The 57,671-nt window shown below is 39.9% G+C and carries 49 protein-coding genes (2 of these 49 running past the window's edge); 20 read left to right on the forward strand and 29 right to left on the reverse strand.

What is annotated here, in order from left to right; genetic code table 11:
• The 13 genes from ED557_12980 to ED557_13040 all read right to left on the reverse strand — a co-directional run.
• Positions 1–347 carry the start of an AraC family transcriptional regulator gene (locus ED557_12980; GenBank protein RNC80138.1) on the reverse strand. 565 nt of this gene lie to the left of the window's left edge, so 347 of the gene's 912 nt are visible here — the first part of the coding sequence; it begins with the start codon at positions 345–347; the stop codon falls past the left edge of the window.
• Between the two features lie 8 nt (positions 348–355).
• A complete protein-coding gene (locus ED557_12985) occupies positions 356–868 on the reverse strand; it encodes a hypothetical protein (protein ID RNC80038.1) in 513 nt (170 codons plus the stop codon).
• Positions 869–892: 24 nt separating this feature from the next.
• Positions 893–1,843: an SDR family oxidoreductase gene (locus ED557_12990; GenBank protein RNC80039.1), complete on the reverse strand. Its 951-nt coding sequence runs from the start codon at positions 1,841–1,843 to the stop codon at positions 893–895.
• Positions 1,844–2,194: 351 nt separating this feature from the next.
• Complete coding sequence (locus ED557_12995; protein ID RNC80040.1) at positions 2,195–2,575, reverse strand: DUF1428 domain-containing protein; 381 nt, start codon at positions 2,573–2,575, stop codon at positions 2,195–2,197.
• Between the two features lie 193 nt (positions 2,576–2,768).
• A complete protein-coding gene (gene lon, locus ED557_13000) occupies positions 2,769–5,297 on the reverse strand; it encodes an endopeptidase La (GenBank protein RNC80041.1) in 2,529 nt (842 codons plus the stop codon).
• A gap of 115 nt (positions 5,298–5,412) precedes the next feature.
• A complete protein-coding gene (locus ED557_13005; GenBank protein ID RNC80042.1) occupies positions 5,413–6,891 on the reverse strand; it encodes a hypothetical protein in 1,479 nt (492 codons plus the stop codon).
• 43 nt (positions 6,892–6,934) lie between these two features.
• Positions 6,935–9,232: a hypothetical protein gene (locus tag ED557_13010; protein RNC80043.1), complete on the reverse strand. Its 2,298-nt coding sequence runs from the start codon at positions 9,230–9,232 to the stop codon at positions 6,935–6,937.
• 147 nt (positions 9,233–9,379) lie between these two features.
• Positions 9,380–12,052, reverse strand: coding sequence for a valine--tRNA ligase (locus tag ED557_13015; GenBank protein RNC80044.1), 2,673 nt, complete (start codon positions 12,050–12,052; stop codon positions 9,380–9,382).
• A gap of 83 nt (positions 12,053–12,135) precedes the next feature.
• Positions 12,136–13,458: a 16S rRNA (cytosine(967)-C(5))-methyltransferase RsmB gene (gene rsmB, locus ED557_13020; protein ID RNC80139.1), complete on the reverse strand. Its 1,323-nt coding sequence runs from the start codon at positions 13,456–13,458 to the stop codon at positions 12,136–12,138.
• Between the two features lie 156 nt (positions 13,459–13,614).
• Positions 13,615–14,985 carry a cell envelope integrity protein CreD gene (gene creD / locus ED557_13025; protein RNC80045.1) on the reverse strand — a complete coding sequence of 457 codons (1,371 nt, stop codon included), beginning with the start codon at positions 14,983–14,985 and terminating at the stop codon, positions 13,615–13,617.
• Between the two features lie 80 nt (positions 14,986–15,065).
• Complete coding sequence (locus ED557_13030; GenBank protein ID RNC80046.1) at positions 15,066–16,967, reverse strand: mucoidy inhibitor MuiA family protein; 1,902 nt, start codon at positions 16,965–16,967, stop codon at positions 15,066–15,068.
• An 86-nt stretch (positions 16,968–17,053) separates the two neighbouring features.
• Positions 17,054–18,403 carry a serine protease gene (locus tag ED557_13035; protein RNC80047.1) on the reverse strand — a complete coding sequence of 450 codons (1,350 nt, stop codon included), beginning with the start codon at positions 18,401–18,403 and terminating at the stop codon, positions 17,054–17,056.
• A 52-nt stretch (positions 18,404–18,455) separates the two neighbouring features.
• Complete coding sequence (locus ED557_13040) at positions 18,456–19,157, reverse strand: hypothetical protein (protein ID RNC80048.1); 702 nt, start codon at positions 19,155–19,157, stop codon at positions 18,456–18,458.
• Positions 19,158–19,385: 228 nt separating this feature from the next.
• Between ED557_13040 and atpD the strand changes: the two genes are divergently transcribed.
• On the forward strand, positions 19,386–20,882 hold the full coding sequence (gene atpD / locus ED557_13045) for a F0F1 ATP synthase subunit beta (GenBank protein ID RNC80049.1): 1,497 nt from the start codon (positions 19,386–19,388) through the stop codon (positions 20,880–20,882).
• Between the two features lie 19 nt (positions 20,883–20,901).
• Positions 20,902–21,159 (forward strand): ATP synthase F1 subunit epsilon, encoded by a 258-nt coding sequence (gene atpC, locus ED557_13050; protein ID RNC80050.1) that lies wholly within the window; start codon positions 20,902–20,904, stop codon positions 21,157–21,159.
• 71 nt (positions 21,160–21,230) lie between these two features.
• Here the strand turns inward: atpC and ED557_13055 are convergent, their stop codons facing one another.
• The 3 genes from ED557_13055 to ED557_13065 form a co-directional block, all read right to left on the reverse strand.
• Positions 21,231–21,875: a hypothetical protein gene (locus ED557_13055; GenBank protein ID RNC80051.1), complete on the reverse strand. Its 645-nt coding sequence runs from the start codon at positions 21,873–21,875 to the stop codon at positions 21,231–21,233.
• 558 nt (positions 21,876–22,433) lie between these two features.
• On the reverse strand, positions 22,434–23,585 hold the full coding sequence (locus ED557_13060; protein ID RNC80052.1) for an alpha/beta fold hydrolase: 1,152 nt from the start codon (positions 23,583–23,585) through the stop codon (positions 22,434–22,436).
• A 192-nt stretch (positions 23,586–23,777) separates the two neighbouring features.
• Positions 23,778–26,033, reverse strand: coding sequence for a glycosyl hydrolase (locus ED557_13065; protein RNC80053.1), 2,256 nt, complete (start codon positions 26,031–26,033; stop codon positions 23,778–23,780).
• Positions 26,034–26,231: 198 nt separating this feature from the next.
• On the opposite strand from ED557_13065, the gene ED557_13070 reads away from it, so the two are divergent.
• Positions 26,232–27,422: a hypothetical protein gene (locus tag ED557_13070; protein RNC80054.1), complete on the forward strand. Its 1,191-nt coding sequence runs from the start codon at positions 26,232–26,234 to the stop codon at positions 27,420–27,422.
• An 18-nt stretch (positions 27,423–27,440) separates the two neighbouring features.
• On the opposite strand, the gene ED557_13075 is transcribed toward ED557_13070, so the two are convergent.
• The 4 genes from ED557_13075 to ED557_13090 are packed head-to-tail and all read right to left on the reverse strand — an operon-like array spanning position 27,441 to position 32,172.
• The gene (locus tag ED557_13075) at positions 27,441–28,040 is read right to left on the reverse strand and encodes a class I SAM-dependent methyltransferase (GenBank protein ID RNC80055.1); all 600 of its coding nucleotides are present in this window, start codon (positions 28,038–28,040) and stop codon (positions 27,441–27,443) included.
• On the reverse strand, positions 28,034–30,373 hold the full coding sequence (locus tag ED557_13080) for a hypothetical protein (GenBank protein ID RNC80056.1): 2,340 nt from the start codon (positions 30,371–30,373) through the stop codon (positions 28,034–28,036). The genes ED557_13075 and ED557_13080 overlap by 7 nt, the downstream gene beginning before the upstream one ends.
• Positions 30,370–31,149 (reverse strand): hypothetical protein, encoded by a 780-nt coding sequence (locus ED557_13085; GenBank protein ID RNC80057.1) that lies wholly within the window; start codon positions 31,147–31,149, stop codon positions 30,370–30,372. Before ED557_13085 ends, ED557_13080 begins: the two co-directional genes overlap by 4 nt.
• Before the next feature lie 3 nt (positions 31,150–31,152).
• The gene (locus tag ED557_13090) at positions 31,153–32,172 is read right to left on the reverse strand and encodes a polyprenyl synthetase family protein (protein ID RNC80058.1); all 1,020 of its coding nucleotides are present in this window, start codon (positions 32,170–32,172) and stop codon (positions 31,153–31,155) included.
• Positions 32,173–32,290: 118 nt separating this feature from the next.
• On the opposite strand from ED557_13090, the gene pfkA reads away from it, so the two are divergent.
• The 16 genes from pfkA to ED557_13170 all read left to right on the forward strand — a co-directional run bounded on the left by pfkA (position 32,291) and on the right by ED557_13170 (position 47,142).
• A complete protein-coding gene (gene pfkA / locus ED557_13095) occupies positions 32,291–33,268 on the forward strand; it encodes a 6-phosphofructokinase (protein ID RNC80140.1) in 978 nt (325 codons plus the stop codon).
• Positions 33,269–33,281: 13 nt separating this feature from the next.
• On the forward strand, positions 33,282–34,571 hold the full coding sequence (locus tag ED557_13100) for a glucose-6-phosphate isomerase (GenBank protein ID RNC80059.1): 1,290 nt from the start codon (positions 33,282–33,284) through the stop codon (positions 34,569–34,571).
• A gap of 8 nt (positions 34,572–34,579) precedes the next feature.
• Positions 34,580–35,215, forward strand: coding sequence for a deoxynucleoside kinase (locus tag ED557_13105; GenBank protein ID RNC80060.1), 636 nt, complete (start codon positions 34,580–34,582; stop codon positions 35,213–35,215).
• A gap of 52 nt (positions 35,216–35,267) precedes the next feature.
• Positions 35,268–35,774: a DUF177 domain-containing protein gene (locus tag ED557_13110; protein ID RNC80061.1), complete on the forward strand. Its 507-nt coding sequence runs from the start codon at positions 35,268–35,270 to the stop codon at positions 35,772–35,774.
• A gap of 16 nt (positions 35,775–35,790) precedes the next feature.
• The gene (locus ED557_13115) at positions 35,791–35,970 is read left to right on the forward strand and encodes a 50S ribosomal protein L32 (GenBank protein RNC80062.1); all 180 of its coding nucleotides are present in this window, start codon (positions 35,791–35,793) and stop codon (positions 35,968–35,970) included.
• 10 nt (positions 35,971–35,980) lie between these two features.
• Complete coding sequence (gene plsX, locus ED557_13120; GenBank protein RNC80063.1) at positions 35,981–36,964, forward strand: phosphate acyltransferase PlsX; 984 nt, start codon at positions 35,981–35,983, stop codon at positions 36,962–36,964.
• A 10-nt stretch (positions 36,965–36,974) separates the two neighbouring features.
• Entirely contained in the window at positions 36,975–37,964 is a 990-nt protein-coding gene (locus ED557_13125) for a ketoacyl-ACP synthase III (GenBank protein RNC80064.1), read from the forward strand.
• Position 37,965: 1 nt separating this feature from the next.
• A complete protein-coding gene (fabD, locus tag ED557_13130) occupies positions 37,966–38,853 on the forward strand; it encodes a [acyl-carrier-protein] S-malonyltransferase (GenBank protein ID RNC80065.1) in 888 nt (295 codons plus the stop codon).
• Positions 38,854–38,861: 8 nt separating this feature from the next.
• The gene (fabG, locus tag ED557_13135) at positions 38,862–39,611 is read left to right on the forward strand and encodes a 3-oxoacyl-[acyl-carrier-protein] reductase (protein ID RNC80066.1); all 750 of its coding nucleotides are present in this window, start codon (positions 38,862–38,864) and stop codon (positions 39,609–39,611) included.
• Between the two features lie 83 nt (positions 39,612–39,694).
• Complete coding sequence (locus tag ED557_13140; GenBank protein RNC80067.1) at positions 39,695–39,934, forward strand: acyl carrier protein; 240 nt, start codon at positions 39,695–39,697, stop codon at positions 39,932–39,934.
• Between the two features lie 15 nt (positions 39,935–39,949).
• On the forward strand, positions 39,950–41,194 hold the full coding sequence (gene fabF / locus ED557_13145; GenBank protein ID RNC80068.1) for a beta-ketoacyl-[acyl-carrier-protein] synthase II: 1,245 nt from the start codon (positions 39,950–39,952) through the stop codon (positions 41,192–41,194).
• Entirely contained in the window at positions 41,195–41,944 is a 750-nt protein-coding gene (gene rnc / locus ED557_13150) for a ribonuclease III (protein RNC80069.1), read from the forward strand.
• Positions 41,945–42,031: 87 nt separating this feature from the next.
• Positions 42,032–43,414: a magnesium transporter gene (gene mgtE, locus ED557_13155; protein RNC80141.1), complete on the forward strand. Its 1,383-nt coding sequence runs from the start codon at positions 42,032–42,034 to the stop codon at positions 43,412–43,414.
• A gap of 15 nt (positions 43,415–43,429) precedes the next feature.
• Positions 43,430–44,278, forward strand: a complete 849-nt coding sequence (locus ED557_13160) for a thymidylate synthase (GenBank protein RNC80070.1) — start codon at positions 43,430–43,432, stop codon at positions 44,276–44,278.
• Positions 44,275–44,748 (forward strand): dihydrofolate reductase, encoded by a 474-nt coding sequence (locus ED557_13165; protein RNC80071.1) that lies wholly within the window; start codon positions 44,275–44,277, stop codon positions 44,746–44,748. The genes ED557_13160 and ED557_13165 overlap by 4 nt, the downstream gene beginning before the upstream one ends.
• Before the next feature lie 96 nt (positions 44,749–44,844).
• Positions 44,845–47,142 carry a PAS domain-containing sensor histidine kinase gene (locus tag ED557_13170; protein ID RNC80072.1) on the forward strand — a complete coding sequence of 766 codons (2,298 nt, stop codon included), beginning with the start codon at positions 44,845–44,847 and terminating at the stop codon, positions 47,140–47,142.
• Here the strand turns inward: ED557_13170 and ED557_13175 are convergent.
• Together ED557_13175 and ED557_13180 are read right to left on the reverse strand one after the other, a co-directional pair.
• Positions 47,139–48,386, reverse strand: a complete 1,248-nt coding sequence (locus ED557_13175) for an HD domain-containing protein (protein ID RNC80073.1) — start codon at positions 48,384–48,386, stop codon at positions 47,139–47,141. The genes ED557_13170 and ED557_13175 overlap by 4 nt on opposite strands.
• The gene (locus ED557_13180; protein ID RNC80074.1) at positions 48,379–48,825 is read right to left on the reverse strand and encodes an acyl-CoA thioesterase; all 447 of its coding nucleotides are present in this window, start codon (positions 48,823–48,825) and stop codon (positions 48,379–48,381) included. Before ED557_13180 ends, ED557_13175 begins: the two co-directional genes overlap by 8 nt.
• Positions 48,826–48,929: 104 nt before the next feature.
• On the opposite strand from ED557_13180, the gene ED557_13185 reads away from it, so the two are divergent.
• The gene (locus ED557_13185; protein RNC80075.1) at positions 48,930–50,009 is read left to right on the forward strand and encodes a M42 family peptidase; all 1,080 of its coding nucleotides are present in this window, start codon (positions 48,930–48,932) and stop codon (positions 50,007–50,009) included.
• On the opposite strand, the gene ED557_13190 is transcribed toward ED557_13185, so the two are convergent.
• From ED557_13190 to ED557_13220, 7 genes are all read right to left on the reverse strand, one after another.
• On the reverse strand, positions 49,993–50,265 hold the full coding sequence (locus tag ED557_13190; protein ID RNC80076.1) for a hypothetical protein: 273 nt from the start codon (positions 50,263–50,265) through the stop codon (positions 49,993–49,995). The two genes, ED557_13185 and ED557_13190, sit on opposite strands and share 17 nt — an antisense overlap.
• Positions 50,266–50,400: 135 nt before the next feature.
• Positions 50,401–52,113, reverse strand: coding sequence for a fasciclin domain-containing protein (locus ED557_13195; GenBank protein RNC80077.1), 1,713 nt, complete (start codon positions 52,111–52,113; stop codon positions 50,401–50,403).
• A 239-nt stretch (positions 52,114–52,352) separates the two neighbouring features.
• Positions 52,353–52,661 carry a GIY-YIG nuclease family protein gene (locus ED557_13200; GenBank protein ID RNC80078.1) on the reverse strand — a complete coding sequence of 103 codons (309 nt, stop codon included), beginning with the start codon at positions 52,659–52,661 and terminating at the stop codon, positions 52,353–52,355.
• 369 nt (positions 52,662–53,030) lie between these two features.
• Positions 53,031–55,766 (reverse strand): hypothetical protein, encoded by a 2,736-nt coding sequence (locus ED557_13205; protein RNC80079.1) that lies wholly within the window; start codon positions 55,764–55,766, stop codon positions 53,031–53,033.
• A gap of 3 nt (positions 55,767–55,769) precedes the next feature.
• Positions 55,770–56,681, reverse strand: a complete 912-nt coding sequence (locus tag ED557_13210) for a hypothetical protein (protein ID RNC80080.1) — start codon at positions 56,679–56,681, stop codon at positions 55,770–55,772.
• Positions 56,678–57,235, reverse strand: coding sequence for an RNA polymerase sigma-70 factor (locus tag ED557_13215; GenBank protein RNC80081.1), 558 nt, complete (start codon positions 57,233–57,235; stop codon positions 56,678–56,680). Before ED557_13215 ends, ED557_13210 begins: the two co-directional genes overlap by 4 nt.
• 302 nt (positions 57,236–57,537) lie before the next feature.
• Positions 57,538–57,671: the 3' end of a DUF4174 domain-containing protein gene (locus tag ED557_13220; GenBank protein ID RNC80082.1), read on the reverse strand. 310 nt of this gene lie beyond the right edge of the window; the window shows 134 of its 444 coding nt (coding positions 311–444); its start codon lies beyond the right edge, outside the window; it ends in the stop codon at positions 57,538–57,540.

The following is a 57,671-nucleotide window of genomic DNA, read 5'->3' on the forward strand; positions in this document are numbered from 1 at the left end:
ATTTGATGTACTAGCTCCGTTCCTCGAAGAAAATCTTCATGGAAGTTTATTGAAAAGCCTTTTTGCTCAAAAACTAAGCTTTTGTCCCATTGTAAAACCTGCCTTGGAGCCATGAATACCATAGCTCCATTAGTGAAATCATATTTCGTTCGCCCATAGTTTAAATTCCCTTTCACTATTTTTTTCAAGCTAATCGTATAGCAATCATTTGTGATAGGAGGTGAACTCTCTTTTGGACAGGGTAGAAAACTATCTCCTTTTGTGAACAGGACACTCAGCATAGGATGTTCAGGGCGAGGCAATTGCATATAATCGAAATATGCTGATAGTGTGTTAAAATGCTGCATCATACGGCTCAATTATCCAGATTTTTTTCTACTGATATCAATTGTTGATTGTATGCCTTCACCCTCTCATAGGCATTACTGTCAATGAATAAAATAACCACCATAAGCGCAATGGTTGTGATACTAATGGCACGCCAGCTGGGTTTATCAACAAAAATGAGTAGCAAAGCAGCACCAACAATAATAACCGGAATGATCTTAAATACGATGGTTCGGTATTCTCCTATTATTTTTTCCGTGTTGGCTATTTCGGATTTCACAAAATCAGAGGGATCACTATTGTAAGCAGTTGCAAAGTCTGTAGTTCTGGCTTTATTGGTGAAGAGTAGGCCAAGTCCTATAGCCAAAAGCAAGATACCTGCTACCAGAGTTGGGAATATGAATGCTTTCGCCAGTTCGGTTTTTCCCAATTGCCAAAATCCTATGGTTCCTAGCACAAATAGAATTCCGAAGAAAATGAAAAATTGAGATGAGAAAACTTCGGCTTTAGCCCAATCGATTGCGGTTTTTAATATGTCCATGGTTTAGGTTTTAAGGTTTTTGATTTAAATGTCCCATTTCAAACCAGTCGCTTTTTCTGATACTTCCCACAACCTTTCGGCAACGGCTTTATCCTTTGCATGAGCTTCTAATGTATGTGCTCCAACTGGACCAGTCCAGTTACTTCTACCTGTAGGTCCATAAAAACCGCTTTGATCCAGGTCTTTCTCAGTAGCGCACATCAATTGAGGATAAGCTCCTTTCTCAGCCGATTGCGTTAATGGTGAGAATTTCATCAGACCAAAAATAATTCTCATCATTAAACTGCCACTCGTTGTGATTAATGACGTTCTAGATGAACCTGGGTGACAAGCATATACTTTAACATCCGTTTTACCAGCTTTTTTCAACTTTTCCTGTAATTCATACATACACATAATCTGGGCGAGTTTGCTTTGACTATACGCATTGTTAGGAGCGTAATCTTTATCCCAGTTCATGTCGTCAAACTTGATGGTTTTAAGTCCCATGTCGTACCCCATACTGCCTACTGTTACAATACGGCCTTTAGATTTTTCAATCAGTGGGAATAACATTCCCTGAAGGGTAAAATGACCATAGTGGTTCACACCAAGCTGACTTTCAAAACCATCAATTGTAAGTTTTTGAGTAGGTACCTGGGCGATAGCAGCGTTACAAATCAACGCATCAATATGGGATACGGTTTCAAGTACCTCCGTTGCTGCTTTTTTTACTGAAGCTTGTTCTGCCAAATCCATTTTTATAGCTGATACATGTATTTCATTTCCAAGTTCTTGCTTTAATGCGCTAATTGTATCACTTGATTTTTTTGGGTTACGATTCAGCATAACCACTTGTGCACCTTTTGATATTAATATGCGGGTAGCCTCAAACCCGGTTCCGCTCGTAGTTCCTGTTATGATGTAAGTTTTACCTCTTAAATCTCCTAGTCTTTCAGGAGTCCATCCCTTTTTTCCAAATTCTGTCGTGTTCATCTTTATTCGTTTTAGTTATTGAATAGGATGACTCAAAAGTAGGAGTGGAGCTATTCTATTGTCTTATACCAGATTTCGAATCTTGTATACTTTTTGGGTTTTCATAGCAATTTCAATAATAAAATTTCAATAATAAAAAGGGAGAGAACTCGGTTATGCTTGGAATAGAAATAATTAAGTAAGTCATCCTGAACTTGTTTCAGGATCTTTTGGTAGGGCGTTGACTACTTATTCTCTCGGCAATCGCTTTATAAGCTTCACGAAGATGCCGAAACAAGTTCGGCATGATGGGTTTAACATTTCTTTTAAGTCCAATACCGACCTTGCTGTGATTATCTATCAAATCGATTGTTAGTTTGACTGAACTAGGGGTTTAAAACCTCCATACACCATGCGAGCGGCATCAAAAATTAATCGTTGAGGATTGAGCAGGGGAGTAACTAATTCCGTCATTCTTGGGTCAGCTGGAACTTGTTCATTTGCTGAATCACGAACTTCTTTCGAAGGGAAAACAACCCATCCAAAAACTATGGCTTCGTCTTCTTTTGCATCGACAGCTTCTACGAATGAACGAATACCTTCCAGGGTCAAATCCTCACCTACATATTCGAAGTAGGAGAGTGCACCGTATTCTTTCCAAATTTCAGCTACCTGCCCGGCTACGTTCTTGTATTCATCTAAGTGAACTCTTGGGACTGGAAGGACAAAGCCATCTATGTAATTTTCACTCATGTTTATCTATTTCTTAACGATTTCTGAACTGAGAAGATAAACAAGTTTGAGACTATTGCTCGAATAAAGCGATGGGAGTCAAAGATTTGAACGATCTGCTGAATGTGTCATTCCGCGGCGAAAGCCGGAATCTAGAATTGAGGTTTAAGCAAAAACTAGATTCCTGCCTTCGCAGGAATGACCTAGCATTTCGTTAAGTAGTCTCCACTTTACTTACTTCTTCTTTGCCATTTTTACCCGCAACTGCTTTACGATGGGCATCACTAACCTTGAAGAACTCCTTTACATCATTTATGGCTTCCTTTTCCAGGATGATATCAAGTAAAGAGTCCATTCTCTCTAGATAGTCCACTTCCAGGTTGCCGATTACATCTGCTTCGATTTCGGAAACATCTTTTTCGTTCTTCTTAGGCAGAAGCACTTTTTTGATACCAGCACGCTTGGCAGCTAATACTTTTTCCTTAATTCCACCTACTGGAAGAACAAGGCCTCTTAAGGTGATTTCACCGGTAAGGGCAATGGTACCTTTTACCTTTCTTTGAGTAAAGATGGAGGCAATAGCACTCATTAAGGATACACCGGCACTAGGACCGTCCTTGGGAACTGCTCCAGCTGGAACGTGGATATGTAAATCCCAGTACTTGAAGGCTTCTTCTGGAATACCAATCTCTTCAGCATGTGCCTTTAGATAAGAGATAGCCAGCATGGCGGATTCTTTCATCACATCACCGAGTTGACCAGTAATATTCAGTTTTCCGGAACCTCTTGAAACACTAGCTTCAATGAAAAGGATATCGCCGCCGAATGGAGTCCAGGCGAGACCAGTAGCCACACCAGGAACGGTAGTTCGCTCAGCTACATCACTGAAGAATTTCTGTTTGCCTAGGAAATCTTCAATATCTGGAACATCCACACTGTATTGTTCCAGTTCTCCGGAAGCGACTTTAGCTGCTACCGCGCGACAAACCGCTCCAACCTGTCGATCCAGGTTACGAACGCCAGATTCACGAGTATACTCATCAATGACTTTGTGAATAGCTTCTTCAGAGATGGTAAGCTGACCTTCTTTCAAACCGTTTTCTTTGATCTGTTTTGGGATCAGGTACTTCTTAGCGATTTCAGATTTCTCCTCAAGGGTATAACCACTAATATTGATGATCTCCATTCTGTCTCTAAGCGGGCCAGGAATGGTTTCCAAAGAGTTAGCAGTGGCAATAAAGAGAACCCTTGAAAGATCATATTCCAGCTCCAGGTAGTTATCACTGAACGTATCATTTTGCTCTGGGTCTAAAACCTCAAGCAGGGCAGAAGTAGGATCACCACGGTAATCGGCTCCTACTTTATCGATCTCATCCAGCATAATAACCGGGTTTCCTTTTCCGGCTTTTTTCATAGATCGGATAATTCGGCCGGGAAGGGCGCCGATGTAGGTTCTTCGGTGTCCACGGATTTCAGCTTCATCCCGGATTCCACCCAGGCTGAACCGCTCAAATTCTCTGTTTAAAGCTCTCGCAATGGATTTCCCTAATGATGTCTTCCCAACTCCCGGAGGGCCGTAAAAACACAAAATCGGAGCTTTCATGTCCTGCTTAAGTTTAAGGACCGCCAAATACTCAATAATTCTCTTTTTGACCTTTTCCAGCCCATAATGATCTTCATCTAATACTGTTCGAGCATATTCAAGATCGAGCTTGTCCTCGGAGTACTCTTCCCAGGGTAAATCTAAGATCCATTCTAGGTAACCGTGAATAATTCCATAATTAGGAGAAGCATTTGGAGTCATCTCCAATCGCTGAAGTTCTTTCTCTGCTACTTCCCGGGCGTAGTCAGGAAGCTGTTTCTCTTCAAGTTTTTTTCTAAGCTTATCTACTTCCTGTTGTTCTGCACCTTCTCCCAGTTCTTCCTGGATGGCTTTCATTTGCTGGCGCAGGTAAAACTCTCGCTGCTGGTCGTCAATATCCGATTTAACCTTAGTGCGGATTTTCTCGCTCATATTCAGAACCTGGAGTTCCTGCTCCAGGAATTCCATAATCTTCTCGAGATTCATTGAGAATTTAGGTGTCTCGAGTAAGTCCTGCTTTTCATCCAGGTCCACATTCAGATTGGAGGCAATAAAATTGAGAAGAAAAGTAGGGCTGTTGATATTGCTTAATGCTACTGCTGCCTCCGAAGGGATATTCGGAGACTTGTTGATGATATCGACGGCGGTCTCTTTCACATTTCGGATAGAGGCGCTTAGCTCCAGTCCCTGGATATCCATTTCTTTTGGAAAGGCCTTAACCTTTGCCTTGAAATAAGGTTGATCTTGTGTGAATTCTTCTACTTTAAAAACTGATTTACCCTGGATCACGATGCTTCGTGAGCCATCCGGCATTTTGATTAACTTCAAAATTTGAGCTACCGTACCGATGGTGTACAAGTCTTCATAGTTAGGTTCCTCAACATCCATATCCTTTTGTGTGACCACACCAATCGTTTTATCACCAGCGTATGCTTCTTTTACCAGTGCTAGCGAACGATCTCGTCCGACAGTTATGGGTACAACCACCCCAGGGAAAAGAACGGTATTCTTCAAAGGGAGGATAGGAAGGGACTCTGGTACTTTTGCTTCACTTAAGGCTTGTTCTTCTTCTTCGGAGAGCAAGGGGATGGAAGTCTCGAAGTCTTCGAAACTATCATCGTTTTGATCAAATTCGTCTAAGTAATCTAGTCTTAATTTCATTAAGTCCTTTTTTTGCATTTCGATAGTAAATGGCAAAGACGAAGCCAGAATTAGTAAGCCCAACAAAGAGTCATGAAAATTGATTCTTGTCAGAGATGCAAGGCAAACTGTCAGTCTAGAAATGGAACTGCAAAGCAGCGACAGTAAGACCTGTTATCGTTGGGTTATCACCAAAAGTTCTGGATACAAATTGTGTAGCTATTGATAAATCCCAAAGTTGTGTCTCAATAGCGGTTCCGAAGCTGAAATAATTAGGTAGTTCTGTAGCTAATTGAGTTCCTGCCCGGATAGGAAGGAATTTAAGTGGACGTATTTCAATTCCCGCTGAAGCAACAAGCTTCGTAGAATTGAACGCATTGTTTGTAAAGCCAATACTTAAATCGCCCATCAGTTTTATTCTGTTTATTTCCAATAGAGCCCCGGCATGAAGCGCTGTTGGAAGCAGCACGGAAAAATCACCACGTTCTTGTTGAGCCAGAACAAAAGGATTTTGAGCGCCATATTTGTCAATAAAATCAATAAACTGACCTGGAGCACCGACAAAAGCATCACTTGCAACTCCAGTTGGTAAAGAGGCTACATTTGTTGTATCGCTTGTAATGTTCAGGTCGATCCCATTTTCACTATAGTTTACAAACCCTATATCAGTAATAGATAAGGAGAGACGAAGAGACTTATTTGTTTGCTGATTGTTATTACTTATTGTGGATAAATCATTACCAAGAGTGATTAAGTAAGTAAATCCGATATCCAGACCTATTCCTATACCATATCGATTAAAAATCTCGTCGGATATGTTTTGGGTAAGAGCGGTTTCAGCAGCTACACCATTAAGATATTGATCGGTAGCAATACCAAAATTTCCGGATGCCTGATACTCAAACTCCTGGGTTAGCTGATTGATTCCTCCCGATGTGGAATACACATTGTCCCATTTGGCATTTTGATAGGCCCCACCTAGCACAAGTTTTGGAGCAATGCCAAAATAGAACTCGTCAAGCCTAGGGGTCATATCAGAGAAAAAATTAAAGGATTCGGAATACCCAAGGGAGATCTCATATAGAGATTGATAACGGTGAGTAAGGCTTCGATCCAGGCTTTGAACTCCACCAATATCTTGTAATACATTAGAATACCACCCACGACCTACTTCAAAACTTGAAGATATACGATTTCGAAGAGCGAGGGAAAAAGCACGATCCTCATTTCTCCATTTAAAGCCTAATAGGATTAGGTCTAATCTGGTTTGATGAAGAGAAGTATTCCGGTCACGTATGTAATTATCTTCTAAAATCTCAAGACGATCTGCATCTGAAATAGTATATCTCCCTGGTTCAAAGGCCGAAAGATAATCGGTCAGGTTGCCTGATTGTTGTTCCAGGTCACTAAAGTTTTGAACAGCATTAAAATAGGTTCCGGTAATAAAAAGCCCGACATCTATATTTCTTCTTCTATCCTGGATAAGCAGATTTGCGGGATTGTAAAAGTTAGCTGAATAGTCGGTAAGGTAAGAACTTCCACCACCACCCAGAGCTACGTTTCTGGGTGTAAGTACAGGCTGAGCAATGGCAGATACCAATCCTGCCAGAGCCATTATTATGGCACTTACTGTCCTTTTCACAATCTTAGTTTTCCGTCTATTCGATGATTTGAAGAGGGGCGGCCCTCAACATAAGTTTTTTTTGACCTCTTGATTTAAAAAATACGACAACTTTTGCATCCATTCCTAATCCACTCCTGCTGATTATTTTTCCAGGTCCAAACTTGGCATGGTGTACTTGTGCACCAACCTGGAAGGGGTCTTCTCCATCTTGATAGTCATATTGTATGGTTGTAGTAGCAGAAGAAGTAGTTTTCTTAGTAATGGGTTTGTCCCAATCATATTCTATCTCAGCAAATCCGGTTTTAGTATCCTTGGATGTATTGTCGATTGTGAAACGGTCTTTCTTTTGACTAATTGTGGCGCCTGTCTCTGTTCGTACGATACCAGGGTCTACTTCATCTAAGAACCGGGATCTCAGTTGCTGTTGTTCTTCTCCGAACTTGAACCGGGTTTGGCAATAGCTAAAATAAAGTCTCTGTTCAGCTCTGGTAATGGCTACATAAAAGAGTCGCCTTTCTTCTTCTATGTCTGCGTCAAATCCCTCTCTTGCTCCAACCGGGAAAAGATTCTCTTCCAATCCTACTACAAATACAACAGGGAACTCAAGACCTTTTGATCCATGAACGGTCATTAAAGTTACTGCAGGTTTGTTTTCGTCGAATTTATCTCCATCCGTTATTAAGCTGATTTCCTGGAGAAAAGCACTTAAGGATGGATTAGAAGTTCCTTTTTCGTAATAGGAGATGGCGTTTTGAAATTCTAGTACATTTTCTCTTCGCATCATAGAGTCATGTGAGTTTTCCTCTACCAATGCTTTCATATAGCCACTTTGTTCGAGTACAGCCCTGGTCACCTCAGTAAGGCTCCTACCTTCTTTTAAGTCTTTGCTGAGGCTGTTCATCATGTTTACAAATTCCCGGATTCGAACTTTTGCAGGCTTATATACATCTGTTTGTTCAACCTGTTCAAGCATACTCCAGATAGATACTCTATTCTCCCGGGCGGTATTTCTAAGATCGTTAATGCTCTTGTTGCCAATACCCCTTGAAGGTTCATTAATGATTCGAATAAGGTTTGTCTCATCATTTTTGTTAACCAACAAAGTTAAATAAGCCAATACGTCCTTGATCTCCTTACGCTGATAGAAGGAGAGACCACCAATCAACTGATACGTGATATCATGTCTTCGTAAAGCTTCTTCAAATACCCTGGATTGGTAGTTTGTTCGATAAAGAATAGCGAACTCGTTGTTTTTATAACCATGTCGCATTTTTAGCTCCAGGATATATTGAGCTACACGATTAGCTTCATCTCTGTCATCATAGTTTTTGAGAAGAATAATAGGTTCTCCCAATTCTTTCTCCGTCCAAAGAGTCTTCTCAAGTTGTTTTTTATTCTTCTTAATGATGGAATCAGCACATTGAAGAATAGCTCTTGTGGAGCGGTAATTTTGCTCTAGTGGAACTTGCTTGGCATTGTCATAATCTTCTTGAAAAGAGAGGATGTTCGTTATATCGGCGCCACGGAATGAGTAAATACTTTGGGCGTCATCACCAACTACGCAAATATTCTTGTATTTATCAGCCAGCATTTTAGTCACTTTATACTGGGCATGATTAGTATCCTGATACTCGTCAATCAGGATATACTTGAAACGATCTTGATATTTTTCTAGGATGTCAGGATGTTCTTCGAATAACTCGATAGGTTTAACAAGGAGATCATCGAAATCCATTGCGTTACTTTGCTTTAAGCGTGTTACATAAATAGCATACACCCTGGCTGTGATGTCATCAAGGGTAGAGCTTACAAAGCGTTCCTGATAATTCTCAGGGTTAATTAACTGGTTCTTGGCATCACTGATTTTATTCCGAATGGCTTTGGGTTTGATCTCGCGGGGATCAAAATTCAGTTCTTGCAGAATCTGCTTTATAACTGTTTCAGAATCACTGGTATCATAAATCGTGAAGTCTTTACCGTAGCCTAATTTCTCTGCTTCGAAACGAAGGATTTTAGAAAAGATGGAGTGGAAGGTACCCATCCAGAGTTTTTGGGCTTTATCACCAATGAGATTTTTGATTCTATCCTTCATCTCCCTGGCTGCTTTATTGGTAAAGGTTAGAGCCAGAATCTCATGAGGAGCTGCTTTAAACTGTTGAAGTAGATAAGCGATGCGGTAAGTAAGTACTCTCGTTTTTCCGGATCCTGCTCCCGCTACAATAAGTAGAGGCCCGTTGGAGTGGGTAACAGCCTCGTATTGCTGCTTGTTCAGCCCTTTTAGGAAATCGGGAGAATTGCGAGGTTCTTCAGACTGGAGAGAAAATGTTTTCATTACATTTTTCGATTCTTATGGTCTTATTCAATGATAGCATCTCATTACTGACACACTCCTTAATCCCCTCTTAAGAGGGGAAATCCTTTGACTATTTTGGTACCCAAAAAAAGAGTTCCCCTCCCTGGAGGGGACAGGGGTGGGTTTTCATTCGAAATCCTTCAATTGCTCTTGCAGTTTAGCAAGATTTGCTTCCCCATCTCGCTTTTTGTTTCGCTCGTTTTCAACAACGGCTTCCGGTGCATTATTAACAAAATTCTGATTGCTGAGCTTTCCATTTACACCTTTTAGCCATCCAGTAATTCTGTCAATCTCTTTTTGGATACGTTCCTTTTCCTTGTCAACATCAATCAGTCCGGCAAGAGGTACATATAATTCATTTCCATTAACAATGGCAGAAGAGCATGCTTTAGGTTTTTCGATGCTCTTTGAGATATCAAGAGATTGCATTGATTGAAGCTTTTCCAAAACCCAACGATTCTGCGAAAGAGAAGATGCTAACGAATCATCCTTAGTTTTTACAAGTACTTCAAGCGGTTCTTTAGGAGACACGCCCATTTCAGCTCTGATATTTCTAAGCGAGGAAATCATCTCCTGCATAGTCTGGAAAAGTGTGATGTCATCCTGATTGTCAAAAGCCTCGTTGTATGTAGGCCAATCAGAAATGACCAGTGCTTCTTCAGGCTTCCGGTCCTGGATGTACTGCCATATTTCTTCTGAGATAAACGGCATGAAAGGGTGGAGGAGTTTCATTAATTGCTCGAAGAACCCAAGAGCTACATTCATCTTTTGGGTATCAAAAGAATCACCGTAATTATATGGTTTGGCCAATTCTATATACCAATCACAAAAGTCATCCCAAATTAAAGAGTATACCTTTTTGAGGGCATCATTAAGCTTATAGTTTTGGAAGTCTTCATCAACTCCTTTGATAGTCTGTTGAATTCTGGCCATCATCCAGCGATCAGCAATATTATCAGAATCAATAGAAAGAGTGGGCTCATAGCTTACACCGTCTTCCATATTCATTGTCAAAAAGCGGAAGGCGTTCCAAATCTTATTGGAGAATTTTTTACCCTGATCACAAATGGATGGATCAAATGGTAAATCGTTACCAGCTGGAGTGGAGAACAGCATTCCCATACGAACTCCATCTGCTCCATATTCTGAAATCAATTCAAGTGGATCAGGAGAGTTGCCGAGGCTCTTGCTCATTTTTCGACCAAGCTTATCCCGCACAATTCCTGTATAGTAAACATTTCGGAAGGGTAGATCTCCACGGTATTCGTAGCCTGAAATAATCATACGTGCTACCCAGAAAAACATAATCTCAGGTGCAGTAACCAGATCATTGGTTGGATAATAATAGTCGACTTCTTCTTCAGTATAGAATCCATCAAATACCGAAATTGGCCATAGCCATGACGAAAACCAGGTATCCAGTACATCTTCATCTTGAGAGAGATCCGCACCAGTTAACGAGGCATTTCCTGATTTCTGCTGAGCCAGCTGAATAGCTTCTTCTAAAGTCTTAGCAACAACAAAATCGTCATCACCTTCGCCATAGTAGTAAGCCGGAATACGATGTCCCCACCATAACTGCCTGCTAATACACCAGTCTTTGACATTCTCCATCCAGTGGCGATAGGTGTTTTTAAACTTAGCCGGATGGAATTGGATATTATCATTCATCACATTTTCGAGAGCTGGCTGTGACAACTCTTTCATAGATACCCACCATTGAAGAGAAAGTCTGGGCTCAATTACCACATCGGTTCGCTCTGAGTACCCAACCTTGTTCATGTAATCTTCCACCTGTACAAGATTTCCTGCTTCTTCAAGGTCTTTGGATATCAGTTTACGAACCTCAAAGCGGTCTATTCCTGTATAAAGTTGGCCATCTTCACTGATCGTACCATCTGCATTCATCATATTGATGGTTTCTAGATGGTGTTTCTCACCTAATTCGTAATCATTTACGTCATGTGCTGGGGTAACTTTCAGACAGCCAGTACCAAATTCCGTGTCCACATAATCATCAAGGATGATCGGTACCTCACGATTTACCAATGGTACAATTGCTTTCTTACCATGCAGATGAGTGTAGCGCTCATCTTTTGGGTTGATACAAACAGCGGTATCTCCAAGAATGGTTTCAGGTCGAGTTGTGGCTATGGTTACAAAATCTTCTGTCCCTGAAATCTGGTATCGAACGTAATAAAGTTTGGATTGGACTTCCTTGTGAATTACTTCTTCATCGCTTAAAGCTGTTTGTGCAGCAGGGTCCCAGTTAATCATCCTGGCGCCACGGTAAATTTTACCTTTGTTGAAAAGATCGATAAAGGTATCTATTACGCTTTCCGAGTACTTTTCATCCATAGTGAATGCAGTACGATCCCAATCGCAGCTAGCACCAAGCTTTTTCAATTGCTCGAGAATAATTCCACCATGCTTATGAGTCCATTCCCATGCATGTTTAAGAAATTCATCTCTGGAAAGGTCACTCTTTTTGATACCTTCTTCTCGTAGCTTTCTTACCACTTTTGCTTCAGTAGCTATAGAAGCGTGATCAGTTCCCGGAACCCAAAGTGCATTAAACCCCTGCATGCGAGCTCTTCGGGTAAGTACATCCTGAATGGTATTATTGAGCATATGCCCCATATGCAAAACACCCGTTACATTAGGAGGAGGGATCACAATAGTGAATGGCTCTTTGGAATGATCTACTTCCGAACGGAAATAGTTATGATCCATCCAATAGGAGTACCATTTGTCCTCAACCTGTGTAGGATCATATTTTGATGGAATTTCTTTAATCATGGCCTGTATAGTTTTGCCACGAAAGCACTAAAGCACAAAAGAAAATTTACCTTCGTGTTTTTGAGATTTAGTGGCAGCAAAAATTACTTTACTCGCTTCAACAATACTCCAAAATGTCCGTCACATCCGTGAATATGCGGAAAGGTCTGATATGCCTTACCATCTTCAGCAAGTACTTCTTCCGGTACAAAATCATCAAGTGGTTCAAGCACGAAATTATCGTCCATCTTTTCGAGAAGCTTGTTCACCTGCTCCATATTTTCTTCTGGTTCAATAGAGCATGTACTATAAACCAATCGGCCACCTAGTTTTACCATATTTGCAGCTTCTTCAAGAAGTTGCTCCTGTAATTCCACAGCCTTTTTAAGTCCTTCTTCGTCTCTTCTCCAGCGTAAGTCAGCTCGTTTGCTTAATACACCAGTTCCGGTACAAGGGGCATCCAGTAACACGGCATCAGCGAGCGGGAGAGATAATTCAAGTACATCTCCACGCCTGATTTTGATATTCTCGGCACCAAAACTAAGTGCGCTTTCAGCTAGTTTCTCCAATCGCTCTCCTGAAATATCCACGGCGAGAATATCACTATTCGCTTCAGTTAAATCGGCGATCATAATCGATTTGGTACCAGGTGCGGCACATAGATCATAAATCTTTTCATCTGGTTGGGGATCTAACACAAAAGGGGCCAGTCCTGCAGCAATATCCTGAACCTGGCAAAGTCCTTTCAACAGCAATCCCTTCTCAATGAAAGGTTGTACAGAATCCACTTTATAGAAATTTGGGAGCCACTCACTTTCTTCAAATTCAACACCCATCTTATCCATGCGGAGCTCAAAATTCTCTGGTTTGGTACGAAGCGTGTTCACACGAACATAGTAGTTGGGACGTGTGTTATTGGCCTGCATTAGCTGGAAAGCTTCGCGCTCACCAAAACGCTTACTCCATCGGGCAACCATCCATTCAGGATGTGAGAAAGTAGCAGCAACTAGCTTGGTTCGATCAGGATATGCAGGCTTTGGGAGATTCTCTATATCACGCTGAAGGTTACGCATGATTGCATTTACAAGATCACCCGTTTTTGAGCCTAACTTAAATTTCGCGATTTCTACGGCTTCATTAATAGCCGCATAATCAGGGGTGCTATCCATGAATAACATATCATAGATCCCCAAACGTAGAATATTCTTTAGCTCCGCCTTCATTTCATCTACAGCAATGCTAGAATAATGGTCGATTAAGAAATCCAGGTAGCTTCGGCGACGAAAAATGTTTTGGACGTATTCTCGAACCTGAGCTTTTTCTCTTGTATCCAGTTCATCCGCAATGGAATAATCCAGGTTTCGATTGATATCAAATTCTATAAGTATGTCAATGCTTGCTGAGCGCTCTGAAAATTCGGTTTCCACTGGAGTACTGATTAAAAGTGTAAGGTTCTTGCTATGAAAAAAGGTGATTTTTTGAGTCACCTTTCATCGTGTATATCTATAAAAATGAGCCGATGGATTAGATCGGCTCAAGAACGACAAAGATAGAATTTTAAGAGGGGATTTGCTACTACAAAGTCACAACTTTACTTCTGAATTAAGCTTATACCAATCTATTTTTCTAGAGAAATACATTACAAATCCCAGAATCAGGAATAATCCCAAACTTCCTGTTAATAAAGCCAGGTTTTCCATTTGTATGATTATGAATATGAAGCCATAGAGTACGATTAGTGTTCCAGAGAGCAGAAGTGTAAAACGAGTGTTTTTCAATACAGCTTTTACATATCCAGCTACCAATAAAAGTGTTAGCGAGGAGGAGAGTAGGTAGGCAATATCAAAAGATGTGTATTCAGATATAGAAAGCAGTAGGGTATAGAAAAGGCATAGAGCTAGACCAACAAGGGTATACTGAATAGGATGTATTGCCTTCTTGTTGAAGATTTCAACAAAAAAGAAAACCAAAAAAGTTAGGCCGATGAATAGAATAGCATATTTGATACTTCGCTCACTACGTTGGTAGTTATCAGCTGGGATAAAAAAGTCTACACCGAATGCTGAGGCCTTTATGTCATGTTTTTGATTTGTCCACTGCTGAGGATAGCTTCGGTTTAAATCAATAATGTCCCAGCTTGTTTTAAAACCTTCTTGGCTTATGTGTTTATCATCTGTGTTGGGTAGAAATGTTCCATTAAAGCTTGGAGAAGGCCATGATGAATTCATACTTACCTGGGTAGTTTTACCTACAGGAGTGAAATAAATATGGTCGCTTCCTTTTAAATTAAGATCAAAAGAAAAATCAGCCCCTTTGATTAATTGACCCTTATTCTCGAGTTCTGTTGTGGCATGAATCCCAGTTCTTATTAAACCCTTATCCATAATTTCTGAACCAGCAGAAAACGGTTTGTCTTCGTTTCCCCAGTTTAGAATTACCTGTTTGTCTATTCCTCGTATATCTGAAATACCTACAGTAATAAATGCCTGATAAAGCAAAAGATCGTTCATTGCTATGCCAAGCGAAGAGGGATTAAAATCAGCAAAAAATCCTTTGAAGGTTGTCTGGCTATCATATACAGCTACTTCAAATATTCCACGATTTAAGCGTTGAGGTATTACATGGCTATTAACTTTTAATTCATCTGGGAGGATGTGGATTTGGTTAATCTTTTCTATGAATTCGTATTCATTGGTAGCACTTTTTTGAACCTTTATTATTCGTTTGTATGGAATGGTAAGAATAGGTCCGATTACGGTCTGCTCTTTCCCCCATTTTTCTCCGATTTCTGAAATGGCTTCTGTTTTAATTTCGGTTCGATCAGAAATTAATCCGCGGACCATCGAGGCAGGGATTAACATTAACAAGGTAAGGCAAACTATTAGGGTAATTTTTAAGAATAGTCCATTCTTTTGAGTGAAGCTTTGTTTTAGAGGATTCTCTTGTTCTGACATTTGGGTAAGGGTTAGTTTAGGTGAAATGAAATGAGTTTAACCCTCACCTAAATGTTAGGTTCCTTTATTAAGTGTGAATATTAGTAAACAATCCGTTTCCCTTTAGGGTATTCGAGTTCATAGCTGAGCCTGAGTGTTTTTACTTCTCCAGGAGCAATATCCAGTTTCCAATCAATGATCCCGGTATCCTCATTTAAGTCACCATTACTCAGTTCTTTTGTTGATACTTGGATTTCTTCATTAGTAGAAACCGGAATTTGATCTTCAACAGTTATTGAAACGGGTTCTGATTTTGTATTCCGAACAGTGATTTCATAAGTAAACAGTTCCCTGGTTTTATTTCGGAAGAAATTTTTTGAAGAGAAGTCTTTCAGTTTAGTTCGTTCCAATACAATCCGTTCATCTTTACCTAGTGATACCGATAAAGTATCTCCGGAAGAAGCAGGGTCTAAATAGGTACTTCCAACAAAACCATTATCAAAGTAGATGTTGGCTTCACCAGCGAGCAGGTTTAATTCGTTCCAGTCGGGGATGTTACCGAGCAAGTAGGCATGAGCAGATAGTTTGGGCACCGTACCATAGAGATAATCCGTCTCAATGAATTCATTTTTTATTTCCAGGGTATGGGCTTTACCATCAGAAGGAACAGAATAGGGGACTTCAATTCTATAACTAAAACTGGTTTGACTGGCAGTTTCTACTATATCAATAAAGGTTGGCTCTTCTATTTTTTCCTCTGCGAATCTGTGTTTTGGAAATCCGTCAGTGGTGAATAGACCAGAGCGTTCTTCATTACTTGTGTAACCTCTAACAAACAATTCATCCATACCAACTACCCCAAATTCCAGAGGTATTTCTAAATAAAGACCGTTATTAGAAATATTAATTCGAACGGTGGAGGTTTCATAACCAATGAACATCACTGAGAGCGAATAGAAGCCATTTGGTACTCCAGATATCTCAAACATTCCATTTTGGTCTGTTACATCTCCTATTGCCAATCCTGGTAACATCACACTAGCACCTGCTATTAGTTCACCATCTACATCATACACTTTTCCCTTTATAACTCCCCGTTCGTTCGAGACTCTTCTTAAAACGTTTGCAGTACCACCAGGGATTCCTCTGTAAGAGTTGTATCCGATATAATTTTGATATAACTCGGGTTTGGTAGATCGCGAACTTGGATCCCCAGAATTAATGGTAAACTTGACATCTTCCCAATCAATACCAGTTCGTTGGTAAATATTCGCTTTATAGGTGATTTCTAAAGGTGAGTCGATATCTGAGGATCTTATATCGTAGCTCGGTGTCCATCCGGCATTGGACACCTGATAAGAAAGGGTAAAGTCGATGCTTTGAGGATTATTGGTCTGAACTTCTGCAATCACTTCTTTGAAACTGGTTCTTTCAACTTCCCAGCTATTATTGATCTGGAGATTTACTCTCGAAAGTTCTTCGTGGATGGCTACGATTTCATTTCTTATGGAAATCTGATCTTGAAGTAATTCGGATAAATTTTGCTGATATAGTTTGAGCAACTGCTCAATTTCTGCTGCGGTAAGTTTATTATTCTTTATGATTTCCTGGGTGGAGCCCAACATCGCAATACCTTGATCAATGACCTTTAAGTCGGCATTTTTTTGTTGAATCGAAAGCTCCAATTCTTGTTTTCTTTTTTGAAGGTTTTCAAGGTTTGGGTTTACAGAAGGCTTTTCTGAATAATTATGTCTTGTTGTAATGGAGAGGAGGGTATAAGAGCCATTTCCTCGTAGTTGAACGCTTTGATTAATGAGGGTTTCTGTCAGACCAGAAAAAACAAGCGTATTTTTGCCTACCTGTAAATCTACTTTTCCAAGGCGTTGGATTTGAGCCTGGCTTTTAAATACAGTCACTTCTTCAATTTCTGTAACTACTTGCACAGAGTCGGAGGAAGGATTAGTAGTAGTTGAGAATAGAATTGATAGTAACAGAATGAGCATAACGAGTTGGATTAGTTGAAAAGATGAAGGGGTAACGCTTCACTTTGTAAATCCGTGTAAAAATGCTCAAAATTATTTAGCGTGGATTAATCCACCTCAATGATGTAAACATGGTTTCTTACTGATTCAACCAGGTCAGCCAAAGAAGAATTTGCAGCTTTATTCATCAATTCTAAACTCATTTCTTCAGGTAAAAGCTCAAACAAGTTGATGAGGTAGTTTGCTTTTACTGAGTAGCTGGCGTTTTCAGCTCCAAGGTGCTTTGCATTTACAATCCCGATTAGATTGCCATTCATATCAAAGGTTGGTCCTCCGCTGTTACCGGGTTGAACAGGAGCTGAGATTTGATACGCGGTAATATCTCCCTGGAAGCCTGTTCTTGAACTGATTATCCCTGTGGTTAGCTTCAGTTCATCTCCCATGGTAGCTCGTAAAGGATAGCCCAGAACAAATACTTCATTGCCCACCTGGGAGAGTTCTCTCTTTAGCTGGAAGGGGATAGGCTCTATATCTACATCCCCAACATCGATTTTTATAATTGCCAGGTCGTTTCGTTGATCCGTTACAATTACCTCGGCGGCGTATGGTTGATTAAAATCTCCATTAACACCTTTAACGGTAATACTTTCAGCTCCTTCCACCACATGATGATTTGTAACTACATAGCCCTGTTCAGAAATCGCAAAGCCAGACCCTGAAGAAGATGTAAATGAATTTTGAGTGGGATACATCTTGATGAAGGGCTGGTTTATCTCTGACTCTGTATTAATAAGGCTCATTATGCCATCCGAAAAAGAAATCAGGTACCCGGTGTCGTAGGTTCTGTTATGCTCTAGCCAGGTTGTTTTGAAGGTGTTGATCGCCCCTGTATTTGATAGCTTTGCCTTAAGATTCCCTTCTCGCCATAAAGATCGGTATTCATTAGCGGTACCATTCAAATAGATTAGTGAATAGCCCCCTGTATTATTTTTCAATACCCCAACCTCCATGTTTTTTAAATTGGGCCCAGTACTTTCATAAATACCTTCTATAGGATCAAATCGATTACTCCAGATTTCCTTTAAACTCTTTCGGTCGATTAACGCAGTGTCTTCTGCATAAGTGATTTTTGCTATATGTCCTGTGAAATTCAGACAGGTAAATTGAAGATCGATTTCCTGAACAATTAAGGCATTTCCACCTGCAGCCCGGGCAATGTCGTGGGCATCGTTTTCAAATTTCTGCATGTTGCAGTCTTTTTGAGAATTGGTATTCACTTCAATAGAACCAATGACTTCAATATCACCAAAGATGTCCTTTCCGGCAATGTAAGTGAATACCTCTGTAGTATCACCTAATGCAGGTTTTTCAACATTGATGGTAGTCGTATAGAGCTGAGTACAAGCACTAAAAACCATCAATGACATTACACTAAGAATGAGGAATAGTTTTTTCATCACAAAAGAAACGCTATTTCAAAATGCGCTTCTAAATATGACAAAAAAGAAATCAAGTGGAAACCTGGTTTCGATGTATTGAAAGAGAACGGTCATTTTTTATAACCATGTATCCCCAGAAGATTAACAGTATCCCCAGTAGCTCGGTGACATAAAGCACATAGGTATATCCAAATTTTGTGGCAGTACCCCCAATTCCGGGAAGTATACCTCCAACAGCGATTAGTACATTTCCCCAGAAACGACCTTTGAACTCATTATTTCCAAAGTATTTGAAGGCCGAATAGAACGCACCTCCCACCAAAAAGATAACGGCATAGATATTTACAAAAGGAGTTATAAGACGAATAAAACTCCACTCTAATACATTTCCGTTGAGCTTTTCAGAAACTACACTTGTATCCAGGGGAGAAAGAATGACCAGCACAATGGAGATGATGAGTACTACAATGAGAATTGCAGTGAGTATATCAGCCGTCTTTTTCTTCATCAATAAATAAATGGTTCCTTGTGCAAGCGGAACTCCTCCAAGGAAAGCACCTGCTATATACCAGGTTTTAAAAAGGATCGGGTTCCATCCGAAAATAGTGTGAAGACTTTCTACGGTTGTACCTGCAGAATAAGTAACTACACCTATGGTCCACCACATTAAATAAAGAGCTTCAGGTTTTTGCCTCCAGTGATTGTAAATCACGTAGAAGAAATACACACAAAAGAGCGTGGTTGAAATAGGTATATAAGCTACAAATGGCATCAAAGACGAATAGTTATTTTAAAAGCCTCGAATAAAACGATGATGTATGAAGATTTTATGAAGATGGTTGCAAGCAGAAATAATTAAAGTGGCTGAGTTTTGAAATAAACCATGCATGAAATGATTGCCTCTCTTTCTATATCTGCCTATCTTTATCAGCCTTTGCAGCAGTGCAAGTTTTCGAAAACTAATTACTCAGAAATTTTAAAATAAATCGCAGTTTCGCACATGAATAAAGGAACAGTGGCCCAGGTTATCGGACCTGTAGTTGACGTTGATTTTTCCGAAGGAACAACCCCATCTATTCTTAACGCTCTCACCATTAAAAATCCTACCGACGGCTCTACGCTGTATCTCGAAGTGGCTCAACACTTAGGAGAAGATCGTGTACGTACTATTGCTATGGATTCTACAGATGGTTTAGTAAGAGGCATGGAGGTAATCGATACTGGTCAGGCTATTGCAATGCCTGTTGGAGAGGACATTAGAGGTCGATTATTTAACGTAGTGGGCGAAGCGATTGATGGTATTAAAGATCCTGCAGGAAAAGCTAAGTATCCAATTCACCGAGAAGCTCCTTCTTTTGATGAACTCGCAACTTCAACAGAAATGTTGGAAACCGGTATCAAAGTAGTAGATCTTCTTTGCCCTTATGCAAAAGGGGGAAAGATTGGGTTATTTGGTGGTGCTGGTGTAGGTAAAACTGTACTGATTCAGGAGCTGATTAACAACATCGCGAAGCAGCATGGTGGTCTTTCAGTATTTGCTGGTGTTGGTGAGCGTACTCGTGAAGGAAATGACCTTCTTCGTGAATTTATCGAGTCTGGGGTAATTAACTATGGGGATGAGTTCAAAGAGTCTATGGAAAACGGAGAGTGGGATCTTTCCAAAGTAGACGAAGAGAAATTAAAAGAATCACAGGCTACGCTGGTATTTGGCCAGATGAATGAGCCTCCTGGTGCTCGTGCGCGAGTAGCACTTTCTGGTCTTACTGTTGCTGAATATTTCCGTGATGAAGTATCCAGAGATATCCTCCTTTTCATTGATAACATTTTCCGATTTACACAGGCAGGTTCTGAGGTATCGGCACTATTAGGTCGTATGCCTTCAGCTGTAGGGTATCAGCCAACACTTGCTACTGAGATGGGTGCGATGCAAGAGCGTATTACTTCTACTCAAAAAGGATCTATTACATCGGTTCAGGCTGTATATGTACCTGCTGATGACTTAACTGACCCTGCTCCTGCAACTACGTTTACTCACCTTGATGCAACCACGGTACTTTCTCGTGCACTAACACAGATTGGTATTTACCCTGCGGTAGATCCGCTAGATTCTACTTCCAGAATCGTTGATCCTAAGGTGGTAGGCGAAGAGCACTATAATACTGCTCGAAGAGCTACTATCCTTCTTCAGAATTATAAAGATCTTCAGGATATCATCGCGATTCTTGGTATGGACGAACTTTCTGATGAAGATAAAATGGTTGTAAGTAGAGCTCGTCGTGTACAACGTTTCTTCTCTCAGCCATTCTTCGTTGCTGAGCAGTTCACAGGAGCACCTGGTAAGTATGTGAAAATTGACGATACTGTTAAAGGTGTTAAAATGATTATTGAAGGTGAATTAGACCACCTTCCTGAAAACGCCTTCTACATGGTTGGTAGCATCGACGAAGCCATTGAGAAAGGCGAGAAGATGTTAGCAGAAGCTGCAGAAGAAGCTTAATCGAGGCAGGTAAAGATTCATGAGTACATTTAAAGCTCAAATCCTGACTCCTGAAGGCTCCCTATTTGAAGGAGATGTATCAGGTGTTCAAATGCCTGGAGTAATGGGAAGTTTTGAAGTAAAAGCTAATCACGCTCCTATTGTTTCTGCATTGGATGAAGGAACCGTTCTTGTTCGTAAATCAGATGGTGATACTTCATACAATATCTCTGGTGGATTTGTGGAAGTAGCAAAGAACAAGCTTACCCTTCTTGCTGAATCGGTAGTAGAAGAATAGCACTCCGTACTTTTCTGATAGATTTTTAAAGCCCCAGCATTGTTGGGGCTTTTTTTGTGGAGATAGGTTTGCTATTCTATCTCAAGGGCAGCTGTGTTTTTTCTTATTATGAACAATGAAATAAACAATCCAATAACCGTCAAAAATAATCCTACAAACAGGTCTAAATTGACAAGATGAATATTAGAGCTTACTGGAATAGCGATGGTCTTTTCCATAGCTGCTACTTTACTCTCATGAAATTTTTGAAAAACAGGGTCTGAAGACATCTCTATCATTACTCTCCGGCTTTTGTATCTCACCATTGCGACTGAAGTCCATTCTTCTGCGTTTTCAAGTCCCCATACTTCAGGGGAATTTATTAGTGATGTTCCAATAAATATTGGATAACTACCTCTTTTAATTAAATAAGATGTTACAAAACTAGAATAATCTTCGAGAGCTTCTTCGGAAGAATTGAAAGTTTTTCCATTCACTGCGTTGGGAGTATCACGTAGTTTAATAGCATTAACCATAATTACAGGTTTTCCGTCATCTTCCTTCAAAAATGAAAGCATCTCTTCCCAAGCATCTTCCGGATAATCATCTTTTGAGACTTCAGCGTATTTTTCTATTTCTTGTTCTGTTAATGGGCTTGTGAATAACCCATTCCATGCTAGAAACAGAACATAAATTAAAACTGTACAGAGCCACACAAGCACTAATTTGGTTTTCATATCATTTATTTTGTTGGTTTGAAATTCAACACAAATGAACGATGATCTCGGGTGATTTTATTCTAGAAATAAAGCGAATTGAACAAATTGGAAGGTTAATTGAACTTTATTGAGAAATTGATACTGGCTTTTAATCTATTACTCTGAACCGCTTGCACTAGCTAGGAATATTCGGAGATGTAAATGAAGAAAAGAGGTAATCGATACGATTTTTCAAAGAGCGAAAATAAATCAAAGGAACCTGTAGCAACTAAATAGTACATAGAGTTGGTAATTATGCAGGTAAAGAGGTAGTTACTACCACTCGTTTCTTCCACGGTTACTGTCTTTTAATAACTAATTTTGAGTTTCTTCATCATCCTCGGGATTAAAAATCTCGGATGGTTCGAAAGCATCATATTCCCAATGTGTATCTTTATCAGTAGTTACATAGGTAATAAAAAAAACCTCGCAGGTATGATGCGAGGTTTTTTATACTCTGAATAGGTTTTGAATCAAATGAAGTAGATTCTTGTCATCCTTCGTTGTGATGATTTTTGTTGAAATTTTACGAGTACACTACCAATCAGTAGAATAGAAATCAACAAGTCGGCGGGCGATCTCTTCGCCTTGATCACTTTGCAGGAAATGTCCAGCTTCTTCAAGTCTTACATGTGGTTTTCCTTCTGCTCCCGGTACGTTTTCAACAAAAATCTCTTGTGCTTCGCATGTCCCTAGCGAACCATGATCATTATTACCCCATATAGTTAAAAATGGTTTTGTATAAGAGGTAAGACCCATCCAAGCTTCTTCATTTTGACCGGATACTTCATTGACTAAGGCAGGGAATGTACGAGTACCCGCCATATATTCTCTACTAGGAAAAGGTGCATCATAGGCTGCTTCTACTTCTTCCGAGAGGTCGTACCAGGTTAGTGCTTCAACCACTTCAGATGCGACGTAAGAGGCTCCTTTCATGGAATAGAGCGCCCATGCATCAAAATCAAAAATTGCTCCTGGAAGTAGGTCGCACCCATCGTAGAAAGGTTCTTGTTGCTCGGGTATACTGGTAAAAGGTGATTCCATCTCTAGAATCTCATTTGGATTCTGAATGGGTGTCATTGGAAAGACCCCAGCAGGAATAACTGGTAATGCACCATTTCCTACACTTATTGTAGCAAATAATTCAGGGTTAAGTCCGGCCACTCTTAAGCCAATCAAGCTCCCCCAATCTTGCACGAACAAATTAATATCGCTCAATTCCAATTGCTGTATAAATCGCTCAAGTCGGTCACTGTGTCCCAAATAACTATAATCAAAGATATCAACCGGTTTGTCAGAGCGTCCCATTCCTAAATGGTCCATTGCAATAACTCTATATCCCGAATCCGCCAATACGGGAATCATGTATCGATATAAATAAGACCAGCTGGGTTGACCATGAATCAGCAGTACCACTTCACCATCCGCTGGCCCAGCTTCTGCGTACGCCTGTCGCAATTCGTCTATTTCAACATATTGATAGGCATAAGGCCAATCGGGTAGATCTTGAAAATTCTCCTCTGGAGTTCTTACGAATTGTATTCCTCTAGAAGTAACAAGAGTATCTATAAGGCTATCTACGGGATCAGCGCTATCCACCAGCATGTTACCATCATCACTACAAGCAGATAACAAAAAGAAGGAAAGGATTAACATTGTTGAAGGAAATCGAAAAATCATTGTATTCATTTTTTGGTTTGAAATTCAAAACAAATGAACAATGATTTCGACTGATTTGAAGCTAGAAATAAAGTGAATTGAACAAATTGGAAGGCGAATTGAACATTCGATTCAGAAATTCCTACGGGCTTTTGATTTATTGCTGTGAACCGTTTACATAGAACCGTAGCAAAATTAGGCTCCAAGCTAGTTTATATCAGCTTACTCTATTTTTATAGTTACTTTATTTGTAGTAATAGAGTTACTTCCTACATAGATATCTATCTCACCGGGCTCCACAGCAAATACTCCTTCGTTGTCATAGTATTTGAAATCGTCATAGTTCATGGTGAATACTACCGTTCTTTCTTCACCGGGAGACAAATTTATCTTTTCAAAACGTTTAAGTTGACGAACAGGTCGGGTAATTCTTCCAACCTTATCCCGGATATACAGCTGAACTACTTCGGATGTGGTCCGATCTCCGCTATTAGAAACCTGTATTTCTACAGTAATGTTTTCACCGTCTCCCAGTCTAGAATTGGATATGCTTATCTCTCCATATTCAACTTCACTGTATGAAAGTCCATAGCCGAATGGGAAGAGGGGAGTGAAGCCCAGATCCAGGTAATGGGATTCATTTCCAAGACTACTCTGCCAGGCACCTACAGGGATATCATCTATGCCTACGAAAGAATCAGGGTTTGCAGGTCGTCCGGTATTTTTATGATTATAGAAGTAGGGCAGTTGTCCGGCTGCTTTTGGCCAGCTAACTGGTAACCTACCAGAAGGTTCTGAAATACCTAATAACATCTCTTCCAGGGCAGGGCCTCCCATAGTGCCGGGGTGCCACATCATAAGTACGGCATCTAAATCGGATATATATTCGGTAATGTTAATGGGTCTTCCAGCCATCAATACCAAGACTACCGGTTTATCCAGTTTTGTCAGTTCCGTCAATAATTCCTCTTGAGCTCCTGGCAATTTAATATTTGCTCGTGAGTGTGCTTCTCCGGAAAGAATGGCTTCTTCACCCCCTATGAATACAATAACATCTACATCTTGGGCGGCATCCAACACTGCCTGGAAATTACTCTGATCTTTATCTCGGCTAAAGGACAGGCCTTCAACAAAAACAGCATTTTCCATCGCTTCTCTGGGAGTAATAGAAGGATCGCCTTCCCCGTCAAATGTCCAGGTACCCAGTTGCTCTCTTCCTTTGTCAGCTAATGGTCCGGTTAGTAGAATTTTTTGATCTCGTTTTAGAGGAAGTACGTTCTCATTTTTTAGAAGGACACTACTTTCGACTGCCGCTTCTTTGGCCTTTTCGAGGTGTTCATCTGCGTAAAATTCTCCGGGATGGTTTTGGGGGATGAAGGGCTCAGCAAATAAATTGAGTCTGAATTTGATCCTAAGAATATTGCTTACATAAAAATCTAACTGAGATTCTGGCACCTTTCCTTCCTTTACTAATTCTACCAAGAACTCTTCGTAAGCGGTCGAGGTCATCTCCATATCCAAACCAGCGTTAGCAGCTAATTCAGCTGCATGTTCATAGTCTTCCGCAAAACCATGAGCAATCATTTCGATCACAGAATTCCAGTCAGAGACTACAAATCCATCAAAGCCAAATTCTCCCCTCAGAATGTCCATAAGTATTTTCTTATTTCCAGTTGCAGGGACTCCGTTTACTTCATTAAAAGAGGACATCAAAGTTGCTACATCTTCCGCAATAGCTTCTTCAAAAGGAGGAAGGAAAAGATTATAAAGTTGTTCATCGCTTACTATTGCAGTGTTATAGTCTCTACCCCCAATAGCCGCACCATAAGCAATGAAATGTTTAGCAGTAGCTGCCATTCGGGTAGGATCTGAAAGGTCTTCTCCCTGGAAACCACGCACATAGGCTCCAGCCAGTTGACCAGCTAAATAAGGATCTTCCCCAGGCGATTCAGCTATTCGCCCCCAGCGGCTGTCTTGTGTAATATCCAGCATGGGAGCAAAAGTCCATCTAATACCTACTGAACTAGCTTCTAGTGCAGCTATCCGGCTTCCTTCTTCAACCATATCGGGGTTCCAGCTTGCAGCCTGACCTAATGGAATGGGAAATATGGTTTTAAATCCATGAATGACATCTCTAGCGAAAAGAAGTGGAATGCCATGCTTGCTTTCTTTAACTGCTACTTCCTGCAGTTTCCTCACATGAGAGGTATCCATTACATTCAAAAAAGCTCCGATTTCTCCGTTTCTTACACTATTCAGTAATTCTTCCGGCAGAGCTCCTCTTTCTCTGCTACTCCTTCCCCTTAACGCTAATTGACCAACTTTTTCTTCAATCGTCATCTTGTCTACGATCGATTCTATTAGTGTATCCAGATCATAATAAGCGGTTTGAGCAATTACAGATTCTGGAGTTAAAAAGAGAGAGAGAAGTAATATACAGGGTAGAGGTTTAAAAAAGATTTTTTTCATAGGTCTCATGAGATTGTGGGGGTATCAGATCTGTGGTTAGTTGCTACAGACCAAAACGTTAGCCAGGCTTATAAAAGGGATTTTATAGACTTTAATCAATTTAATTGAGGAAATATATCTTTTTATTTTGAATAAGATTATTGGACAGGAAACAGATTTTAAATATTATCAGATCGATTTTTGGGTATTAAGTAACGGGTATATTAAATGGGTGTATTAGAAAGGGTAGAGAATTTCAATCCGGATGTTCCTAAGGCAGCGTTTAGACTTAAAGGTTTCATATGGTCAATGTGGTTTATTCTTGACTATGCTTTTTCTTTGTCAAAACAGAAAAAGGAAGATGGAACACTTTATAAACGACATGAGAGCTCACGTTTATCAGGTAAAGTGCTCAGATTTCTACATAAAAGCCTAGTAAACCAACTTGTCAAAAATGCTATTGTCACATTTGATGGCACGATGCCCCTTCCTTCAATCGACGGCAAGTATATAGACAGAGAATTCTTTAATCACTGGGGGAGAAAAATAAATATGCCTTTGGTGTTAAAGGGGTACATAAAAGGTGAAGAGGTAATGGATGTTACCACTGTAGAGTCTCTTATAGAAGTGCATGGTCAAAAAGAGGTTAAATTTGTTGACCGAAATTTTGGGAAAAAGAAAAACAACAGGGTTGGGCAAAATGTGGAGCTTTTAACTTCAACCCTGGAAGAATATCTAACAAAGGAAGAGTATAGAGATTGTTACATAAATAACTTTTACGGAATACTCGATGATGATGATTATCTGGAAAGGAGTAGAGGGAAAGACATCGACGAATTTCGAAATCAGATAAGCTCAATTAGCCAGTGGTTTATCTCCCGTAGAAAGAATAGTGGTTCTACACTTCATTGTGCGTTAGGTGATAACATGTTTTTGAATATTCATGGTAAAAAGGAATGGTTGTTTATTGATCCAACGTATTTACCGGTATTTAAGCCAGCATTAGCTAAATATGGAACCTATACGGTATCTGAGCTTGAAGAAGAATTGAATATGGACGCCGATACTTACGAAGAACTTGTCAAAGACTTCCCATATTTGAAGCATATTCCATTCTACAGGTATGAACTAGAGCCGGGAGATGTACTCTATAATCCTTCAGCTTGGTTACATACGGTTAGGAACCATACCGATTATACCGTAGGGTGCGCGGTTCGGTATAACGTAATGCAATGGGACAATAACTCCATCACTTTGTCGATTTGTGGTTTATTGATAGCTGCATTAAAGAATCCCACAAAGTCTTTTTTGGCTCAATTTATTAAAACAACATCCGGAGATGTAAAAGCCAAAAAAGAAGCTATTGATACTATTTTTTCGAAGAACGAAAAAAAGACAAAGGAAAAAGTAAGCACCTAGTACCCGGCTAAAAATCGATTACTTTTTTAAAGCTAATCGTGACCAGGAAACTTTTTTCTTATGCTTTAAGAGACTTGGTTGATTCTCAAGATGAAGTACACACTTTAATCCTAAAGTACCCGCCATTTGGATAGTCTTTTTTCCATCAGTAGGAAATATATGGCTACCTGCGCCTGCAGGGCCATTTCTTAGAGAAAGAGCTAAGACACCATTTTTATTGAGCAGTATACTCACTTCTGAAAGTGCAAGTTCCTGTTCTTTAGGGGTCAGATGATGCCATACTCCTGAGGATAAGATAAAGTCGAACTTAGAAGAACTCTTTTTCAGTCTTTCCAATTTCGGTAACGAATCGTCTATCCAAGTAATATTTGAAGATGGGTATAGGTTCATTCCTGATATTCTAAACTCTTCTAATGGTTCCAAGGCAATAACGGAATGTCCCATCTCCGAAAGCTCATGGGCATCTCGTCCTATTCCTGCTCCTAAATCCAAGATATTCGATCTTTTTTTTGGGATATAAGGAATGAAATCTTTGTGTAGTTCTGTAAAAGAAAGGTTGTGAGTGGCTTTGACAAATTCCCTGGTTACAGAAGCATAACCTTGTGTTCCTTTTACCACCCAATCCTACCACGGTTATTATCTCTCAATAATTCATTTTGAGTTTCTTCTGGATCTTCTGGCATTACAAAGCCCGGAGGCGGTTCAAAAGCATCATAACCCCAATAGGCATCTTTATCGGCTGTTACATACGTAATAAATTCCCCAACAATTGGAAGGGCAGAGCGTGCTCCCTGTCCAATACTATTCGGGTTATCGGTTGGGAAGCGGATTCTTCGATCTTCGCCACCTACCCAGGCACCCATCACAATGTGAGGGGTCATTCCAACAAACCAGTTATCTGCCGAGTTTTGTGTGGTTCCGGTTTTACCTGCAATATCCTGGCGTACACCATATACATTCCTTAATCGTACTCCGGTACCATGGTATCCTTCTCCACCTCGTATAACACCACGCATCATATCTGTCATGATATAAGCTGTTTCTGGACTAATTACTTCCTGTCTGTATTCAGGATAATACTCAACTAAAATATTTCCTTCTTTATCCTCAATCCGGGTAATGGCGATCGGATCTATGTGAACCCCAGAATTTGCGAAAGTAGTGTAGGCGCTTGTGATTTCCAATAAACTCACCTCTGCAGTTCCTAAAGCAATGGAAGGGTAGGCCGGGGTATTGCTCATATCAATCCCCAAATTAGAGGCCATATCCTTAATTTTTCTAGCGGCTGGATCAAGTTCCCATAGCTTATTTGTACCCGGATATCCGGCAATTTCAGGGAGTAATCGCACCGTAATATTGTTTAGACTTCGTGCCAAAGCCTGACGAAGAGGTACCATAATTGGTCCATCTGAAACGGTTTGATCTTTCGGAGCCCATACATTCCCTGACCGATCATAATACTTTGTAGGGTACTTCGAGAATTTATGATATGGCTTAAATCCGTTATCTATAGCAACCGAATACACAAAAGGTTTAAAAGTAGAACCTGCTTGTCGTCGCGATTGGTATACATGATCAAATTGAACATTTCCGTAGTTAGAGCCACCTACCCATGCCAATATATTTCCGTTTGAAGGTTCAATGGCAACGAAGCCAGCTTCTAAGCGGGTTCTGGATTTCATCACTGAATCCACAAACATAGAGTCTGCTTTCAGGCTATCAAATACAACTCGTTCAATCTTAGTATCCCATTTTTGGAAGCCATTCTTGTACTCATCCGTATCTCTCAAAAAGCTATCTTTAAAACCCGGAAACTCTTCCCATAGCTTATCCATATAGATAGTACTTCTTCGGGTTGTCCATTCAGATTCAAAAATATTTTGAAGAGAATCCAATTTGGTGCGCATCGCCTTCTCAGCATAAGACTGGAGTTTAGAATCGATGGTGGTATAAATAACCAACCCATCAGTATAAAGATCATACCCATTCTCCTCAGCCCAACCAGAAACTTTTTGTCGAACATATTCTCCGAAATATCGACTTACCCGTCCTGCTTTTGAAGGTGGCTGATAGTCCAATTGAATAGGTGCAGCCTGGAGTTGTTCTTTCTCAACCTGGGAAATAAACCCTTGTTGATTCATCAAATACAGAACAATGTCTCGCCTTGATTTAGATCTGTCGGGAAATAGTCTTGGATTATAGCGGTAAATCGCATTAACAGAACCAACTAAAGTTGCTGCTTCAGAAAGAGTTAACTCGTGAGCAGATTTATTAAAATGGGTTCGTGAAGCGGCTTCAATACCAAAAGCACTATTGGGGTATTCAACCGTATTCAAGTACATCTCGATGATCTCTCGCTTAGTATAGTTACGCTCAATTTGAACAGCAGTGATCATCTCCCGGAACTTCCTTGAGATCGAAAAAGCGAGACCAATTTCTTTATATAGGTTCCTAGCCAACTGTTGGCTAAGTGTAGAACCACCCTGTGGATCACCTCTAAGCACGTGATAAGGGATTGCCAGTGTTCTTATCATATCCATTCCCCAGTGATCATAGAAGCGATGATCTTCTGTAGCAACTAATGCATCTATGGCATGAGGAGAGATTTGGTCGTAGCGTACCCAGGTTCGGTTTTGGGTGAAGTATTTATCCAGTACAACGCCATCTCTGCTTCTTACTTCAGTAGCTATAGCAGTTTCAGGATTTTCAAGCTGTGCAATAGAAGGAAGTCCCTGAAATAAAAAATATACATATCCACCTACTGCAATACCCCCAATTAAAAGAGTAAGTGCAAAAAAGCCTACTATCTTTTTTCCTATTCCATTTGATGGAGTTCCTTTTTTTAAAGGGGGAGTAGGAGCAGATTTCTTTTGAGCAAGAATTTCTTTTCGGTATTCCGGGTCATTAAAATACCGATGATGATCGATGGGATTGTTATCCGAATTGCTCATGCTTCTATTGAATTTGAGAGAAAAGGTACGAATTCCTGAGTTTCTATGTGCCATTTAACGAGTTCAAATGCCCCATTCTTATATCGCACTAGTGTTCCATCAGAAAAAAACGGTCCGGAATTTATATAGCGTCCGCCGGAAAAAGTTTCCATTCTCGGAATATGATCATGACCGCATAATACGAGATCTATTTCTTTAGCATTTAGGATACTTTCTGCATGATTGTTCAATGGTACAGGATTTCGATAATTTCTCTTTCTGGTTACGTTCGAAAAGATCTTCATAAAAGAAAGGCCAAGAGTTGGGGAGAAGACTTTTTGAAAGATTTTAGTAAAGGTTGGATGCCTCAATACCTTGTGATAGAAAGGTCTGATAAAGTCATCCCTTTTTCCAAACTGACCATCTCCATGCATTAATAATACCTTTAATCCCTCAAGTTCTATAACTCTGTAGTTTCGCTCTACATCAAACCCCCGGTCTTCGAAGTGTCCAAAGGTCCAGTTATCATGATTGCCAGTTATGAAGAGTGCTTTTGCAACCGATCGATTATATTCTTCAAATTTATCCAGTACTTCTTTTCCAATGTTGGGTATATAATTTTGTTTTGGAAATTCCATCCAGTAATCGAATAGATCTCCTAACACATACAATAAGGCTTCATGTTCAATAGCATAATCGATGAGAGTAAGTAAATTTCGTGCTAGTTCTTCTTCTTTGATTGGTGAGAAGGCTCCGATGTGAACGTCAGAGATAAACAAATGCTCTCGTCCCACCATTAACTATTTTTTTCTAGTGATGATGAAGTGAATGAGATCTACGAAATCTTGTATATGACTGGAATATGGAATCTTTTCTAGACCTGAAATTGCTTCATTTGCATAATCATACATAATGGAGCGAGCATAATCCATTCCACCTTTTTCATGAACGAAATTCACAATTTCATCAACGTCGCGGGATTTTTTTGATCTTTTCTTCATTAGAGCCCTAATACGTGAAGCCTCTTTTTTTGAGCTATGTTCTAGTGCCTTAATAAGGGGAAGTGTTACTTTACGTTCCTGGATATCATTCCGGGTGGGCTTTCCTATATCATAAACCCCATAATCAAACAGGTCATCCCTAATTTGAAATGCGATCCCAATACACATTCCAATATCGCTCATTAGTTTATGCATTTGAGGATCATCAGATGCCGATACAGCACCACATTCACAACAAGTTGAAATAAGACTGGCCGTTTTTTCGGAGATTATTTGAAAATATCGTTCCTCAGTCATATTGAAGAGCCCCGCAGTTTTTAACTGTCTCAGCTCTCCTTCACTCATTTTCTGAACAGCTTTAGACTGAACTTTAAGCAACGTATGCTCTTCGTTTTCTAGTGCGATTAATAAACCTTTTGAGAGGAGATAATCACCAAGTAGTACTCCGGCTTTGTTCCTCCAAATCTTATTAATACTTACAAACCCCCTTCTGGAGTTGGCATCATCTACTACATCATCATGTATCAACGTAGCAGTGTGCAGAAGTTCAATCATGGTTGCAGCAATATGACTTCTGGTATTAATTCCTCCGAACAGATTGGCACTCATGAAGACAAGTGTAGGTCGGATCTCTTTTCCTTTTTGTTTAAGTAAATAGGAGATGATCTGATCCAGCAGGAAAACATCGGACCGAATAGTCTTTTTAAAGAACTCTCTAAACTCTTGTAAATCAGAGGAAACCGGAGCGGTAATTTCTGAAAGAGATTTTCTGGAGACCGTCTCAGTATTAATTCTTTGTAGTTCTACACTATCGATCATTAAAAGTGTTCAAATTTTCTTAAACTTGCGTGCCCCGTAAATTAGTTATTATCCAGCATAATATTATAGGGTAATTACTCACTCAACTCTTACTATTTACAACCAAATGATTCAACAATTGTCTGAAATTAAGACCATTGCGGTACTTACAAGTGGTGGAGACTCTCCGGGGATGAATGCAGCTGTGAGAGCAGTTGTACGCACTGCGAAAGCTTATGATGTAAATGTCTATGCTGTTTTTCACGGCTACCAGGGACTCATAGAAGGAGAATTTGAACTTGTAAGTTCCAATTTTGTCTCAAACATTATTCAAAGAGGGGGGACTGTTCTTAAGTCAGCTCGATCCCATGATTTCCGTACTGTTGAAGGGCGACAAAAAGCAGCAGATCAACTCAAGGAAAGAAATATAGATGCTCTCGTAGTTATTGGAGGAGATGGTACTTTTACTGGCGCCAATATCCTAAGTAAAGAACACGGGATAAATGTTGTTGGTATTCCCGGGACAATTGATAATGATATCATTGGGACGGATGAGACTATTGGATACGATACTGCATTAAACACCGCTCTTGAAGCAATTGATAAGATCCGAGATACCGCCGATGCTCATGAGCGTATGTTTCTTGTTGAGGTCATGGGTAGAGACACCGGATTTATAGCGCTTGAAACAGCGATTGCATGTGGAGCCGAACTGGTGTTGTTACCGGAAGAGTTAACGGATATAAAAGAGATTAAATCTCAACTTCAAAATATGCTTAAAGAGCAAAAGAGAAGTAGTTTAATCGTGGTTGCTGAGGGAGACGAAACAGGGGGCGCATTAAAATTATCCGAAAAGATAAAGGACGACTTCAAGCAGTACGATATGAAGGTGTGTATTCTTGGACATATTCAAAGAGGGGGAACTCCTTCAGCGCATGACAGGGTACTGGCAAGCAGATTAGGTGCATCTGCAGTTAAAGTATTGCTCGAAGGGCACAGTGAGGTAATGGTTGGAATTGTAAATAATGCGCTTAAAATTACTCCGATGCGAGTAGCAGTGTCAAAGAAAAAGACCTTGGATTATACTCTCATTGAACTAGCAAAACTACTTAGATAAAAGACATTCATTCATGATTACAGCGGATATTAGAATTGCGCGCTCTTTTTTAAGAGATGAATCGTATATAAAAGCAAGAACGAGAGCAGATATAGGCCTTGAGCAATTAAAAACTAAAACCGGGCCTGGTTCTGAATGGCTCGGTTGGCGTGATATTCTTGCAAATCCAAATGACGCAGAACTCGAAACGATTTCAAATCTTGCGAACCAGATTCGATCAAACGCAGATATTTTTATTGTATGCGGAATTGGAGGTTCGTACCTGGGTGCTAAGGCCGTAATTGATGCACTATCTCCTCATTTCGAAAACAATGGCTCTGAGATTTTGTATGCAGGGCATCATATGGGCGGAAAATATCTTCAGGAACTACTTGCCTACCTCAAAGCTCCTAAAGCTGATGGTTCTGCAAAAAGCATTTATGTTAATGTTATTTCGAAATCAGGCTCTACCCTGGAAACCGCGTTATCGTTCAGGGCAATTCGTGAAGTATTAGAGGAGCTGTATGAGGATACCACACACCGTATTATTTGTACAACCAGTGAGAAAGGAGGAGTGTTAAATCCTCAGATCGACGCAAGAGGATACAAGAAATTCATTATCCCTGATGATGTAGGAGGAAGGTTTTCGGTACTTACACCGGTAGGTTTGCTTCCTATTGCTGTTGCTGGAATAGATATTAAAACTCTTTTTTACGGAGCAGTTTCAGCTTACCAAAAATATGAAGATGATGCTGAGGATATACTTGAGTATGCAGCACTAAGAAATGCACTTCATGAAGATGGAAAAACCATCGATGTTTTCGCATGTTTTGAACCCGAACTATCATCCTTTGGTGGCTGGATTCAACAGTTACTTGGCGAAAGTGAAGGGAAAGAAGGGAAAGGTATATTTCCGGCAGTTGCAAAATATTCAACCGATTTACATAGTCTTGGACAATTTATCCAGCAAGGGAAGAGAAGCGTGATGGAAACCTTCATTATTGTTGAAAAGGGATTTTCTTCAATAGAGGTTACCAGCCTCGAAGGTGATGATGATAAACTGAATTACCTTGCAGGAAAATCCTTTCATGAAATTAATCAAAGTGCCAGAGAAGGTACTACTGAGGCGCACCAGGAGGGGAACGTTCCAATTGTAAATATTACAATCCAAGCTCTCAATGAGCAGAATCTTGGGGAACTTATCTACTTTTTTGAGTTACTGACGGGCGTTTTTGTATATAGTCTTGGAGTTAATCCTTTTAATCAACCAGGGGTTGAAGATTACAAAAAAGCGATGTACCGTTTGCTTGGAAAAGAAAGTTAAAAAAAGTTTTGGGCGATAAAAGCAAAGCAAAATATATAGCAGTAGCAGGGAATATCGGGGCTGGTAAATCATCCCTTACTGGTTTACTTGCAAAGCACTTCAACTGGGAAGCATTCTATGAATCGGTAGAGGATAACCCATATCTGGCCGACTTCTATGAAGACATGTTACGATGGAGTTTCAACCTTCAGATCTATTTCTTATCAAGTAGATTTAGACATCAAAAAGAAATGCTTCAGGAAGAAATAAGTTTGATTCAGGACCGTACCATTTACGAAGACGTAGAAATTTTCGCAAAGAACCTTCATGAGATGAATCTTATGAGTGATCGTGACTTTGAGAACTACGAAGCTTTGTTCAGAGAAATGAGTCATTATCTGCGCCCACCCGATTTATTAATCTATTTAAGAGCTCAGGTTCCTACACTAGTCAGGCAAATTCAACAAAGAGGGAGAGACTATGAGAACACCATTCGGATTGATTATTTAGAAAGGTTAAACCGTCTCTATGAGGATTGGATTGACAGATATCCTTTTGAGAAGCTAATTATTGATACCGATGACCTCGATTTCGTAAATGATCCTGAGGATCTGGGAAAGATAATCGCACTAATAGAGCAGCGCCTTTACGGGCTTTTTAATTGATTGTACAACAATCGTTTTATCCTTATCTTTTGCGGCTGTACGGAGACATGCTATGTTTAAGTTTAAGATCTTTGAAATTCCTGAAGGTAAGAGTGAAAGAAGTATTCAGCTTAATGCTGAAGATATAGATCTGGGTGAAGTTTCACTCAAATCCGGAACTATTAATATCAACTTCTACAGGACTACTCACTTTATACAGGTGCAAATGGCACTTGATGTAACAGTGACGCTAATTTGTGACCGATCTCTTGATGCCTATCCGCACCTGGTAGAAACTGAGTACCAGGTTATTTTTAAGAATGAAAGGGTAGAAGAATCGATTGACGAGCGAACGGCGATAAGGAATATTGATCATGCATCTAAACAAATAAACATAGAACAAGACGTGTTAGACACAATTCTTGTGAATGTCCCTACAAAGAAATTACATCCCCGACTTTTGGATGAACAAGGAAATCCTAAAGAGATGCTTTCTCAAACGTTTGGTGAAAGCTCCGATGAAAATGATGAGGATTACGTTGATCCAAGATGGGAAGCATTAAAAGCATTAAAGAAATAATAAAGTTTAAGGTATAATGGCACACCCAAAACGAAAAACTTCAAAAGCAAGAAGAGACAAAAGAAGATCTCATCATGCAATTGCAGACGTTACTCTTGCAAAATGTTCTAATTGCGGAACACTACACCGATATCATCATGCTTGCCCGGAGTGCGGGTATTACCGAGGAAGACAAGTAATAAGTGTAGCCAACTAATCATTGTTCTATGGTTATCGCAATAGATGCAGCAGGTGGTGATTTTTTTCCAAAACACCCTGTTGAGGGAGCCCTTTCTGCTATAAAAGAAATCGATTCCCTGTCTATTATCTTAGTTGGCCCTAAGGATCAGGTAGAAGCTGAATTGGCTTTGCATGATTACGATTCTTCCAGAGTTTTTGTCCAGGATGCTCCTGAGATCATTGGGATGGAAGAATCACCAGCAAGTGCTGTTAAGAACAAGAGAAACTCATCTATTGCAATAGGCCTTGGCCTTCATAAAGCTGGTAAATGTGATGGTTTTGTAAGTGCTGGTAATACAGGTGCTTTATTAGCTGCTTCTACATTTATTTTAGGAAAGCTGGTAGGCGTATCAAGACCAACTATTGCGTCTTACTACCCAACCTTAAAAGGCTTTAGATTATTGGTTGATGCCGGGGCTAACCTTGAAATTCGCCCTGAGATGGCTTTTCAATTTGCAAAAATGGGTCAGATTTTTTGTGAACAGATTTTAAAAATTGATAATCCGAAGGTTGGCCTTTTAAATGTTGGTGAGGAAGATGAAAAAGGTACAGAAGCCCTCAAAGAAATCAACAAACATCTTCAGTCGCTCGATGGGTTTATTGGAAATGTTGAAGGAAGGGACATTTTTCCAGGAAAGGCAGATGTATATCTATCTGATGGATTAGTAGGGAATATTCTACTAAAATTTGGTGAATCAATCCCTGAAACCATTATGGTGTTGGTTAAATCGGCTGTTCAGCAATTAAATATGGAAGCTGAGCATGTAATGGGTGCACAAAAGATTTTAAAAACAGCGTTGGCACCTTTCAACTACGAAACGGTTGGTGGGATTCCATTTTTGGGAGTTAACGGAGTAAGCCTTGTTGGGCACGGTGGAAGCTCTCCTCTAGCAATAAAAAACATGATTAAAAGTGCCATTAGCTGCATCGAAAATGATGTGAATGGCAAAATTGTCGCATCTCTAAATTGATAAGTTCCATATGGAAGTAAGAAGAGCTAAAATTTCTTCGGTAGGACATTTTCTGCCAGAAGATCGTTTGACTAATTTCGATCTTGAAAAATTAGTTGATACAAACGATGAATGGATTAGAACGAGAACTGGAATTACAGAGCGCAGAATCCTTAAGGATCCAGATAAGGCAACTTCATATATGGGAGAAAAAGCCGCTAAGGAAGCTCTCGAACTTGCTGGTGTATCTCCTGAGGAAGTGGATATTGTGATTGTTGCTACCGTTACTCCGGATTATATGTTTCCTGCCACAGCTTGTTTGGTACAAGAAAAAATTGGAGCAAAAAATGCCTTCGCTTTTGATATTTCAGCAGCGTGTTCTGGGTTTTTATACGCTCTTACAACAGGTGCTTCTTTTATTGAAAGTGGAAATGCAGAAAAAGTGTTAGTAATTGGGGCAGATAAGATGTCTTCAATTCTTGACTGGAGTGATCGAACCACCTGTATTCTTTTTGGTGATGGAGCCGGAGCTGTACTTTTAGAAGCTTCTGATGATGAAACAGGAATCATAGACAATATCCATTACACTGAGGGCGATACCAATTGTGCATTGTATCAACCGGCTGGGGGAAGTTTACTTCCTGCATCACATGAAACCGTTGACCAGAGAATGCATGCCATTAGGCAAGATGGTCGTGCAGTTTTCAAAAAAGCTACCATGGGAATGGCGGATGTGTCTCTTGAGATAATGGAGAAGAACAATTTGACCGCTGAAGATGTGGCATGGTTAGTACCTCATCAGGCTAATTTGAGAATCATTGATGCTACCGCTAATAGAATGGGAGTTTCTTCTGATAAGGTTATGATTAATATAGGTCGGTATGGAAATACCACCGCCGCGACCATTCCTTTATGTTTATATGACTGGAAAGATTCTCTGAATAAAGGGGATAATCTCGTATTAGCTGCTTTTGGTGGAGGCTTCACCTGGGGCGCTACTTATGTAAAATGGAGTATCTAAAATGAGTACGGCGTATCTGTTCCCGGGACAAGGTTCTCAATTTGTTGGCATGGGGAAGGAACATTTTGATTCAAACCCTGATTTTGCTGCGTTAGTAAAAAAGGCAAATGAGGTTCTTGGCTTTGACCTCAGCGCGATTATGTTTGAAGGCCCTGAGGAGACACTTAAACAAACTGAATTTACACAACCAGCCATATTTCTTCATTCAGTAGCTCTTTTCAAGACACTTGATGCTACACCTGATATGGTTGCTGGTCATAGCCTCGGTGAATTCTCTGCATTAGTTGCTTGTGGAGCAGTTCAATTTGAGGATGCACTAAGAATTGTTCGCAGAAGAGGTGAACTCATGCAACAAGCCGGATCACAAAATCCGGGTACTATGGCGGCAATAATTGGGATGGATGATGAACTTGTTGAAGAAATATGCCAGGAAGCCAGCAAGGCTACTGGGAAAGAAGTAATCGCTGCTAATTACAATTGTCCAGGCCAACTCGTTATTTCCGGATATATAGAATCAGTTGAAAAAGCGGTTGAAATTGCTAAAGAAAAAGGTGCAAGGATGGCTATGTTACTTCCGGTTAGCGGCGCTTTCCATTCATCACTAATGCAACCTGCTTTAGATGGCTTGAGAGAGCAATTAGAACAGCTTCAAATAGAAGTGCCATCATGCCCGATTTATAGTAATTATACAGCCAAACCAACATCCGATCCTGAAGAAATAAGATCTAACTTGTTGAATCAGCTTTTGAATCCTGTAAGATGGACTCAAACCCTTACAAATATGATGGAGAATGATGCTACATCATTTGTAGAGGTTGGGCCAGGAAAAGTGTTACAGGGTCTGGTAAAACGAACAAACAGAAAAGCAGAAATTTCAGGACATCAATAAAAACACCTATGGGATTAACACTAGAAGGAAAATCATGTTTAGTAACCGGTGGTAGCCGGGGAATTGGAAAAGCGATAGCGCTTAAATTGGCAAACCTTGGAGCTGATGTTGCTATTACTTATGCGAGATCTGCAGATGCAGCTAATCAGGTAAAAGCTGAAATAGAAACGCTAGGAAGAAATTCAAAAGCTATACAAGCCGATGCTGTTGATTTTGGTCAGGCTGAAGCAGTTATCAATGAACTTGTTTCCGATTGGGGCAAAATTGATGTTCTGGTTAATAATGCCGGAATCACCAAAGATAACCTGATTTTAAGAATGGCTGAAGATCAGTGGGATGATGTAATAACCACGAACCTGAAAAGTATTTTCAACTACTCAAAAGTGGTTGCCCGCCCAATGATGAAGAATAGAGGCGGTTCAATTATCAATATTAGTTCGGTCGTAGGTATAACCGGAAACGCAGGCCAAAGTAATTATTCAGCTTCCAAAGCAGGGATTATTGGCTTCACAAAATCCTACGCCAAAGAATTAGCCTCCAGAAATATACGTGCCAATGTAGTTGCACCAGGCTATATCACTACTGATATGACGGATGCACTAGATGAAAAAGTACTGGATAGTATTAAAGCTGCCACACCCCTTGGACGAGCAGGTAATCCGGATGAGATTGCAGATGCAGTTGCTTTCTTAGCTTCTGACATGAGTAGCTATATAACCGGAGAAACCCTTCGTGTAGATGGCGGTATGGCAATGTAAACTATTGCAGATGCACAAATGAATTTTTATGTTAAACTAGTTTTAACTCAATCTAACTACCAATAAATACAATAGGACGAATTATGTCACAAGATGTCGAATCAAAAGTAACTGCCATTATCGTTGATAAATTAGGCGTTGATGAATCTGAGGTTACTTCAGATGCAAATTTCACTAACGATCTTGGCGCAGACTCTTTAGATACTGTAGAACTTATTATGGAATTCGAAAAAGAGTTTGATTTAAGCATCCCTGATGAAGACGCAGAAAACATCGCTACTGTGGGTGATGCTGTAAGTTATCTTTCAGGTAAACTATCTTAAAGCTTTTCCTTTTTTATGAGCGAACGTAGAGTCGTAATAACAGGCATTGGCGCTCTCACCCCAATTGGTGAGAGCGCTCCTGCTTTTTGGAATGGAATGCTATCGGGCAAAAGTGGAGCCCGACCAGTTGAACATTTCGATACCACCGATTTCCCAACCAAATTTGCAGCACAACTTGAAGGGTATAACCCTAAAGATCATTTTGAGCACAAAGATGCCAGACGTCTTGATCTGGTAGCTCAATATGCTATTGTTGCAACTCGGGAAGCTGTAGAGGACTCGGGCATTGATCTTGAAAAGATTAATAAAGACCGGGTGGCAGTTATTGTTGGAACCGGAATAGGTGGGATGAAGACTTTTTATGACCAATCCATTGCGTTTCATGAAAGAGGCCCAAGAGGAGTATCTCCCTTTTTCATTCCTATGTTAATCCCTGATCTGGTTGCAGGTCAAATCTCAATCCGGTATGGATTCCGTGGCCCAAATTTTTGTGCCGTTTCGGCGTGTGCTACAGGCTCTCATAATATCGGAATAGCCTACGATATGATTAAGTATGGTCAGGCAGATATGGCTGTAACTGGTGGAACAGAAGCTCCGGTTACAAGAATTGGAATCTCTGGCTTCAATGCCATGAAAGCAATGTCAACCAGAAACGATGAGCCGGAAAGAGCCTCAAGACCTTTCGATGTTGATCGAGATGGTTTTGTGCTAGGAGAAGGTGCTGGTATTTTCTTGTTGGAAGAGCTTGAATCTGCAAAAAAACGAGGTGCTCGCATCTACGGAGAACTCGCAGGTTATGGATACTCTGCCGATGCTTACCATATTACGGCTCCGGACCCGGATGGTGGAGGAGTTCAAATCGCCATGAATAATGCTCTTAATGCTGCAGGCATTAATGTTGAGGATGTAGATCACATCAACATGCATGGAACCTCAACACCACTTGGAGATATAGCAGAAACAAACTCGATTAAGAAAGTATTTGGTGCACATTCCAAAACAATCAATCTGAATTCCACTAAATCAATGACCGGCCATACCTTAGGTGCTGCAGGTGCCATTGAATCGGTAGCTGCTTTACTGGCAGTTTACCACGGAACCGTTCCTCCAACCATAAACCTGGACAACCAGGATCCTGAATGCGATTTAAATTACACTGCTAATGAGCCAGTAATAAGGGATATACGATATGCATTAAATAATGCATTCGGATTTGGGGGGCATAACTCAACACTAGTATTCAAGAAGTTCGAAAATTAAATGCGATCCCTTCTCAGATCTTTGTTTACCCGCAAAAGCAAAGTTTCTGCTTTAGAAGATGATCGTATAGTTAGCCTCGAGAAAATTATCGGGCTTAAAGTTGAGGATAGGGCACTATTCCAAAGAGCTCTTCGCCATCGCTCTATGCTTACCCAGGAGCAATACGCAAAATACGATTCTTATGAGCGGTTGGAGTTTCTTGGGGATGCAGTACTGGATTTGATTGCTGCAGAAATCCTATTCAATAAATACCCTAAAAAAGATGAGGGTTTTCTTACAAAGATCAGGGCAAAGTTAGTAAAGGGAGAAACTTTGGCTCAGTTTTCTACCCAACTTGGATTAGAAGACTTAATGGAAATGGGGGAAAGGTCTGGTAATACCAAGATTTCAAAGAGTATTTTAGCCGATGTGTTTGAGTCCATTATCGCCGCTATTTACATCACTAAGGGCTATTCAAATGCCTTCCAGTTTGTTGAGTATGTTTTTGATAAGTTTGTCAATTTTGAGGAAGTCATTCATACCGTTGATAACTACAAAAGTGCCTTGCTCGAATATACTCAAGCTGAACGTCTCCCTTTGCCTCGCTATAAAATGATAAATGAGTCTGGACCTGGGCATAACCGTACTTTTGAGGTTACGGTTTTAATTGGTGAAGAGGAGCTGGGAACAGGGATTGGGAAGAGTAAGAAAAAAGCAGAACAGCTTGCTGCAGAGGCGGCACTTCAGGTTCTAAATCTTACCGAAGAATAAAAAAGCACTACTTGTTTTTTGAGTGATTAAGCGCGATTCTTAGCCGTCATCTTGGCATTGGCTAGAATTTCTTCAGTACCTCATAATATGCTTGTACAGCTCATCAAACCAGAATTCCAAGAACTCATTGAGGCCAAAGATTGGGTTGGGTTGAAAGAGGTACTTGCCGATGTTCCCGCGGCGGATATTGCAGAGCTGTTAGTTGAGCTAGACGGTAGTGTGGCTGTAGTTGTTTTCAGATTGCTAAAAAAACCTGTAGCTGCCGATGTTTTTGCAGAACTCCCATCCGCTAAAGGGGTAGAACTTCTCGAACTTTTCAACCGGCAGCAGCTATCTGATGTAATGGGTAATCTCGAACCTGATGAGCAGGTGGCACTACTGGAAGAATTACCCGGACATCTCACTCAGAGTGTGATGAACTCGATGAATCCTGAGGATCAAAAGCAGATCAAAAAACTGCTGGGATACCCTGAGGATAGTGTGGGTAGGCTAATGACTCCCCGATATGTCAGAGTAAAATCTGATTGGACCATAGAAAGAAGCATGGTTCATATTAGAAAGTATGCGGAAGTAGCCGAAACCTTAAACGTTATTTACGTTGTTGATGACAAAGAGCATTTAATAGATGACCTCAAAATCACTCAGCTCATAGTAGGAAATCCAGAGGATACGATTTCAACTGTAATGGATGATACCTTTATTGCACTAAGCGCCTATGACGACCAGGAAGAGGCGGTAAAGATGTTTGCTAAATATGATAGGGTAGCCGTTCCGGTTGTTGATTCGGATGGAATCCTGGTAGGTATTGTAACGGTCGATGATATTATTGATGTGGCGGAGGAAGAGACCACCGAGGATATGCAGAAGATGGCCGCGATGGATGCTCTTGATGATTACTATTCTCAAACCACAATTTCTTCGATGGTAAAAAAGAGATTAGGTTGGTTAATCATCTTATTTGTGGGGCAGATTGTTACTGCATTGACTATGGGGCAGTACGAAGAGCTTTTGAGTAAAATTGTATTCTTATCATTTTTTGTACCGCTAATTATTGCAAGTGGCGGTAATTCCGGAGCTCAAGCAGCAACTCTGATTATTCGCGCACTAGCAACAGATGACATTAAATTTGATGATTGGAAAAAGGTTTTTGCTCGAGAGTTTCTTTCCGGTCTCATTTTGGGAAGCCTGATTGGAATTTTAGGTTTTGTAACATTAATAAGCTGGGAGCTTATTGCTGGAAATCCATTTGGTGAACAAATGTTATTAACCGCTTTAGTGGTTGCTCTCAGTCTTTTGAGCATTGTACTATTCGGAAATTTCATTGGAGCAATGCTTCCATTTGTTCTTTCGAAACTGGGCTTAGATCCTGCTGTTTCTTCAGCACCTTTTGTTGCAACAATAGTGGATGTAAGCGGAATCATTATTTATTTTTCGATAGCAATCTTATTCCTAGGAAAAATTTTACTCTAATCCCCAATACAACTAATGAAAGCATATCACGATCTGGTAAGAAGCGTACTTGAAAACGGTGTAAGAAAGGAAAACAGAACAGGTACGGATACAATCTCCAATTTTGCAGAATATTATAAAGTAGATTTAGCAGACGGTTTCCCGCTTTTAACTACAAAGAAAGTTTATTTCAGATCGGTGATTTTAGAGCTTTTGTGGTATTTGAGGGGAGAGGATCATATTCGCTGGTTAAGAGACGAAAATGATTGCCACATTTGGGATGCCTGGGCGGATGAAGATGGACATGTTGGACCGATTTACCCAGTGCTTTGGAGAAGATTCCCTTCGTTAGAAAAAGAAACGATTGAACTTGAAGGCCAGGCAGGAAAAATTGAAAAAGACATTTGGGTTCGCAAAGAATTTGATCAGGTACAAAGAGCAATAGATATGCTCAAAACCAATCCCAATAGCAGGAGGATTGTTGTTAGTACCTGGCACCCAGGCTTATTAGGAGAAATGGCGCTACCTCCCTGCCATCTTATGTACATCTTTAATGTTGCTAATGGACGTTTGAATTGCCACTTAACTCAACGTTCCGGGGACATAGCGTTAGGAATTCCATTTAACCTGGCATGCTACTCGGCGCTAACAATGGCAATTGCACAGGAAGTAGGTTTAGAGCCAGGTTTCTTCGCGCATACTATTGTTGATGCTCATATATACGTAAACCACGTAGATGGACTCAAAGAGCAACTAACGAGAACTCCAAGGGCTTTACCAACTTTGAAGATTGCCAATAAGCCGGTGGACGATCTTACGTATGAGGACTTTACCCTGGAGAATTATGATCCGGATCCTGTGATCAGGTTCGAGGTTGCTGTATGATTCTCACTATAGTTGTTGCTCATGATCCAAACCTGGTGATTGGCAATAATGGAGGGTTACCCTGGCGCTACCCCGAAGACCTAAAGCACTTTAAGTCTACAACACTTGGCAATACCATTATTATGGGACGCGGAGTTTTTGAAGAATTAAATGAAATTCCGTTGCCTGGAAGAAGGAACATTGTTCTCTCCAGATCAAAATCCTATGAAGGGGTAGAAACCTACAAGAGTTTAGAAGAAGCACTCAAAAATATTCACGATGAAGAGGTATTTATTATTGGTGGTGGGGTACTCTATAGGCAAACCCTATCTATGGTCAACAAAATGATTGTGACTGAAATAAAAAAAGAGTACGAAGGCGATACGTTCTTTCCAGAGTATAGAAGTGAGATTGGAAGTACCTGGACAGAAGTTTCAAGAGAAGAAACAGATAACCTCTCCTTTGTAGTATATATTAGGTCTACTATTTAAGAATACCGATTAAGAAAGATTAATCTTCCCCTCAATCGCTTTACTTTTACGTGCTTTTCATTATAATGTAAAGTCTAGGTAGATTTTACTAAAGGTATGCAATTAATAGATTTAGGTGCCGAACAGATAACTATCATTGCTGTAGTTCTAGTTGTTACTTTCATAACTACTTACGTTCTAGTAAGAAGATTAAGGAATAACAGGGAAAATGCTTTCTTACTTAACTCTTTGGTTCATGAACAAGATCAGTACATCGTTTTTTTCGACTTTGATTCGAACATAATCTTTGCCAATAATAAATTCCTTGATCTGGTTGGAGAGAAAAAGAAAAGAATATTTGGTAAATCCTTTGCTGATCTCCCTATTGATGAATTCGTCAAAAAAACATTTCTAAAACATAATGATGATATAATTTCAAGGCGGTCATCTTCTATTGTTTATAAATCTACGTTTACAAAAGGAGAGAGAGAAGAGTGGTTCCAGATTCAAAAGCGTACTATTGTTTCCAAGAAAGATGGGAAAGAATTTATTCTTACCGAGGCTACTGATGTATCGGGAAAGAAGTTTGTCGAAGATCGGCTTTACAATACTCAAACTGAATATAAGCAGCTTGTAGAATCTGCCCGGGATATTATCTTCAAAATAGATTTGAAGGGTAATTTCAACTTCGTGAATTCTATTGTAGAACAAATAGTAGGATTTACTGAGTATGAAATTTTATCCAAGAACTTCAATGACCTGGTTGCCGATGTTGATAAAGAAAGAGTGGAAAATTTTTACTACCAACAATATCAGGAGGAGAAGCCAAGTACATACATAGAGTTCAGGGTAAAAACTAAATCTGGTGAGATAAGATGGTTAGGGCAGTCAGCTACATTTATCAAGGACAGTGGGGTGATTGTTGGATTTCAGGCTGTTACAAGAGATATAACTGCTGCCAAAGAAACTGAGGAATACCTTAAGAAGGCCAAAGACATTGCAGAAGAAGCAAGCCGTACTAAGACAGGTTTTATTGCGAGTATGTCTCATGAATTTAGAACCCCACTCAATGCTATTTTGGGATACACTCAGATTTTAGGGCAAAGTGATGCTCTAAGAGATGTTGATAAAATTCACGTACAAACTATATCTAATGCAGGTGAACAGCTTCTGGGAATGGTAACTGATATTTTGGAACTATCTACTCTGGATTCTGATAGAACCAGACTTGATGTTGAATCCATTGCACTTGGGGCATTTTTCAGGGATATAGCAACCAAGATCTCTAAAAAGGCAAAGGAGAAAGGTCTAAAGTTTTCCATCGATGCAGTTGGAGATCTACCTGATGCTATCGAGACAGATCTGGATAAGCTCTCTACTATTATCAAAAATCTGTTAACTAATGCCATCAAGTTCACAAAGAGCGGATCAGTTGGGCTTTTCTACCGGGTTATTCAGGTAGATGGCAAGGATACTCTAAAAATAGAGGTAAAGGACACAGGTATAGGAATATCTGAGGATGCTCTTCGTCACATCTTTGAACCTTTTTGGCAGTTAGATAGCTTGAAAAATAATGGTACTGGTCTTGGACTTACTCTTTGCCAGAGACTGGCTGAATTTATGGGTGGAGATATTGAAGTAAAAAGTAAGCTTGACAAAGGAACTATTGTAACAGTACAAATACCGATCAAGATTCTCGACCAGCAGCAACTCATATCAGCTAAATCAGAGACTTCTCTTTCAATAACTGGCATTACTGTTACCGATAAGAAGAAGATAAGGGTACTAATTGTTGATGATATCGAACCCAATAGAACAATTACACGCTTGGTTTTAAAAGAAGAGGGCTATGAATATAAGGAGGCAGAGAACGGAAAAGAGGCAATTGATCTTTTAGAAAGTTTTGCTCCGGATGTTATCCTAATGGATATAAATATGCCGGTAATGGATGGGTTAGAGGCCATGCTCACAATACGAGCATCTGGAGGAAGGTTTGCTAACATTCCTATTATTGCTGTTACAGCTGGAGGTTTTAAAGGGGATCGAAATGAATTAATGGCTCAGGGATTTTCAGAATACATTCTTAAGCCTTTTAAAACTGATCATCTGCTTTCAACGATAAGTATGCTTCTTGGTAGAAAGACTGAAGTATCTGTCAAAGAACCTAAGGAAAGCTTCGAAGAAGTTAGTCCTGAAAAAATAGCTTCCTTCATTAATGCGATGGAAGAAGAAAAAAGAGAGAAAGTCTTTTCAGCTTTAAAAATGCAGGATTTTGATAGTCTGGTTGATTATATATCAACTCAAGAGTTTAAGTCTGAGGTCTCAGGACCTGAATACGAAAAGCTAATCTCGATAGCTCAGGATTACGACTATTTAACTATTACTAAAGTCGTAAAAGTACTCCAGGAGAGTTAAAGTTCTATCTCTTTTAAGTGTACACAATAATGCCTCAACACGGGTTGAGCAAGGGCAACAATATTTTTAGTATCAGCGGCTTTTGAGAACTCAATAGCTTCATCATCCAAAATCCAGATTCGATCATTCAGATATTTATAGGCCTCAGTTTGATCGTTTTCAAAACTGAAGTAATAGGAAGCTGATTCTGAATCAACTTTAATTCCTTTCTTCTTAAGTACTTTTAGAGTCTTTTTAGTCAGGCTCTTCACATCTTCTTTAGTTGGTGATTTTTCAATAAAAGACGTTCTAAATAATGATCGGGTTAAAAAGCGAAAACTTAAATCCGACAAAATAGGATCTTTGGAGTGCTGCCAAACTTTTATGTTTTGAAAGATATCGTAATCATCTAAAGACAAATACTGGTCTATTACGGTTTTTGTGATTCTCTTTTTTGCGGATTGTTCTTCTTTTAAAAAGTACTGGAGATTGGAAGAGCCGAAATCAACCTTTTTTCCATTAGCAAGTAATTCTCGAACTCGTAGGAAGATTTTTCTCAAAAGAGCATCACCACTCAGTACAGTTTTGTGAAGATAAACCTGCATATACATCAATCTACGGGCTATTATATAGTTTTCAACTGCGTATATCCCTTTCTTTTCGATGACAATATTTCCGTTAAACACACGCATCGTCTTAAGTATCCGATTGATCCCCACTGATCCTTCAGAGACTCCGGTAAAAAAGCTATCTCTGCGAAGATAATCGAGTCTATCCAAATCCAGCTGAGATGAAACCAATTGATGTAAGAATTTTTTTGGATACTGATTGGTGAAAATTGCAATTGCTGTATCCAGGGCTCCATCGAATTGTTTGTTGAGCTCTTTCATTATAGCAAGGCTCATCATCTCATGATTAAAATTGTTAATCAGAGAATGTTCGAGAGTATGGGATAGAGGACCATGACCAACGTCATGTAATAAAAGAGCAATTAATGTTCCTTCATATTCCTTATTGCTGATGGTTGTGTCTTTCTCTCTTAAATTATTTAATACTCGCTGCCCTAATTCCAGTGCTCCAAGAGCGTGTGAGAATCTGGAGTGTTCGGCTGCCGGAAATACGAGGTAACCCAATCCAAGTTGTCGGACACGTCTTAGTCGTTGAACATAAGGATGATCTATGAGTCTCAGGATTATTCCTTTTGGCACAGTTATGAAGCCATGGACGGGATCATTGAAGATTTTATAACGTGTACTTTTATCCATCGGCAGGAAGCTTAAACATCAATGGTTCTTTATTATCAATATTCGGCACAGCAGTAGGCCGGTTTCTTTTGATATCGAACCATACCCCTTTAGTTGTTGCAACGGCCAGCAAGTTTTTAGTTTCTGAATCATAAATAGCCTGAAAAGCTTCAACACTTGTATTACCAATCGAAAGGCAGCTGCTCCCTACAAGTAATGTAGCCGGATAATGTATTGGTTTTAAGTATTCCAGAGTACATTTCACAAGGACAAAAGCCTTCCCTTCGGCAAATGAATGTGCAAGTTCCGGTACCTGATTTACAAAATGTATTCTGGCTTCCTCAAAGTAGGTATTAAATACAGCGTTGTTTGCATGATTTAAGGGATCGAGATCTCGGAATCGGGTTTGAATAGTATGCCAGTAATAGAACAGATTGGGGTCGTAGCTAGGTCTCATCATTCTTCAAATTAGGGATTAGAGTAATAGGAATAAAGCTTTCGGAAAAGAATCAGCAGTCGTTCGTAGGTGGTCTTTTTCCTATATTCAGCTCAAAAAAATTCAGTATGAGCAAAACTAAAGCAGCACAATTTTTAGAAGAACTACTTACTACTCCAAGCCCAACCGGATATGAAAAAGCAGGAGTTAAGGTTTGGAAAAATTATGTGGAGGATTTTTCTGACGAGGTTGTAACTGATGATTATGGTTCATGTGCCGCAAAGATAACTATTAGTGGCGATGTAGCTACTGTAATGCTGGAAGCTCATTGTGATGAAATTGGGATGGTCGTCCAGCATATTACTGAACAGGGCTTTGTGTATGTGAGTAAGCTCGGAGGAAGTGATTCTACTATTGCCCGGGCAAAGAAGGTATTTATTCACAACAAAAAGGGAAGAGTAGTAGGGGTAACTGGTAACACAGCAATTCATCTTCAAACAGTAAAAAACGGAGGCGGGAAAGAACCAGCATGGAAAGATATTTATGTAGATATCGGAGTTACCAGTAAGGAAGAGGCATTAAAGCTGGTTCAAATAGGTGATCCAATCACTTACGCTTCAGATTCAGAATTCCTAAATGAAGACATTCTTACAGGTAGAGCACTTGATAATAGAATAGGTGGATATATCATAGCTCGGGCTTTGAAACGTCTTTCAGAGCAAAAAAATAAGCTCAAAGTGAATGTTATTGCCCTTAACTCCATCCAGGAAGAAGTAGGGGGCTTTGGGGCCAGAATGATGACGTATCGTTTTATGCCGGATATGGCTTTGGTTACCGATGTTACTCATGCTACAGACACGCCAGGTATCGATCAAAAAGATCATGGAACGGTGATATTAGGAGAGGGGCCTACCATTCAGCATGGAGGGGCTAATCATCCCAAACTTGTTGAGTTTCTTGAAGAGGTATGCGAGAAAAATGAGATCGAAGTGCAGCATGAGGCTACCAGTGTTCGAACCGGAACAGATACGGATTCTATTTTCTACCAACAAACCGGAGTACCAAGTGCCCTTATTTCTCTTCCGTTACGCTATATGCATTCCCCGGTTGAAGTATGCTCTATGAAAGATGTGGATAGGCTTATTACTGTTATGGTAGAAGCTGTATTAGCTATGAAGCCCGATCAGACATTTACAGTATTTGAATAGAATACTTAGTAAAAATCATCCAGATAAAAAGGAATAGACTGATTATCACAAATGGAATAATCAGAGTTCTTGTCAAAAGAGCTCTTCTGTATTTTCTTTGATAGATAATCCTACTCTTTCTTTGAAAGGTTTTAAGATCGAGTTTAGAATTAGATCGGGTATATCCTGACTTGCCTAGCTCTTTAAAGAAGGTCTTTTTTCTTAATTGACTGTTATTAAATTTTAGAATTTTACCTGCTTGAGTAACGAATCCCATCTTTCCTCCTTTTTTTAAACTCCAAGTAAGTACTTGAAAAAACTCCTAAATGTTACGTTTGGCAAATTAATTAAAACAAAAAAAGAGAGCTCCTTCGAACAGAACTCCCTTTTGTCAGTCGTCTATGTTGTTAAACTAGTTCGCGGGAGGAAGTAGAACTTCATCAATGATATGTACTACACCATTGGTTCCTTCCAGGTCGGCAGTAGTAACTACCGTACTACCATTAATACTAACTACACCATTTTCTACGGTAATGGTTACAGTATCTCCATTTAAAGTTTCAACAGTTTGAGTTGCCTGTAGATCGCCAGAAAGTACTTTGCTTGGGATAACGTGGTATTGAAGTACATCGACTAAAGCATCTCCGGTAGGAATAGCATCCAATTCACCGAAAGCTGAATTCACAGGAGCAAATACCGTAAAGCCATCATTAGTTGTTGCAGAAAGAGCTTCTACCAGTTGAGCATCAGTAACAGCACCTACAAGAGTGGTTAAGTCGAATCTTTTAGATGCAATGCCTACTACATCTACAAAATTGTCTGGTAGAATAACTTCGTTAATAGCATGGATAACTCCATTGTTAACGTCTACGTCAGCCTCAATAACTTCTGCATTGGCATTTACCATCACAGTTCCTACTTCAGATTTAGTTACGAACACTTCACCACCTGCTAAAGCCTCAGGAGCTTGCTCTGCTGATAGATCACCTGCTTTTACTTCTGCTGGAATTACGTGGTAACTTAAGATTTCAATCAATTGTTCTTTGGTAAGTGAAGTCAATAGTCCTTCAGGGAGTTTTGCAAAAGCTTCGTTCGTTGGAGCAAAAAGGGTAAATGAAGCAGAGGTGTTTGAAAGATCATCGGCTAACTCTGCATTAATTACCTGCTCTACCAACGTAGAGAAGAAATATCTCTTTGCAGCTGCATCAACTACGGTTCCATAAGCATCTGGAAGGATTACCTGATCAATAGCATGGATAACTCCGTTTGTTACATCAACATCAGCAGTTACTACGGAAGCCTGGTTTACAGATACTTCCTCGCCTGATTTAGTAACAAATATACTTTCTTCTGTTAAAGAAGCAGGGCTTTGCTCAGCCTGTAGATTAGCAGCAAATACTTCACCACTTAATACATGGTACTGAAGGATTTCAGCTAGTTGCTCGGTAGTTAAGCTTTCTAATAATCCGCTTGGAAGTTCGCTAAAAGCATTATCAGTTGGGGCGAATACCGTGAAGTCACCTTTGAACTGAAGGGTAGTGGTAAGACCTGCATCTTCTACAGCACCTACTAAAGAAGTAAAGATGCTTAATTCTTTTGCTCTGTCAACGATATTAGCTTCTCTCAAACCTTCTGGTAGAAGTACTTCATCGATAGCATGGATAACTCCGTTGGAAGCTTCAATATCAGCATTTACAACTGAAGAAAAGTTATTTACCAGAACACCATTTGCTGCTTCAATAAGGATTTTTTCTCCCTGAAGAGTTTCTACATCTTGAGTAGCCTGGAGTTGTGAAGAAGCAATATCACTTCCTGAAATTACATGGTACTGAAGAATTTCAGCCAGTTGCTCGTCGGTAAGATCACCTAAAAGCCCATCCGGCAGTTTGTCAAAAGCTGCGTCGGTAGGAGCGAATACTGTAAATGGTCCGGCTCCTTCAAGAGTTGATTGCAAACCTGCATCTATGATTGCCTGAGATAGGGTATTGAAATCATTGTTGGTACTTGCTATTCCAAAAATTGTCTCATCAGTTTCCGGATCTGAACTGTTGCTATCGCTGCAAGCAGTAAAGAGCACAAATACTGATACAAGTAATGGAAGGAAATAAATGTTTAGTTTTCTCATCGTAGTTCTCTTTTATTAGTATGAATAGTTGCTACTAATACACATAGAGAACTCACGATGACTAGTTGGTTCTGAAAAAAATAAGATTCCAGGTTCATCCTACAGTGCAGATTTTGTCTAAGCCTCAATTACAATTTAGATTCCTGCCTTCGCAGGAATGACATCAAGGAGAGTAGATAGGGATTACTTTGAGGATGGAATTACTACTTGGTAAGAACTAAAGAATTCGGAATAAGAAATTAGAAGTGAAATCTTCCCTTAGGAAGTATTTCATTCCATAAATCTTCGAATTCAGGATTTTTGGATTTTATTAAATTCAATTTCCACTCTCGTTTCCACTTTTTGATTTGTTTCTCTCTTTCAATGGCATGATACATTGTTTGATGGGTTTCATAATACATTAGGAAAAAAACATTGTACTTAGATGAGAAAAAGGAACCATTTCCTTGTTTATGTTGGTAGATGCGACTTATCAGATCACTGGTCACACCAGTATAGAAGACAGTTCTTTTAGCGTTGGAAATAATGTATACATAACCCTCTTTCATGGCAGTAAGATCAATCTTAGAGGCAATCCTTACATTTTTATTCCTAGTTTTAATATTACCTAGACTTCATTATCGTCAGCCCTGCGAAGGCAGGGGTCTGGATAGATTTGAAAAGAAATAACTCAATTGCGATTTAATTCCTGCCTTCGCCCGCCTTCCATAGTACAAGTACGGAGGGCAGGTGGGAATGCTCAAGCGGAGGTTAATCTCTTGCCTTTTCTTAAGATCCTGAAACGAGTTCAGGTTGACTTCTTTTTATCGGTATCCTGACAAGGTCATCCTGAATTTATTTCAGGATCTTAGTGAGAACTAGATTTAGGATATGGTTATGAAATAGCTATAAAACTAATTCACCTTATCTAGCGGGTATTAAATCTCAAATTGGATCGAGAAGGTGGGTATAAAACCAGGTAAGCGTTTACTGGAGGTTTCGTAGATATTTCCTCCGTTTTGTGAATGAGGGGTTAAGAATCTGCTCAACTCATTTTTTCTATTTGTGATATTCACCAGGTCGAGACGAAATTTTAGTCGGGAACCCGAAATATTCATCGAATAATTTGCAGAAAGGTCGAGCTGGAAAAAAGGAGACAGAGTATGTGCATCCGGATTGTTAAGGTCAAAATTACCAAGTTGGGTTTCTCCATGTGTGGTTAAGAAATCATAATAAGCATGATTAAAAGCCCAGTACCGGGTAGGAGTCCATCGGGAAAAAGCACTAAAACTCAATCTCTCATTAGTTTGATAGCGAAGAGTCAATGAAGAAGAAAAAGGTTCACTCCAAAAGGTATGTACCTCATTTCCATTAAACCTCTCGGGATTAGTTCTTTTCGAAATATTGCTTTGATTCAACCACTTCAACTGGATATTTGGATCTTCAAAAGTTTGGATAAAGCTCAATGCGCCGCCAAAAGAATATCCCTCAGCATCCATCAAAAACTCACTTTGCGAGGTAAAAGATTGACTTCGATTACTTTGGGGGACTAATAATCGCTGATAACTGACCTCATAGATGTTTGGAGTCCATTTATAATAGGTCTCAAATGAAATAGAGGTAAGCTCCGAAACCGAGATCTCCCACAAACCTGCTACCTGGTACGAAGCAGGGATAGCAAGTGAATTATCTATTGGGACTGTGAAATCATTGTACGATGTGAATGCACTTGGTCCTACATTTGTGAGATGGAGCTGGTGGATAAATTGGCGATATACACCGCCTGATAAAGATATAGTGTGAAAACCGATCGGGGTTTTTTCGCTATCCAGAGTAAGCGAGAAACGCGGCTGTATATATATTTGCTGATTAGAAGTGCTAAAAGTCGATCGTGCCCCAAATGAAGCTCGCAAGTTTCGGCTGACAGTAAATTCAGATTGGCTATAAAAGCTGGTTAAGAGAACGGAGTTAGTATTCTCAATCGGGAAATAGAAAAGATCATTGATGCCAAAATCATAGGAAAGGAACTGTGTTTCTAACCCGTTAGTGAGCTTTAACCTGGAATCAACGTGGTAAACGAGCTCGGCTGTAGCACCTAATTCTTGTATCGATTGCTCATCTACCAAAGAAGCATCAGAATCATATCGTTGCGAATAAAACTGGAAAGCATCATTTGCATTATGGCCAGCCTGATACAAACTGTCATTTCCTTCCATAAAGTAGATATTTGAAAAAGAGCTGCCGGAATAATATCCCTGGAAAGAAATATCAGCTCGATCTGAAATGACCTGATATCTGCTCAATTGAAGCATGCTATTCAGGCGTTCTCCATTTTCCTGGCTGTATACAAAAAAGGGTTGGTTTGAGTTGATGGTATTACGCTCCGAAAGTAATTCATTAGTGAAACGCTGGCTTCCAAAATATCCGGAAACAATAGTCCTTTGAAAATCTGAGGTAGAAGTTTCGGCGGTAAAGTGCCCATCAAAGAAGTTTATACTCTGATTTTGTACCTGCTGATCATAATGAGCGATATCACCATTTCCGCCCATCAAAAAGTTTTGTGTGAGGGGATCGAGTAGATTTCTGGATTGAACATTTGTTCTGTATCCATAAGGTAATTCTCCTCCAATTTGATTTGCTCTTACGACAAGGGAGGTATTCCAGCTCCTATGAATCAAAGGGCTAACTGCTCCATTAATACTATTCGGGTTTACCTGGATTAGTCCCAAGGAGTTTGATCCTGGTCGAGCTGCCTGCCGGAAGTCAACAATGCCTGATAATACTCCACCATCATCCACTCCATAACCTGCCTTTTTTATATACACCTTATCAATAGCGTAGGGACTAAATGAACCGATGTGTGTTCCCAGATTACCGATTCCATACATAGGAACCCCGTCCAGCTTAATGAGTTGATTCTCCGGGTTTCCTCCCTGGATACTCAGCGTTTGTTGACTTTCATTGAAGCTGATTCCGGAATATACGGTTGTCGCTTTAATCGGAGATTCTTGCGCAGAGGGTTGTTGCTCCATTGATTGTTGAAAATCTACTCCTTCGGCTAATTTATTCAGAGATAGAGAAGGGGTTTGAGCTTGTACCACAATCGGAGCACCTAAAAAAGTTTTAGGAGAAAGTCTGATTACTTTTACTTCCGAATTGGCTTCTACTGAAACAGTTGCCTGTTGAGATTCATAGCCGACTGAACTGAATATAACCGGGTATGAACCAGCGATAAGTGAGTTTACTGAAAAATATCCATTCTGATTAGTATAGGTGCTATTGGAAGCATCAGAAAGAAATACGGTGGCATTAGAGATAGGTGATCCTGTTTCAGCATCAAATACATAGCCGTAAAAACGCCCGTAATCTTTTTGGATTCCCTTTTTCTCAGTGATTACATAAGTACCGGAAGAAAGAATAATGAAGTCGAGTTTACTTCCTTTTAGGATCTCCCTAAGTACCTCGGAAGGAGTTTTATAATTCAGAGAAATATAAACGATGTCTTTAAGTGGGAGAGAAGGATCATAGACCAGGTCAATTTCTTCGGATTCAACAAGCTTGATAATAGCTGACTCAATAGATACTCCTCTGGCAACGAATCTTTTGGTTTCAGATTCCTGGGCAGATACCCAAATGGGTATTAAAAAAAGTACTAGTGCTACAGCTCTCTTCATGTGCTATTTAGTAATGCTAAAGCCGTCTTTGGTTTTGGATACTTCAAAGCCTTTAACAATGGACAAATCATTCAGTATGTCAGAAATCGATTTTTCAGAGGAGTAATAAGCGGTAATCTTTTCTTTTGAAAAGTATTCTTCATCGAACCGAATTTCGATATCGTTCAATAAAGCCAATCGCTCAAACAAGGATGTAAGATCGGATTCTGAACTTCCGATCCCTTTCCATGAAGTAGGAAGAGTAGGGTCAACTTCGTTTTTAGTAATAGTTTTGGTTTGACTATCTATAGAAATAGCATCGCCTAACTCCAGGATATGAGCTGATTCTGAGAACGCGGTTACCTGCACTTTTCCTTCATATACAGCTACCTCGGAATTATTATAACGTGAATCTTTCCAGTCAGAAACGGTGAATTCAGTACCTAATACTTCAACTACCGTATGTTGTGTGGTAACCGCAAATGGAGTAGTTGACCTAGCAATATCAAAATAGGCTTCTCCATCCAGAGACACATTTCTCGAAAATATCCCATATACCCGAGGCCGATAGGTGAGGGTCGAATTGCTGTTCAACTCTACCGTAGAGCCATCAGAAAGGCTTATCAGTTGAGTCTGGCCTATAGGAGCGACTATATCAACGGAATTGAACAGAAAACCTGCCGTTAGAGCAGCAATGAGTACAGAAGCTGCCGCGGCGTAAATATAAAAAGGTCGTTTCCTCGTTGTAGATTTAGATTCTTGAGTGTCAATTTGAAGCAGCACTTTCTTTAACGCATCTTCTGTTTCAAGTTCGTCAGGGACTTGAGCTTTTGGTCTGGCTTCTTCAGATGCATCCCAAATCTCCTGGAGATCTTCTGGCAGACTTTGCAGATCTAGTATCTTGGGAGGTATTGTGTGTTTATCATCACTACTCATAATGCCATCACCTTTGATGTTTCTTTTTCATATTCATCTCTAAGTGTTTTTAAGGCAGCTACAATATGATTGTTCACCGTTCTGGGAGATACACTCATAATTTGAGCTATTTCATCATGTTGTAACCCATCGAAGCGGCTGAGCTCAAAAGCTTCTTTTTGCCGTTCCGGTAGTCGTGAAATAAGAACCTGAAAAAGGGATTCCGAAGAATGGTCTTCTCCGGAATCCTTTTTCTCCTCTTGATGAATAGAGAGATTCTCCTCATCCAACTCTGTATATCTGGATTCGTGATCTCTGATATAATTCAAAGCCAGATTTCTGACTATGGTGTACATGAATGCCTTAAGAGATTTATGGGCTTCGAGCTGGTCCCGAACTTCCCATAACTTTATGAATGCTTCCTGAACGATATCTGCTGAAGCGTCTTTTGAATAGACGTATCGTTGCGCATAGGCAACGTAGGTACCGTAGGATTCTCTAAAGAAATTAGAGAAGGCTAGGCGGTTGCTTTTTTTTATCTCAGCGATCCAAATTTTAAGTTCAGAAGGATTCATACATCAACATTACACATCAAAAAAGTAGTATGACTAGTTGCTGAGTAAACCGGGATAAATTTTTTTTAGTTCTCTTTGTTTTCTTGTCATTTCGAAGGAGTTAACGACTGAGAAATCCGAGAATTAAACTTGTGGCAAATAGTCTTTGCAAGGAGCCGGAAAGCTATATATAAATTGAGTAATAGAATCGACGAAGCACGAACTCCGCACGAGGCTTCGGCAGGCGGGCAATCTCTATGAATAAGGCGAGATTGCTTCAGGACTAGCTATCGCCGAGTCCTTCGCAATGACGAAGCATTTGGTCAGTAAGAATTGCGAATCTCTTGCGCTCGCATTGGCATCGAATCAATAATGGCGAATAGTTTCTCGACTTCTATTGTCTCAGTTTCTCTTACTTTAACACCCCCATCCAAACCAATAAGGATAATTTCAAACT

Origin of the sequence: Balneola sp. (assembly GCA_003712055.1) — a bacterium.
In the GTDB taxonomy this organism is placed as follows: Bacteria; Bacteroidota; Rhodothermia; order Balneolales; family Balneolaceae; genus RHLJ01.

Coding starts and splice junctions, on each gene's coding strand:
- ED557_12985 (RNC80038.1), bottom strand. CDS start 868: ATGGACATATTAAAAACCGCAATCGATTGGGCTAAAGCCGAAGTTTTC.
- ED557_12990 (RNC80039.1), bottom strand. CDS start 1,843: ATGAACACGACAGAATTTGGAAAAAAGGGATGGACTCCTGAAAGACTA.
- ED557_12995 (RNC80040.1), bottom strand. CDS start 2,575: ATGAGTGAAAATTACATAGATGGCTTTGTCCTTCCAGTCCCAAGAGTT.
- lon (RNC80041.1), bottom strand. CDS start 5,297: ATGAAATTAAGACTAGATTACTTAGACGAATTTGATCAAAACGATGAT.
- ED557_13005 (RNC80042.1), bottom strand. CDS start 6,891: ATGGCTCTGGCAGGATTGGTATCTGCCATTGCTCAGCCTGTACTTACA.
- ED557_13010 (RNC80043.1), bottom strand. CDS start 9,232: ATGAAAACATTTTCTCTCCAGTCTGAAGAACCTCGCAATTCTCCCGAT.
- ED557_13015 (RNC80044.1), bottom strand. CDS start 12,052: ATGATTAAAGAAATTCCATCAAAATATGATCCTACACAGGTTGAGGAC.
- creD (RNC80045.1), bottom strand. CDS start 14,985: ATGTCAGAACAAGAGAATCCTCTAAAACAAAGCTTCACTCAAAAGAAT.
- ED557_13030 (RNC80046.1), bottom strand. CDS start 16,967: ATGCTCATTCTGTTACTATCAATTCTATTCTCAACTACTACTAATCCT.
- ED557_13035 (RNC80047.1), bottom strand. CDS start 18,403: ATGAAAAAACTATTCCTCATTCTTAGTGTAATGTCATTGATGGTTTTT.
- ED557_13040 (RNC80048.1), bottom strand. CDS start 19,157: ATGCCATTTGTAGCTTATATACCTATTTCAACCACGCTCTTTTGTGTG.
- atpD (RNC80049.1), top strand. CDS start 19,386: ATGAATAAAGGAACAGTGGCCCAGGTTATCGGACCTGTAGTTGACGTT.
- atpC (RNC80050.1), top strand. CDS start 20,902: ATGAGTACATTTAAAGCTCAAATCCTGACTCCTGAAGGCTCCCTATTT.
- ED557_13055 (RNC80051.1), bottom strand. CDS start 21,875: ATGAAAACCAAATTAGTGCTTGTGTGGCTCTGTACAGTTTTAATTTAT.
- ED557_13060 (RNC80052.1), bottom strand. CDS start 23,585: ATGAATACAATGATTTTTCGATTTCCTTCAACAATGTTAATCCTTTCC.
- ED557_13065 (RNC80053.1), bottom strand. CDS start 26,033: ATGAGACCTATGAAAAAAATCTTTTTTAAACCTCTACCCTGTATATTA.
- ED557_13070 (RNC80054.1), top strand. CDS start 26,232: ATGGGTGTATTAGAAAGGGTAGAGAATTTCAATCCGGATGTTCCTAAG.
- ED557_13080 (RNC80056.1), bottom strand. CDS start 30,373: ATGAGCAATTCGGATAACAATCCCATCGATCATCATCGGTATTTTAAT.
- ED557_13085 (RNC80057.1), bottom strand. CDS start 31,149: ATGGTGGGACGAGAGCATTTGTTTATCTCTGACGTTCACATCGGAGCC.
- ED557_13090 (RNC80058.1), bottom strand. CDS start 32,172: ATGATCGATAGTGTAGAACTACAAAGAATTAATACTGAGACGGTCTCC.
- ED557_13100 (RNC80059.1), top strand. CDS start 33,282: ATGATTACAGCGGATATTAGAATTGCGCGCTCTTTTTTAAGAGATGAA.
- ED557_13110 (RNC80061.1), top strand. CDS start 35,268: ATGTTTAAGTTTAAGATCTTTGAAATTCCTGAAGGTAAGAGTGAAAGA.
- ED557_13115 (RNC80062.1), top strand. CDS start 35,791: ATGGCACACCCAAAACGAAAAACTTCAAAAGCAAGAAGAGACAAAAGA.
- plsX (RNC80063.1), top strand. CDS start 35,981: ATGGTTATCGCAATAGATGCAGCAGGTGGTGATTTTTTTCCAAAACAC.
- ED557_13125 (RNC80064.1), top strand. CDS start 36,975: ATGGAAGTAAGAAGAGCTAAAATTTCTTCGGTAGGACATTTTCTGCCA.
- fabD (RNC80065.1), top strand. CDS start 37,966: ATGAGTACGGCGTATCTGTTCCCGGGACAAGGTTCTCAATTTGTTGGC.
- fabG (RNC80066.1), top strand. CDS start 38,862: ATGGGATTAACACTAGAAGGAAAATCATGTTTAGTAACCGGTGGTAGC.
- ED557_13140 (RNC80067.1), top strand. CDS start 39,695: ATGTCACAAGATGTCGAATCAAAAGTAACTGCCATTATCGTTGATAAA.
- fabF (RNC80068.1), top strand. CDS start 39,950: ATGAGCGAACGTAGAGTCGTAATAACAGGCATTGGCGCTCTCACCCCA.
- rnc (RNC80069.1), top strand. CDS start 41,195: ATGCGATCCCTTCTCAGATCTTTGTTTACCCGCAAAAGCAAAGTTTCT.
- mgtE (RNC80141.1), top strand. CDS start 42,032: ATGCTTGTACAGCTCATCAAACCAGAATTCCAAGAACTCATTGAGGCC.
- ED557_13160 (RNC80070.1), top strand. CDS start 43,430: ATGAAAGCATATCACGATCTGGTAAGAAGCGTACTTGAAAACGGTGTA.
- ED557_13165 (RNC80071.1), top strand. CDS start 44,275: ATGATTCTCACTATAGTTGTTGCTCATGATCCAAACCTGGTGATTGGC.
- ED557_13170 (RNC80072.1), top strand. CDS start 44,845: ATGCAATTAATAGATTTAGGTGCCGAACAGATAACTATCATTGCTGTA.
- ED557_13175 (RNC80073.1), bottom strand. CDS start 48,386: ATGGATAAAAGTACACGTTATAAAATCTTCAATGATCCCGTCCATGGC.
- ED557_13180 (RNC80074.1), bottom strand. CDS start 48,825: ATGATGAGACCTAGCTACGACCCCAATCTGTTCTATTACTGGCATACT.
- ED557_13185 (RNC80075.1), top strand. CDS start 48,930: ATGAGCAAAACTAAAGCAGCACAATTTTTAGAAGAACTACTTACTACT.
- ED557_13190 (RNC80076.1), bottom strand. CDS start 50,265: ATGGGATTCGTTACTCAAGCAGGTAAAATTCTAAAATTTAATAACAGT.
- ED557_13195 (RNC80077.1), bottom strand. CDS start 52,113: ATGAGAAAACTAAACATTTATTTCCTTCCATTACTTGTATCAGTATTT.
- ED557_13200 (RNC80078.1), bottom strand. CDS start 52,661: ATGAAAGAGGGTTATGTATACATTATTTCCAACGCTAAAAGAACTGTC.
- ED557_13205 (RNC80079.1), bottom strand. CDS start 55,766: ATGAAGAGAGCTGTAGCACTAGTACTTTTTTTAATACCCATTTGGGTA.
- ED557_13210 (RNC80080.1), bottom strand. CDS start 56,681: ATGAGTAGTGATGATAAACACACAATACCTCCCAAGATACTAGATCTG.
- ED557_13215 (RNC80081.1), bottom strand. CDS start 57,235: ATGAATCCTTCTGAACTTAAAATTTGGATCGCTGAGATAAAAAAAAGC.